The organism is Lentzea sp. NPDC051213, assembly GCF_044455585.1.
Lineage (GTDB): Bacteria > Actinomycetota > Actinomycetes > Mycobacteriales > Pseudonocardiaceae > Lentzea.
On the sequence record NZ_JBITEX010000004.1, the window covers coordinates 602,533 to 660,032 of the forward strand.

Below are 57,500 nucleotides of genomic sequence, written 5' to 3' on the forward strand. Positions count from 1 at the left end.
TAGCGCACCAGCCCCGCGATCACCCGCGGGTTCCTCATCATCTGCCCGAGCGACTCGTCGAGGTTGAACACCTTCGCAAAGTGCTCGTCGACCACCTCGTACTCGCGCGCCGCACCAACGATAAGACTGAAAGCCGGCCCAGACACAGCCGCAATGACCCGCCGCCGCCACTCAGACACCTTCTCGGTACCGACCGCGCACTCATAGCCCTGGTCCCTGGCCATAGCGAGCGACCAGGGCACGGTCAGCGCTTTGCGTTGCGCTACAAGGAACCTGGCGTAGAACTCGTCGTCAAGCCGCTTCGCCTCGGAGAGGTGCTCGCGCAGCAGCAACGCCGACATCGCCGCAGAACTGATGCCCTGCCCGTAAAACGGGTTGAACGCGCAGATCGAATCGCCAACAAACACGAGACCAGGCGTACGCATGCGGTCGTAGCGCCGCCACTTGTTCCCCGTAGACCTCGTGAGGTGGACCTCCGAAGTGGGCTCACAGCGCTCCATCGCAGCCGCGAACAACGGCGTACGCACGCGCCGCGCCGCCTCGATGAACGCCTCGGTCGAGCGAGGCATCTCGATGCCCCACGAGCCCATGCAGGCGATGACACGATTCCCCTCGATGGGAAAGAAGTTCACCAGGAACTCGTGCTCGGCGGGATGCTCCCCCTTGTCAGGCGTAGGCATGATCACCAAGTGCTGCCACCACCACGACGCAGGCCGCTCTTGGGGTAGCTCGTACCAGCGCGAGGTGTACGTGACCTTGGCGTCAAGCGTCCGCACCTCGGGCTCCGGCCATCCCGCAGCCACCAGCCAGCCGCTCACCGACGACCCACGCCCCATCGCATCGACCACAAGATCGGCTTCGATGTGCTCGTCTTTGGGCGTGGAGAGCTCAACCCCGGTGACCACGCCGTCGCGCGTCTTGAGCCCGCTCACCGACACACCTTCGCGAATGGTCGCGTTGGGCAGCTTCCGCACCTCATCGCGCAGCACCCGCTCGATGAGGATCCGCGACCCGTAGATCATCGTCATAGCCCCGCGCTTGCGCGCCGACCAGCCCTCCCCGTCGAGATAGGCGGCGTCCAACGACGGCATCAGGTGCAGCCCACCGGCGGCGATGAGCGCGTCCTCGAAACCGGGGAACAGCGCCCCGATCGCGCGGCGGCCGGAGTTCAGCAGGAAGTGCGGGTGCTTGCTCTGCGGCACGCCACGCCGGTGCTCCGCCTCCGCCGGCAGCTCGTCCCGTTCCAGCACCACCACCTGGTCGAAGTGGGGAGCTAGGGCTCCGGCGGCGCACAGACCTGCGGTGCTGCCACCTAGTACGACGGCGGTTCTGCCCAGCTTCACGCGGACCACCCCTCGTCATTCATACAACCATGCTTCGAATGTATGAATGGCGAGGGGTGGTGTCAATCCGGTGACTGGCTGAGCGTGGGGACGCTCGGCGGTCGGGCCAGCTCCTCCGCGCCTCGGCGAAGCCCAGCGGGTCCACGGCCGCCCACAGCTGGTCGAAGTGGTCCTGATCGAACGGCAAGCGTTTGGCCGCGTCCTCACGAAAGCCAAATCGGCCTTGCGCCTAGGACATCTTTGTCAAGCCCGCAAGTCGGCAGCGCATCCAGCCAATTGCGACCTCCGCCTCTGTCGGTTCACTTGCAAGATAGCCGCGAATATCGCTCACTGCGCGATTCAATAGCCGGGAGACTCCCATTCCTCGACTTGACTCGGCTGGAGACTACTCATTCTAAGGAGCGGATGGCCACGGACACCATCCACCAATACCTCATTTCCACGCACCTTGTGCTGATACCAAACTGCGATCACAGAAACGTACGCCAGCGCGTCGCCGGACAAGACCTCGCTACGAGAGAGGACATCAACAAACAGCCGCCCGCCCCCATCCCACCAAGAGGACACGACAAGCGAGTCAGGTTCGATCTCTTCTGGCGGCGGCGGGATCGGAAACCCGATTATCGCTGTCGCATTCACGGTGCTCAAACACCATCTGCGGCGCCACCAGTCGCCAACCGCCACGCAAATCGGCAACGGAACGCCGCGAACAGTGGCCCCATCGTAGGGCCCAGCGTCCGACATTGCTCCTCCACTTACTTAGCCGGAATGAGACCGCACCACTAGGCGTGCTGGTTGATCATAGGAAATGAGTCCGGATGAAACACCGCCTGCGTCTGACCAGTGGTCCTCAGCAGAAGCCCACCTGCAACCAAGTCCGCCACAACCGAGGATGGCAGTCGACACACGATGACGCAAGCCTGGCCCACCAATGAAGAGATCGCAGTAGGCCGCAGTTTCATCAGCAGCAACACGGTGCTCACGCCAGGTCACCGTTCGGATCAGCTAAAAGATGTCGAGGATTACCTCTGACCAGAACGAATCGTCCGGAGAAATTGCTTCTGGGTCCCGCCCCGCAAAATCCCCGTGGACCATTCGAGATAACTCCAGACATGCCCCATAGAAATCTGGAATCGCTGCACGTTTCGATTCATCCTTCACAGCCCGCCACGCCGCCACCTCAGCCTGCCCGGCCGCTACCTCCTGCTCGGCGAGCACGCCCACAAGCCGATGCCACCTCCAAGCACAATCCACGAAAGACGAAAGACTTGAGTTGACAAGCACGTCTTTTTGCTCATTAGCACTGAGATGCGCAAGTTGAGGGTGAATTGGGGCATTTGCGGGCATGGCAAAAACAGAGCCGAGACCCGCCACAGCGCCAAGGGTCGCAGACCCGAAGTTTCCAATCCGATAGAAGCGGGTAGTTACACTCCCCAAGCCGGGTGCTACCCCATCTTGAAATTCCCCGACAACTCCCATCAGCTCATCGCTTCGCTCCCCAGGCAGTCCATAGAGCCCCAGGGCCTCCCTGTCACCTTCAGGAATCTCCCAGCCGGTCAGCGCGATCGGGGGAGCCGCCACAGGCGACTCCCCCTCGATCAGCTCACCAAGGCCAGCAGCGAGGATCCTCAGGATCTCTGCACGCGCCTCAGCAAGGTTCAACTCGTCTCCTTGATCCGGTCCACCTGCCGCAACAACGCCCGCGACTTCTCCACAACCTTGGCGAACGCGTTGACCGCCCGGAGGGCCTTGAACCCGGCCTGAATGACCTTGCCGATCTTGCCCCAAGGTCTTGCGGCCCACGTACCACGCAGGTCAGCCGAGTTCGGCAATCTCCGGCGGCATGTCTGGATCCTCGTAGTCAACGACACCGGTAGCTCTTACCTGCCGGATTCTATCTAGCCCGGAACGGAATACCGCGAGCAAGTTCTCCGTTCGCTGCACCCGTTCCGATGAGTCCGCGCTGTTCTCATGCTCGTTCCATGCCCTATTAATTGCATCTTTGACCTCGCTGCGCAGCCCCACGAGGTTCCACAGCGCTACGGCTCCGATGCTGGACTTTCTCTCAAGAATCCACATGTTCAGGCGGGCATCTTCAGCGATCATCTCGCCGGTCACCTCGAGCACCGAGAGCCCGATCCGTGGCGACTGCGCGATTTTGACCAGCAGTGGGACCATGGCGGGAACTTCTTCAGCCTCATCATTCAACGCCATCATCCTTTTCAACCACGTCTCGAAAGGCCACGTGTGACCATTGCGTGACTATAGGTCAACCGACCGAGGTGTCCTACCGACGCCCGCTCACAGGGTTCCCCGAAACGAACACGTCCCCAACAACATTAGTGTCCCCGTCCACCAGATTCGTGGCCCCCGAGTTGAACCCGATGTACTGCCCATCGGCACTCATGGCCACAGAGATCGACGTCCAGAACCCGGACGGAGTACTGGCCGGCGTCCCATCCGGAGTACGAGAAACCAGACTGGTGACCCCGGTGTCAACGTCGTGCACAAACACGTCGACCGTCTTGTTCGTGTCACCAGGAACGATGTCGACCGCATCCGACCAGTAAGCGACGAACCGGCCGTCCCCACTGATCGCCGGCCCCTTCGACCCGTCGGGAACCCAGCCCTCGTAGGTGGCCGAGGCCGGCGAGATCCGGATCGTCGTGCCGGTCACGCGGTCGTGGCGGAACACGTCCGCAGCACCATTGTTGTCACCGGGAACCAGGTTCGACGCACCGGAACCGAACGCGATGTACCGACCGTCAGTGCTCATCGAGGGTTGGTAGGACAGTTCGTTGGCCTCAACGCCGCCGCTCGCCACAGAAATCCGCGTGGTCACGCCCAGCAGCGTGTCGCGCAGGAACACGTCCGACGCGCGGTTGGTGTCGCCGGGCACGAGGTTGGACGCCCACGAGCGGAACGCGACGAAGCGGCCGTCCGCGCTGATCATCGACACCGTGTAGTCGGTGGTGCCGTTGGCCTGGGTGCCGTCGCTCGCCACCGAGATCCTGGTGGTGCTACCGGTTTCCCGGTCGTGCAGGAAGAGGTCGCGGAGCTGGTTGGTGTCGCCGGGAACCAGGTTCGGCGAGTCGGAGATGAACGTGACGTACCGGCCGGTCGGGCTCATGGCCGCAAAGAAGCCGCCGCCGAAGCCCTCGGTGCCGTCGCTCGCCACGGACACCCTGGTCGTGGTGCCGGTCTGGCGGTCGTGCACGAAGACGTCGGGCGAGCTGTTGGTGTCGCCGGGCGCGAAGTTCGAGGCGCGGGACGTGAACGAGACGTACCGGCCGTCCGCGCTGATCGTGGGATACGACGAGTACGGATTGGGCCACGGGCCGGTGTCGACACCCTGAGACCCGTCGGTGGCGACCGATACGCGGGTCGTCGTTCCCGTCTGCCGGTCGCGCACGAACACGTCGGTGCGGTCGTTCGTGTCGCCGGGCACCAGGTTGGTGGCGTCCGAGTCGAAGGCGACGTAGCGGCCGTCCGCGCTGAGCGAGGAGTTCCGGCTCTCCCGGTCGCCTTGCGCGCCGTCCGCGGCGACCGAGATCCGGTTCGGCGCCTCGTTGGCGTGCGCGACGCCCGTCAGCGCCCCCGCCAGGCTCAGCACCACGCCCGCTGTCCACAACCGTCTCATCGTCACCCTCTCGCCCAGCCGCCACGATGGCGGACCGCGGGCGGAAAGTAGCTCAGGGCGGGACGGAGATGATCACGGTGGAGTCGTGCTTAGTTCCCTCGGCGGCTGTACCCCCACGCCGTTCGGGTGAGCGTGTCCTCGATCCCGGTGAACGGGGCGATGTAGACGTCGGTGGTGAAGTCCACGTCCACGTCGTCGGCGTTGCCGCCTAGTCCGTCCGGACCCGCGCCGACCATCTGCGTCGGGTTGCCGCCCTGGTCCATCAGGTTCGCGGTGGCGTTGGTCTGGTCGGTGTGCCAGCTGCCCGAGAAGTGACCCGCCTCGTGGGAGACGTAGTTGCCCAGCGCCCGGCCGATGAACGCGATCTTGTCCGCGCCCGGTGCCAGGAAGGTGTTGAAGGAGTTGGGATCCGGCGCCGGCCTGCTGACGTAGTCGAGCAGCAGCAACGCTGTCTCCTCGTGACCGAGGTTCCCCGGGTCGATCGACTGGGCGATGCCGATCGTGCTGATCCCCGATTCGGCCACGCTGCCGCCGACGACGACCCGGCTGACGTTCGGGCGGCCGAACGGGTCGGCGTGGTCGCGGCTGTTGAGGATTCGGACGGCCGAGCTCCGGACGTGGTTGCTCAGCGCGAAGTTCTCCTTCACCGTGGCCACCACGGCGTTGATCAGCTTGCTCTCATCGGCCGCGGTGAGGCCCCAGCCGGCCAGGAAGGCTTTGAGCGGCGAGAGATCGCGTTGGGCGCCGCCAGCGCCGAAGATCGACGTGTTGACCCGCGCGCCGTCGAAGTCGAGGAACAGCGTCTGAACGCTCGTGGTCTCCGGCCGGTAGACCTCTAGCTTCATCTCGTACGGCCCGGCGCCGCTGCGGACCGCCACGACGTACCTGCCGGTCTTGGGCGCGACGAGGTCGACCGTCGCGTTGCCCCCTCCTGGCAGCGGCGAGTTCACCGAGTAGCTTCCGCTGAAGTCGTTGCTGGAGGTCTGAAGCTCGGTTCCGGCGGAGTCGAGGAAGGACAGCATGCGACTGCTGCCGTTGACGGTCGCGCCGAGCACGTCACCGGCCTTCAGGTCGACCGAGTAGAGATCCCGATCGCCGTCGAGACCACTGGACAGCCGCAGGTTGTACGGGCCTTCCGAGCCCACCCCGCCCCCGCTCGCGGGATCCGTCGGGTCACTCGGCAGGGTGCCCCAGCCCGACACCATCACGTGCCAGTCCCCGGCGAACGGCAGCGACACGGTTCCGGTGACGTTCCCGCTCGTGGGATCGTCCATGTAGACGAACCCGCTGCCGGTGGGCGTGAACATGATCACGACCGCGTTGAGGCCGCCCGCCGCGGTGACGTCGACGGACAGGGACGTGCCGGCCGCCGCGACGGGGACTTTGTAGAAGTCGAAGTCCCCTTTGCCGTCGCCGGTGCTGCCGTGCGGGCCGTCGCCGATCACGCCGGGAATTTCGACGATCTTGTGCGTGCCGATGTCCGCGGCCAGCGGAATCGCGCCGTTGTCCTCCGGCGCCTGGGGCAGCTTGGGAACGTTGCCCAGCGCCAGGTCCCCGGTGATCACCGCCTTCGGATTCCGGCCAGGTGAGCTCCCGAATCCGAGCAGCGACTCCGCTGTGGTCACCGCGTCGTTCAGACCGGACTTGCCGACCGGCTCCTTCTCCGCGTAGGTCTTCGCCGCCGCCGTGGCGGAAACCTGTTGAGCCGCACGGATCTTGCCCTTCTCCGCGCGGTCGGCGTCCGCCTGCGCGGTGTTGACAGGCGCTCCCACCGGCAGCAACGCCAGCAGTGGATCGAAACGCACAGCGGGCGCGGCTTCGGCCGCCTGAACTGGTGCCGTGCCGGACATCGCAAGCAATCCGGCCGTCAGCACAGCGAGAATCCCGCGCATGAGTTCCTCCCCGATGAGTCGTCACGCCCATTCGTGGAAACGCTCTCGCGATCACATGGTGGTCAGCGCAGTGTCAAGCACACCAACATCTTTGTCCGATTGTCAGCACTTTAGTCTGATGACCAGTTCGTCCACATCGGACTAAGTCACACCAGTCCATGCGACTGGGCATAGAGGGCGGCCTGGGTGCGGTCGCGGAGCCCGAGCCTGCCGAGGATGCGGGAGATGTGGTTCTTCACCGTGCCCTCCGACAGGTAGAGGCGCTCGGCGATCTCCCGGTTGGTGGCCCCGGCCGCGACCAGCCGCAGCACCTCGACCTCGCGCACGGTCAACGGCTCGTGATGGCCGCCGGACCGGTCCAGCACCGCCGCCAGCCGGGCCGCGGCGGCCGGATCGAACTGGGCCACACCCGCCGCCGCGAGCTTGACCGCCGCGGCCAGCTCCTGCGACGGCAGATCCTTGAGCAGGTATCCGGTCGCGCCCGCGCGCAACGAGCGCACCACGTAGTCCTCGTCGTCGAACGTGGTCAGCATGACCACCCGGCAGGAAGGAGCGCGCCTGCGCAGCAACGCGACCGCCTCGACCCCGTCGATCCCCGGCATCCGCACGTCCATCAGCACCACGTCGGGAGCCAGCGTCACCGCCTGCTCCACGGCCTCGTGCCCGTCGGCGGCGGTACCGACGACCTCGATACCGGGCTGCAGGCCCAGCAACGACGCGATGCCCTCGCGGATCAGCCGCTGATCGTCAACAACCAACACCGTGGTCATGCGGTACCCGCCGTCGGGATCGTGACGGTCAGCCTCGTGCCGGACGACGTGCCGGCGAGATCGACCCGCCCACCGGCCAGCGCGACACGCTCCCGCATCCCGAGCAACCCGAACCCCTCTGCCGCCGCACCCATGCCGCGCCCGTCGTCGGCCACGGTCAGCCGGGCCCGCTCGCCGTCGAGGTCGACCTCGACGTCGATGCGCGTGGCGGCGGCGTGCCTGCGCGAGTTGGTGATGCCCTCCTGCGCGGCCCGGTACAGCGCGTGCAGGGCGCCGGTGGCGTGGCCGTCGGGCGAGCCGCTGACCGTGAGGGTGACGTCGCCCTGGCCGGCGACCAGTTCGTCGAGGGCGGCCAGCAGGTGGAACGAACGCAGCGAGCGCACCGACTCCCGCACCTCGCCCAACGCCCGCCGCGCCGACCGCTCGGCGTCGAGGACGGCGGCCTTCGAGGTGTCGGGTTCGCGGTCGTGGAACGCGGAGGCCTTCTCCAGCAACACCACGATCGCGGTCAGGTGGTGCCCGAGGTCGTCGTGCAGATCCCTCGCCACCCTGGCCCGCTCCGCCGCCGCCGACAGCTCCGCCACAGTGCGATGCGACTCCTGCAACCGGATCCGCCCGTCACGCTCGCGCACCGCCACCGCGGCCATCGCGATGGTGAGCACCAGCCCGACGGTGAACATCACCAGGTCCGACACCTGCTCGACGTGGGCGTACCAGTCCGGAGTGCTGACCACCGCCACCGCCAAACACACCGCAGCCAACCCGACCGCCACACCCTGCCCGAACGCGAAGTACGCGGTGAACGGCACGAGCAACAACAACACCCGCGCCAACCCGGATCCGTCCACGTAGGCAATCCCCACGTACAAAGCAGCCCTGATGACCAACAACCCCACCGCCACCGGCTTGGGCGTGCGCACGGGGTACCGGCGGAACTCGGCCAGGTCCAGGGCCACGAGCACCACCAGCCCACCCACCAACAGCGGCAGCCGCGTGGTGCCAAGCCCGGAGACCGCTGCGTATACCCCCGCAATCAACACGGCAGCGCACAACACAGGCGAGACCCAGGGCGCCGGTCGCGAGGTGTGCATGCCGCTCAGGCTAATGCCGAACGAGCCGGCCACACCGCCGCCGACAGCCACACCAGCACCGCCGCGCAAACGACGTGCAGCAGCGCGGACCACGGCGTGTCCGGCAACGCCGCGAACACCGCCAGCAACGTGAAGCTGATCCCGTACCCCCAAGCCGGCACCGCGGGGAACACCTTGGCCCGCACCATCGACACCCCGAACAACACGGTGCCGAGCACGAAGACCAGCGACGCCACCTTCAGCACCACCGACGTCAGCGGCGCCACCTGATCCTGGAAGAAGATCACCAGGTTCAGCGCGAACGCCACCCCGGTGAACAACCCCAGCCCGAGCATGTTCGCCGCGTAAGCGAACGCCCCGAACCTGCCTGACGCGTGCGCCTGGTGCCCGTGGAACGCAACGACCGCGGGCGCCCCGAATACCGTCCCCAGCCCGATCACCAGACTGGTCGCCGCCGTCTCGCCGGTGAACGCCTCGATGGCACCGGGCACCCCGATGGACAGGGCGAGGATTACCCCGCACACCGCACCGAACCTGGGTAAGAAGATCTTGTTGTCCGTCACGCTGCCGACGCTAGGAGTGCGGTCACCGTGTTCCGAAGTCTCCGCCGGCCAGTTCGGGCGTCAAAGGTCATGCCGTGAGGGGTGCCGATCGGCACGTGCAGGTCGCGCCCGCGACCGAACCGGCGAGGGCGACGGTGCCGCGATCACCCGCACCCGAAGCAGACCAGCGGGACCGCGGGTGCGGCAGCGGTCGCCTCGGCCAGCGCGGCGGCGGGTCGCACGCCGCAGGCCCGCATCTCCTGGTACGCCGTCATGACGCTCAGCGCGGTCTCGTCGGGCATGCGAGCCACGGCGGCGATCACGGTCCGGGTTCCGCTGTAGAGCAACGCGGCGGTGAACCCGAGCATCTCGTCGCCGGTCCGCACGACCGTCCGGCCGATGTCGCACGACGACAGCACGACGTGCTCGGGCACCGTGCCGAGCCGATGGATGTCGTAGGCCATCAGCGGTCCGTCGAAAAGGTCGATGCGGGAGAAGAAGTAGTTGCCCGGCTCGTGGTGACCGTGCGCTGCGATGTGCACGCTCCGCCTGCCGTCGAGCGCGCCGAGCACCGAGCGGACCGTGGCGTCAGGCCCGCTGAGCACGGTGCTGGCCGCGAACACCTCGGCGATCTTGCGCACCTCGTCCTCCGCGTACTCGAGCTCTGGTCCCGCGACCAGCAGCGGAACGCCGGCCGGACCGGCCGGGCGCCGCATGGTCTGCGTCCACGCCGACGCTGAGACCGCCACGGTGACCGGCCGCCGGCGCAGACCGGGCAGCAGGTTCCACGGCACGGCGGACAGAGGTCCGGTCGGTACCACGACGAGCTCCCGGTCGCCGAGGTGTCTGCGCAGCGGTTTCACGAGGTTGTCGGCGAGCACGGCGATCTGGTGCGCGGCCGAGGCGCGCACCACCTCGGCAAGCGGTGCGGGCAGCGTTCGGCCGCACGTCGCGTCGAGATCGCTGCGGAGCCGTGCGATGGCTTCCGCCACCACCGGCAGGACACCGAGCGGCACCAGTTCCGCGGTCCCGTCCGCCACCACGAGAGCGCCGAGGTCCGCGCCGTCGGTGAAGAAGCTCGCGAGCACCGCGCGCTCTTCGCCGAGTGCCTCGACGACCTCGCCGAACCGTGCCTCAGCGAAATGCTGGCCTGAACCGTCGACCTGCCAGTCCCGCGAGCGGATCGCCCGCTCCAACTCGGCGCAGCGCCGCCGGGCCACCGGGTCCGGCCTGCCGGCCAGCTCGGCGGTGCGGGCGGCCACCGCGGCCTGACGCAGCGCCGCGACCGCATCCGTGATCGCCGGATCCGCAGGCGGCCGCACCGGCTTGACCTGGAACGCCTGCGCCCTGGTCCGCTCCAGCCAGCCGAACACCTGGTGCGGACGGCCCGTTCGCAGCGAGGCAGCCAGTCCGATCCGGGCGAGGTCCATGCCCAGTGCGGCCGCACCGGTCCGCAGGTCCACGCTGCCGAGCCGGCCGCGGTAGTCCTTCAGCAACGCGAGTCCGGCGCGGGCCTGCGCACCCACCTCGGCACTCCCACCGGTCGCGTCCGACAGCTCCGCCGCGGCGAGCCGGCGCGACAACCTGTTCTCCAGCAACGGATTTCGCGTCCGGTGCCGGGCGAGGAACCCACGCGCCCGCACCACGTCCCCCGACCGCACTGCCGCCCGAGCCGCGAGCAGAGCGGCGACCTCGGCGTCGTGCCGCAGGCCCAGCCTGACCAACATGGTGGCCAGTGACTCCGCTCGCGCCGTCACCGCACGCGGTGACCTGCCCTCGGCGAAGTCCGCCCGCAGCCGGGTCAGCACGGCGACTCCGGTCCACGTCGCGTTGCCACGCCTGCGGAAGCGCCGTTCCGCCTGGCGTGCCCACCGCCGGGCGCCGGTGTGATCACCCAGCGCCAGCGCCGCGTGCGCCCGGATCAGCTCGGCCTCGGCCAGCTCGTGGCTGGAGCGCGCCGCGGCCAACTCCCCGAGTGCGCTGTCCAGCTCCCGCACGGCTTCGGTGGCGAGTCCCGAGCTCAGCAGTACCCGCGCCTTGTCCATCGCCAGCACCGGCAGAATGCCGGGTGCGTGCTCGGCCAGCCCCGCCTCGGCCGCCTCGTAGGCGCGCAGCGCGGCAGGGATGTCGCCCGCGAGCCACTCGCAGTAGCCGCGGTTCAGCCACACCTTGGCCAGCGGGCGACCCAGACCGGCCGCCCGCGCCAGTTCCTCGCACCTCTCAAGATCGGTGCGGCACTGTCGCACCCGTCCGGACAGCTCGTGCACCATCGCCCTGTTCACCAGAGCCTTCACCAGGTTCAGCGGGTCGTCGGCGCTCTCCAGCAGCGGTATCGCCTCGTCGATGCACCGGAGGGCCTCGTCGAGCCTGCCCACGTACATCAGCACCCAGCCGTGCTGGTCGGCGAGGATGCCACGATCTTCCGGCGCGACCCGGCCCGCCGCCTCGTCGAGCAGCGCGACACCGAGTTCGGTGTTGCCGCGCCACACCTCCGCCCCGGCCAGACTGATCAGCAGCCGCCCGGCGAGCGCGCCCTCGCCGGGCAGCTTCGCGACCAGGCGCAGTCCCGCGCGGAGCAGCCGGGCACCTTCGCCCGGCCGTCCGCCGGCGACCGCGTTCACCCCACGGACGTGGAGCTCGCGCACGCGCTCGACCGCAGCTGTCATGCCGTCGCCTACAAGACGATCGACGGTGTTGTGACGCCCCCGCCGACGTGCACGTGCAGCTGAGCCAGTCCGCGCGCAACGCCGTCGAATGCGAACCTTCCGCCGTCGTCCGAGGTGACCGACACCGTGCCCGTTGTCATGCGGAGGTCGACCTGCCTGCTCACCGGCGGGGTCAGCCAGCCATCGATCCGGACCGTGCCGTCGGCGTTCGCGGTGATGTTGACCATCAAGGTCGTCGTCGCTCCGTCGAACGTGATCAGCTCGGCCCGTTCACCTCCTCGCACGGCGACGAGCTCCTGCCGGGTGCTCGCACGGAGGAACTCCGCGCCTGGACCGGCGAGGTCGAGCGCGACGTCGATCAGACCGAGCAGGTCGCGCGGCACCGGATCGATCGCCTGCCACATCTCACGGACGTTGCCGAGCACCACCGCGTCCAGCTCGTCGAGCCGGCCGTTCGGGTCACCGCCGTTCATCGCCCTCGCCGCCTTCCTCCGCGAGCAAGGTGCGCAGCTTCGCCATGCACCGGCCGCGGGTCGGTCCGATCGTGCCGCGCGGCACACCCAGCTCCGCGCTGATCTCGGCGTAGTTCGGCCGAGGGGTGAACGCCATGATCCGCAGCAATTGCCTGCACCGAACCGGGAGGAGGTCGATCGTCGCCCACAGCTCCCGGTTCGCCGACTCCGCCACCACGCGTTCTTCCGGTGTGGGTAGCTGGTCGACCAGTCCCTCGAACGTCTCGCCGTCCACGAGGTCCTCCGGCGCGTGCGAGCGGCGCATGCGCCAGGCGTCGCGCTTCGCGACCGTGATCAGCCAGCTGACGAGGGCCTGGGGTGACCGGATGTCATCCCACGAGGTGAGCAACTTCAGCCAGGTGTTCTGCACGACGTCCGACGCCGAGCTGCGGTCGATGCCCTGCGCTCGGGCTACGTGCCACAGCAACGGGGTCAGCTCGCGGACGAGCTCGTCGAGACTCGCCCGGTGCCCGGAACGCGCGGCCTCGAGCAGCTCGCCCATCCGGGTGCCGGTCGAGCCGCCGGTCACCACCGCCTCGCCTTCTTGGCACGGGCCGCCGACCTGCGCAGCCGCCGAACAGCCTTCCTCGCTCTCTTGACCGACACGTCCTGTCCGAGTTGGTCCAGTGACAGCCTCGGCTTGGCCTCAGCGGTATCGATCAGCCCGTTCGCGATCTCCGCGGCGACGATCGGGGCGGAGAACGACGTACCCGACCAGGTCGCGAAGCCCGACGAGTAGTCGTCGGGATCCATGCCCTCGCGGCCGTCCGGGCCCGATCCCGCCGGGTTGAACGATCCCCGCACGTCATCGGGGAACGTGCTGACGACATTGGCACCGATGGCGAGGACGCTCGCGTTCGGTCCGGTGTTGCTGAACCACGCGACGGAACCGTTGGGGTTCAACGCCCCGCACCCGACGAGCTCGGGTCCGATCCAGTCCTCCCGCGACGGGAATGCCAGCGCGGCTGGCAGGAACGGACGCGCCGACGCGTCGTTGCCCGCGGCCGCGACGGTCACCACACCCTCGTCCGACAACGCCCGCAGCACCTTGGTGATGCGTGCGTCCTTCTCGTCCGTGTTCTCCGCGTAGTAGCCGAGCGACAGCGAGATCACGTCGACGAGCCCGGTGTTGTCGCCCCCAAGGTTCCCGCGGGACGTCCGCAGCTTGGCCAGCAACATGTACAGGGCCAGCAGGATGTCCGACTCGTAGCCGAGGTTGTCCGGCTGCAGCACCCTGATCGAGACGACGTCCGCGCCAGGCGCGTGCTGCCGGATCAGGCCGGCGATGAACGAGCCGTGCCCGGTGGCGGAGGCGAGCACCTGGCCGATGCCGTCGGCGTACAGGGGCTCCTCCCAGTCCTGCATCAGCACCTGCGTGCGGATCAGGTTCTTGACCTGCTGCTCCTGGGCCAGGATCAACTGCTGGGTGACCCCGAAGGTGCGCAGGAAACCATCTGCGGGCAGGGCCTTGTCCTGCGGCGTGGTGCCGAACCAGGAGCAGCTGCCGTGCCCGGTGTCGAGCACCGCGACCACAGGCCTCCGCTTGCCGCCTCTCGGTTCGGGACGCTCGGGAGGACTGCCGAGGAACGCCACGGGCCTGCGCCCATAACCGGAGCGCAGTGCGACCGCCACATCGTCACGCACACCCTTCGGGCCACCGGTGTGCGGCTCGCCGTTCGGTCCCGGTCCGTACATCGCACCGAAGAACGCGTGCTCCAGCGAGATCTCCGCGACCGCGGCGGCCTCGGGCAGTTGGTCGAACGCCCCGTTCAGCACGGCTCGGCGGATCCGCTGCAGCGCGACCCACGCGTCCGGAGCCGGCTGGTCGTCGGCGGCAACGAGCACTGCCGGGCGTGGCAGGTCGGCCAGCACGTCCAGGTACGGGTGGATCGGCTCGACCAGGAGGTCGATGGTGGTGAGTCGTTTCGGCGGCACCAGGTCCCCGAAGGCGTCGCCCAGCACTTCATTGATCTTCTGGAGCGTCGCCTCGGCTCCCTGCCGGAAAAGCCGGTCCGGGATCAGCAGCGTCGCGGCCCGGTAGACGGTCGAACGCAGTGGCCCGATGTCCGGCCGGGGATCGGGGACCGCCTCGGCGGGTTTGAGCTCACGCAACCCGTGCCGGTTCAGCAACTCCACCGGCCAGGGCGACGGCTCACCCTGACGGTCCTCTGGGACAGGACGGTTCTCACGCACCCACACGAACTGGTTCGGCATGGTGGTTCCTCTCCGTACGACTTATCGCCCGCATGGACGAGAGCGTTGCGGATACGGCGCAGATGCACGGGAAAGTCACGAACCGGACACGGATTTCCTTGTGTGGCCTATGTATCTGACGATCGGCCGCCACGCACCTGGAAACACGGGCACCACGCCTGTATGTCCACAGTGGAGGAATAATGTCCGAACAGCAAGTGCTGGAACGACAACCCGACGATCTTGGGGCGGCACTCTCATTCCACCTGCCCCCGTGCCGGGTGAAGATCCTGATGGTGACCGATGGCGGCGGCTCGTTCGGCCGAGCCGACTTCGGACTCAGCGCCCTGCTCGACGCGCTGGCCCAGCCGCCGGGCCCATGGGTGCGATTCGACGTGACGACGAAACATCGCGGCGCCGGCGGGTCACCGCCTGCGTTCCGGTTCGACTCGGTGGACCTGTCGCAGTACGACCAGATCTGGATGATCGCCGTGCTGCGCAGCGGCGAGGAGTTGTCCGAGTCTGAGCTACGCGCGATCGCCCAGTTCATGGACGGCGGCGGTGGTGTGTTCGCGACCGGCGACCACGAGGACCTCGGCGTGAAGATGTGCGGCCGAGTTCCCCGAGTGCGCAGCATGCGCAAGTGGCACTGGCCATCTCCAGGACCGAACGGCGAACCGGTGGCACCGAAGGTCGACGGGCCGGACCGGCGCGACACGCTCAGTCCCGGTCGTGACGCGGGCATCCAGTTCGACGACCAGTCCGACGACGTGCCGCAGCGGATCTGCCCGAAGCTGTACCGGTCGTGGCCGTGGAACCGTTACTGGCACCGCAGTCATCCGCACCCGCTGCTGTGCGGTCCGCGCGGCGTGATCACCGTGTTGCCGGACCACCCGCACGAGGGCGAGTGCTACGTACCCGCCGACCTGTCGGCCACGTTCACGTTCGACGGCTACCAGACGACCGAGTATCCCGGGGGCATCGCACCCGAGGTGATCGCGACCTCTGCGCAGTGCGGTCACGTGGACGACGTGCACAAGGGGGTCGTCGACTCGGCCTTCTTCGGCGCGATCGGCGCGTACGACGGCTTCCGGGCGGGCGTCGGCCGTGTCGTCGTGGACGCCACCTGGCACCACTTCTTCGACATCAACCTCATCGGCGTGCTCGGCAGCGCCGACCCGGTCAAGGGCAAGGGCTTCCTCGCGTCCGACGCGGGGAAGGCCGCGTTCGAGGACATCAAGTCCTACTTCCGCAACATCGCGGTGTGGCTGGCCCGCCCAGCGTCCCAGCGATGCATGTGGTGGCGGGCCGTGTGGTGGGTGCGCTGGCACCACCAGATCGCCATGGACCTGCGCCCCCACTACCTGGGCGGACCGGAACACCTCGACATCGGTGAACTGCTGCGCGTGGGCGGCGAGGCGCGCGACGCACTCGGCCGGGTGGCGTCGCAGTGCACGGTCCGCGGGTGGGGTCTCGACCACCTGGTCCGTCCCGCCCTGCCGCGGATCTCCCCGGACCTGTGGCCGGTGCTGGACCCGTGGTTCCCGCGCCAGCCGCGGCCCGTGCCACCACTGCCCCCACCTCCGCCCCAGTTCCTGAGCGGGATGCACGGCGAGTTGCTGCTCGACACGACGCTCGGGGCCGCGGTACTCGCTCTCGCAACGGCGTTCCCCCACCTCGACGAGGAGACCTCCAAGCGAGCGGCGGAGGCCGACCTGGCCGAGCTCGCGGGTCCGCACCTGCGGCAGGCCGGGCGGTTGTTCCAGCGGTTCGCCGCAACGCAACAGGAAGAGCTCGCCGGGTTCGGTGGCGCGCTCGACGAACGCCGGCGCGAGGAGTAGGCCTGGTGGGCGGCCGACCGGTCGCTCACCAACGAGTTCGTGTTCACCGCCGCGCTCGAACTGTCCCAGTTGGACTCAGACCGACGTTCCACGGCCTGTGACACAGAGGGAACGGTGTCAATTGGTTCCGCTGTGCTGTTTCATGCCCACGTCACAGCGGGATAGGTGCCGGCGGCCTCCGCCCAGTACTTCCTGGCAACGTCCGGGTGATCCACTCTTCGGCGACGTGCGCACGGCTCACGAACAGGTCCCCCGATCGGCTACGCGGCCTCACCGCACCCTACCCACGGCGGGCTCCGGTACCGCGAACCAGAAGCCGAAGGGGCACCACCCTGGGGAGGTGATGCCCCTTCAGCAGGCCCGGCGGGGTTCGTGGCGCCGCGACCTTCCTCACCTCACGTGGACGAGCCCTGCCGGTGGCAGATGGCTCCAGGGTTGTCACGCGTGAGGTGGACTTCCGGTGCCCGCACCCCCAGGGCGGGCACCCACCGACAAGGTTGCCGCCTGCCACTACTCGCCCGGCATCGATCGGCTACTCGGTTCCAGCTCAGGCCCGAGGGTCACGCAACCCGAACTCGCGGGCGAGGTACTGGGTGGCGGGAAACGCACCGCGGTCCTGGTTGCAGAGCACCACGACCGTGGTCGAAGCCGCCTGGTACCGGGACACGAGGGCCGCCACACCGGGATCCGCCCCGCTGTGGCCGATGATCGTCACCTCGCCGTCCTCGACCACGAGCTGGCAGCCGTACCCGTACTGCTCGAGCCGGTCCGACGGCGGCCCTTGGGGCGTCGTCATCGCCGTGGTGAGCCGCGACGAGAGCAGGTGACCGCCGGCCAGCGCGTCGAGGAGCCGCGCGAGATCGGGTGGCGTGGTGATCAGCCCGCCATCGGGCATTCGGCCTCCCGGGACGCTGTAGAGGTTGCTCCGCCACTTCTCCGCGGGTTCGTCGGTGACGAGGTAGCCGGTGGCCAGCCGTTCGGGCTCGAGGTCGCGCTCGTCGAAGGCTGAGTCGGTCATGCCGGCCGTGACCAGCACCTCCGCGGTCGCCACGTCGGCGAACGAACGGCCGGTCGCGGCTTCGACGGCCAGTCCCACGAGGATGAAGTTGGCGTCGCTGTACTGGTAGACCGCGCCCGGTGGCGATACCGCGGGCAGGTCGGCGAACAGGGGAAGCAGGTCGGCGGGGCCGCGCACGTGATAGGCCGGGATGCGATCCCAGCACGACGTGTAGGACGCCCAGGTGGTGTCGTCGTCATCGTGGTAGTTCGACAGGCCCGAGGTGTGGGAGAGCAGGTGGTGCAGCGTGTGCTCCGCGGTGAGCGCACGCGGCTGATGCTCGGGCGCGAGCACCTCGGTCAGCGGCTGATCGAGCCTGAGCACTCCCCGGTCGACCAGGCGCAGCGCGGTCAGCGCGGTCACCAGCTTTGTCACCGAGGCGACGCCGAACCGCGTCCGCGTGGTCGCCGGCACTCGAAATCCACGATGCGCCAGGCCCGCGGCGTGCTCGAACACCGGCCTGCCCTCGCGCCAGACGAGCACGGCACCGCTGAACAGGGACTCCGCCGCCCGTCGATCGAACCACTCCCGAACCACCTCGGCGTCCACCCGGCACATGCTAACCACGACGATCAGCCCTTGGTCGAGCCCGCCAGCATCCCGGAGACAAGGGTTCGCTGGGAGAACAGGAACAGCACGAGCACCGGGAGGATCGAGATGATGACCGCCAGGGCGAGCTCGGCGCTGGTGATGTTCAGGCCGCCTCCCGCGACCGGGTTGAACGCGGGCGTCGAGGACAGCAGTTGGTTCAGGCCTACCTGCAACGGGAACTGGTCGCTGTTGGGCAGCACGAGGTACGGCAGGAAGAAGTTGTTCCAGTTGCTCACGAAACTGAAGAACCCGACCAGGCCGGCGACAGGCCGCGCCAGCGGCAAGGCGATCTTGGTGAACACCTGCCGCTGCGAACAGCCGTCGATCCGGGCCGCCTCGACGATCTCCTTGGGCAGGCTGGTCGCGAAGTAGATGTAGACCAGGTACACGCCGAACGGGAAGAACGCCATCGGCAGCACGACCGACCAGATCGTGCCGATCAGCCCGAACTCGTTGAGCTCCAGGAACACCGGCAGCACGAGGGTCGCCGACGGCATGATCATCACGACCAGCGTCACCGCCAGCAGCGCCCGGCGGCCCCGGAAGTTCATCAGGGCCAGCGCGTACCCGGCCGGAATGCTCGTCACCAGCGTGATCACCAGCGTCAGCACCGAGTACACCGCCGAGTTGCGCAGCCAGAGCAGCAACGCGCCGTCCTGGAACGCGATCAGGTGCTGCCACGCCGTGCCGACGTTGCCCAGCGAACCGAACGACAACGGGCCGTCCTGCACCAGTTCGCCGGCCGTCTTGGTCGGCGCGAGCACGAGCCAGATCACCGGCAGGACGAAGAACACCAGCAACGCCAGCAGCAGCACCACGATCACGATCGTGGCGGCGAGGCTGGACTCGTGCGGTCGTTTCAGTCTGGTCAGCATCATGCTTCGTCCACTTTGAACAGATCGGATCGCGAGACCAGCAGACCGGCGCAGATCAGGCCGAGCGCCAGCAGGAAGACCGAGATCGCCGCGGCACCGTTGAAGTCACCGTGCTGGAAGGCGTAGACGTACGCCAGCTGGTTGGGCGACCATGTCGGGCTGACGCGGCCCAGCGACGCTGTCTGCAGCAGTTGCGGCTCGACGAACAGCTGGGTTCCCGCGGCGAACGCGAGAATCGTCATGTACGCGATCCACTTGCGGATCATCGGGATCTGGATGTGCCACGCCGTCCGCCACTGCCCGGCACCGTCCATTCTGGCCGCTTCGAGCACCTCGTCCGGGATGTTGTTCAGCGCCCCGTGCATCACGACCATCCAGCCGCCCGCGCCCGTCCAGAACGCGATCAGCACGAAGATCACCGGCAGGTGTCCGGGAGCCAGCACAGCGGCGAAGCTGTCGAACCCCATGGCGTCGAGCAACCACGAAGCAGGACTGACACCCGGATCGAGCATGAACAACCACACGAGCACGCTGGCGACGCCGGCCAACGCCCCGGGAACGTAGTAGAGGAACCGGAAAATCGCCGACAGGCCCGGCCGCATCCGTCCTCGCAGAACGATGGCCACGACGACGGTCAGCACGACCAGGGACACCAGCCACAACACCAGATACAGCGCGATGTTGAGGAACGCGGGGACGAACCGGTAGTCCTGGGCGACCTTCACGAACTGGTTGAGGCCGGTGAACTGGCCCCGGTCGTTGGTCAGGGCCAGGTAGAACGCGTAGACCGTGGGGAACACGCCGAACGCGAGCAGAAGCACCGTGTACCCCGACACGAACAGATAGCCGGCCAGGCCAGATCTGGTGCGGTAGGTCATCGGCCTTCGATCTGGTAGCCGACGGTCTTCGCCTCGTCGATGATCGCCGTCTGCCACTGCGGCAGCAGTTCGGTGAGCGTCTTGCCCGCGGTCAGCCCCGGCAGGACGACGTTCGACCACGCGGTGGCGTCGCTGAACTTCGTGTTCGACCACCCGGTCCAGACGACGTCGGCCGCCTTCGTCAGCACCTCGCTGATGTCCGTGGCGAAGTACTGCTTGTTCTCCGGGTTCGCCAGCCAGGCCTTCGCGGCCGGGGCGTACGCCGGGTAGGTCGGAGCCTTCGCCTGGTTCTCGTCCGACGTCGTCAGCCACGTGACCAGGTCGACGGATGCCTTGAGGTTGGCCGAGTGCGACGACACCATCCAGACACCTCCGCCCACGTTCCCGGTGGCCACAGTGGACTCACCCTCCCAGGTCAGCGGACCGGCCGCAGCGATCTGCCCGGCGGGAACCTTGAACGCCGAGTCGAACAGGTACTTGCCGTACCAGGACGGGCCGTTGGCCATCAGGATCTTGCCGCCGTTGTCCTTGGCGAAGCTCTGGCTGAAGAACCCTTGCGTGGCCACGGTCTTGTTGGCTACCAGCTTGTCGAGCAGAGTGGCCATCCGCGTGCAGTTCTTGTCGGCCAGGTCGACCTTCAGCGTGGCCGGCTGCACGAGCTGGAACGCCGGGCACTGGCTCGACCAGAAGTAGGACTCCTGCGAGTTGGTGTCGCCGATCGAGCCGATGAGGTACCCGGGGTGTTCCCTGGCCACCCGCTCCCCCAGCGCCTCGTACTGCTGCCAGGTCTTGGGCACCTCGTACCCGAACTCGTCCATGAGCTTCTTGTTGTACCAAAGCACGACCTGCGCGATGTCGTTGCGCATGCAGTACGTGTGACCGTTGAACCGGCACGGTTCCAGCGATCCCTTGGCGAACCCGTCGAGGGTCTGCTGCGGAACGAGGTCCGCGTCCAGCGGTGCCGCAAACGCTTTCGCTTGCGGATTCGTCGGCTGGGACGCCCACGTGACGTCCGTCGGGCTGGCGAACACGACGTCCGGCCAGCCGTTGCCGGTCCGGTCGAACAGCTGCACCTTGGTCTGCAGGTACGTCGAGCCGTCCGCGCTGCCGTCGTAGGTGACGATGTTCAGCTTCGCGTCCGGATGGGACTTCTGGTACTGCTCGACGGCGGGCAGCCGGGTCGAGTCGGCCCAGACGGTGATCTGAGTTCCCTCGGTCTGGGCGACCGGCTCGAACACGGCCGAACCGGTGTTCTTGGACTGCTCCGCGCTGGCACACGAGGAAAGTGTCACGGCGGCGACAGCCACGGTCGCGATGGCGAGTCTGACCCTTGGCGGCGTTGACATGGGCTTGGCCTTTCTGGTCTGTCGCGTCACCCGCCCTGCTCGACGAACTTCTCGAGCGCGGGGCCGTAGTCGAAACGGGCGGGCAGTGAGATTCCCGGTCCCAGCGGGGCGTGGACGAGCCCCGCGGAGTCGACGTGACGTTCCCGGACGACGGTCCGGGACGTCACGAGCGACTCGTAGTAGGTGGTGTTCGGGATGGCCATGCAGAGGTGCTGGTTCGGGATGTCCGAGCCGTGCATCTCCGCGCGGAGCCGGTAGGCGTCCGCCAGATGAGCGGTGCGGATGGCTCCGGTGACGCCACCACGCAAGGTCGTGCTGGCGCGCACACCGAACGTGGCGGCGCCGGCCTTGATGAAGTCCGCGGAGTTCATGTGCGCACCGTCGGACGTTTCCGCGACGAGCAACGGAATCTCCACTTTGGACGCGAGAGTTCCGTAGGCGCTGATGCTGAACTCGCGGATCGGCTCCTCGTACCAGAGATAACCCGCCTCACTGAGCGCTCGTCCCAGGTAGATGGCGTCCGGCAGGTCGAAACCAGCCGAGCCGTCGTACATCAGGGGAACGGCCGCGCCGACGTGATCACGCAGGGCCTGGCACAGTTCCGCATCCCGCCGGGCATCGCCCCACGCGTGCAGCTTGATGCCGCGATAGCCCAGTTCCAGGCACTGGTCGGCCACCTCCAGGAACTCGGCGACCGTGTCGAAGGTGGTCGTCGAGGCGTAAGCGGGAATCTCGGTGCGGTACCCGCCGAGCAGCTGCCAGACCGGCTGGTCGCACACCCGCCCGGCGAGATCCCACAGCGCGACGTCGATCAGGCCGAGAGTCGGCAACGGCAGTTCCTCGATGCGGTCGAGCTCCCACACCCGGTGCCACAACCACTCCCGCCGGAACGGGTCCTGACCGAGGAGTTCCTCGCGGAACACCCGGTCGACGAGATCCTCGAGGACCGGCGCGGCGCCGGGACGGGCGAACAGTGCGACGCCCTCGGCGCCTTCGTCGGTCCCGATGCGCAGCACCGCACCTTCGCCCGCCGGTGCGCTCCCGCCGAGACCGCGCCGCCAGTTGTACGGCGGATCAGCGGCCGGGAGGCCGAACCGGTGCACCTCGACATGCGTGATCTTCATCGTCTCTTCCCGGTCAGAAGCCGCCGTAGGCCTGGATTTCGTAGACGCTGCCGCCGTTCCAGTTCGACCCGGTGACGGTCAGGCGGAGGTATCGGGCCTGGACGGGCGCCGCCGCGAACGCGTGGTTCGTGCGTTCGGTGGTCGGCACGGCCGTGTGGTCGTCGAACATCGACCACGACGTGCCGTCGGTGGAGGTTTCGAGCCGGTACCGATAGCCGTTGGTCAGCTCGAAGTTGATCACCGTGCTCTTCAGCGCCGTGACGCTGCCGAGGTCGACCTGGATCCACGACGGATCCGGCAGGCCGAGACCCTGCGCCCACCGCGTGCCCAGATCACCGTCCACTGCCAACTCAGGCGTGTTCGGCGCCGAGAACGACGACACGGTCACAGGTTTGCGGAGTGCGAGGCTGACGTCGGCCGGCGTGGTCAGCGTCAGCTGGATCGGGGACGACACGTTGCCCGCGGCGTCACGAGCGGTCACCGCGAAGGTGTACGCGGAGGCCGGCTTCAGCCCGGACACCCTCAGGCTCGGCTGTGCGGTCGTCGCGATCTGCCGGCCGTCCTGGGTCACGGTGTAGCCCGCGATCCCGGCGTTGTCCGTTGCCGCGGGCCAGCTCAGGTCGAGCGTGCTGGGCAGCAGGACGTTGGCTGCAGGCTTGCCGGACAGGGTCGGTGCCTGGGTGTCCGTTCCACCGGGTAGCGGTGTTCCGTAGACCTCGAGTTCGTAGATGCTGCCGCCGTTCCAGTTGGATCCGGTCACGGTGAGGCGCACGTACCGTGCGGCGACCGGATTCGGGACGGCTGAGTAGTTGGCCGACACCGTGGTGTCCGCGGCGGTGTGGTCCTCGAACGTCACCCAGTTGTTCTGGTCGGTCGAGACCTCCAGCCGGTACCGGTACCTGGTCAGCTCGAACGTGGTGATGATCCCGCTGATGTTGTGCTGGGCACCGAGATCGACCTGGATCCACGACGGGTCGGGCAGGCCGAGCCCCTGCGCCCACCGCGAGCTGAGGTTTCCGTCGACAGCCAGTTCAGGTGTGTTCGATCCGGAGAACGACGACACCGTGACAGGCTTGCGCAGCGCCAGGTTCGGACCGGACGGCATGGTGACGCTCACCCGGCGGCTCGCCCGCGACTCGTTGGCGGCCGCGTCCCGTGCCGTCACGGTGAAGTCGTACTTCCTGCCCGGCACCAGACCGGCGATCCGCGCCTGCGGGTTCTTCGACGCACCAACCAGTTCGCCGTCCTGGAACACCGAGTACCCGGTGACGCCGACGTTGTCCGTGGCCGCAGGCCAGCTGAGGTCTGCAACGGTGGGGAACGCGGTGACCGCGGTCGGAGCGCCCGGCACGGACGGTGCCGAGCGGTCGCTGCTCACCGGGTCCGGGTCGAGATGCCGGTACTGCGGTTCGAGACCCGCGTGGTTCACGATGCCCGCCGGGAGCTGCTGACAACCGTCCACGGTGGGGTTGTTGGCAATCGTGGTGCGCAACGTGTTGGCCTGCGCGGAGTACTTCGGCTGGGTGGTGAAGTTGCGGTCGGCGGTGATGTCCAGGCCGTGGTTGAGCAGCATCCACTGGAACGCCACGTCGCAGAAGGCGTTCTGGGTGGTGTGGAAGTACTGGCTGGCCTCGTCGTGGTAGATCGCGCCGTAGGCCGGTGCCGGGACACCGGAGATGAAGTTGCCGGAGACGGTGCTGCCGGGGTTGGAGCTCAGCGTGTAGACCGCGCCACCGTCGGACAGCCGCTTCATGAAGCCGAAGATCCGGTTGTCGCTGACCACGTTGTTGCGCGCGATGGTCGGGACGTCCCAGACCGGTACGCCGTTGTTGCCGGGTGAGTTCGTGTCACCGCCCTTGTCCAGCATGCCCCAGCCCCAGCCGACCGAAATGCCGCTGTACGGCAGGTTGTAGACCTTGTTGTGCGTCACCACGGTGTGGTCGGTGTAGCCGACGAAGATGCCGAGCGAACCCCAGTACTGGTCGGCCACGCCGGTCACGACGTTGTTGCTGACCGTGTTGTCCTTTGTGGTCGATCGCAGGTCCGCGGGATGTGCGTCGACCACGTCGGCGCCACCGACCTGGATGCCGGTCCCGGCGATCTGCCTGAACACGTTGCCGGTGATCCTGGTGCGCTGGGTACCCAGGTTCAGGTTCAGGCCCACCGCACCGAGGTGCGTGAAGGTGTTGCCGGTGAAGGACAGGTCGTGGCCGTAGTTCGTGTTCACGGCACCCGGCGTCTTGACCCACTTGAACCGCGTGGAGTCGAAGTTGGGGTTGTTCGCCCCGACGATCCGGAAGGCGGCCTGCCCCTCGACCATGCCGTCGGCCGAACTCGGCGCGAGCCAGGTCGAGTAGGAGAAGGTGATGCCGTCGAAACCGATGCCGCGCACCGGGTTGTTGACATCACCGTTGAAGTTCACCAGGTCCTGCACGACGGGAACGACCGCCGTGCTGAGGTCCTGCCCGGCTTTGGGCAGGTAGTAGAGGTCGCCCGTGGTCTTGTCGAGGTACCACTCGCCTGGCGTGTCCAGGAACTCGTAGGCGTTCTCCAGCCAGTTCGGCGTCTGGATCTCGACTCCGGTGTGCAGGTTCGCGTTGTGCCAGCACTGTTGCTGCATGGTCATCGCGGTCGCCGAGATGGACTGGACCGGGCAGCGGTAGTGCATCCAGCCCCACAGGCTGTTCACCTCGACCGCCGACTGGTTGCGCAGGTTCTGCAGGCTGGTGTCGGTGATCGAGTAGCCCGTAGCGGTCTTCGCGAAGCCCGGCGGGTTGTCGCGGTCGCGGGCCCGCTGCTGGAGTTCGCCGTTGACGTAGAACTGGCGCGTGTCGACAGATCCGATGTGTGCCTTGTAGATGTTGCGCGCCGGGTCAGCCAGGGACCACCCGGTCACCTGTTTGCCACCGCTGATCGTGGGACGGGCTCCCGGCGCCGCGCGGTAGGTGATCCGCCGGCCGGCCGCGGCGGAGTCCGCGCTCGTCAGCTCGAACGTCCTGGTGAGCTGGTAGGTGCCGCCGGCGAGGACGACATCGATGTCACCACGACCTTTGACAGCTCGCACGTGATCACGGGCGCGCTCCAGCGTCTGGAACGGCGCGGATCTCGTGCCGGGGTTGGAGTCCCGCCCGTTCGGAGCGACGTAAAAGCTGGTCACAGCGGGACCGGCGGACGCGGCGACGGGAACCGCGGCCGTGGCGAGAACCGCGGCGAGCGTCGTTTTCAGGGCAGCACGAACTAAGCCTGGAAGTTTCGACATTGAAATTCCCAATCGTGGAGGTGCTAAGCGCGGGCTTCCTTGGCGGGCTGGGACGGCGGCTCGGGCGGGTGCGAGCGGCCGGGGAGGTTGAACACCCGATCGCGGATCCGGCGTTCGAACTGGTGGCGAGTGGTGTCGACGTGTTCGGTCATCAGCACGGCGGCACGGTCCGGGTCGCCACCCGCGATCGCTTCGGCGATGGCGATGTGCTGCGCGGCGGCCGCTTCGAGCGATCCGGGAACATCCCCGTGGAACAGCAGGACGTCCGACTGCCCGGCGAACCGCCGGGCGTTCGTGACTCCCGACTGCAGGAAGACGTTGCGCGCGGCCTCGCTGACCGCATCGTGAAACGCGGCGTCCGCCGCGGCGAAGCCCGACGCGTCTCCCGCCCGCGCGGCAACTCCCGACTGGTCGGCATGGCCGCGGATCGCGCGCACCTGAACGGGTGTGGCGAGTTCGGAAGCGCGACGGGCGGTCTCGCCCTCGATGAGCCGCCGGTAGTCGAGGAGCATCAGGACGTGCTCCATGTCGGTCGGCTGGTAGTGCACGAGCTGTTCGTCGGCCGGATTCGCCACGGACGCGACGAAGATGCCCGCTCCCTTGCGGACGGTCAGCCTGCCGATCGCGGCGAGAACCTTCACCGCTTCCCTGGTGACGTTCCGCGTCGTGCCGAGCTCCTCGGCCAGGCCCTTCTCGGTCGGCAGCCGGTCGCCGGGCCGCAGGTCGTGCTCAGCGATGTACGCGAGCAACTGTTCGGCGACCACCTCGTAGCCAGGGCGGTAGCGGTCATCGGCTGACATCGTTCATCGCTCCTCTGCCGGATAGATCCGACCTATTGGCGAGGAGCGTAGAGCACAGGACGGTCGTGCGGAAGATGGATCTGACTTATCTTCCGCCTCGGCTCGAATCGGGGAAGATAAGTCAGATCCTTGGTGGTCAGCCGCGGGTGGGAGAGAGCAGCGTCGCCCGTCCGATCGTGTGGCTGCCGATGAGGAACCCGAGCAGAGCGCCGCTGGTGCCGGCCGTGACGTCGAGACTCGGCACGTCCAGCGCGGTGACGGTGATGTAGTAGTGGTGGGTGACGCCTGCCGGAGGCGCCGCGCCGATGTAGCGAGGCATTCCCGCGTCACCACCCAGCTGGATGGCTCCGGCGGGCAACTTGGCGCTGTTGAGGGCGCCGGCGTCGAGCGGCAGGGACGTGGCGCCGGCGGGGATGTTGGCCACCACCCAGTGCCAGAAGCCGCTACCGGTCGGAGCCTCGGGGTCGTACATCGAGACCACGAAGCTCTTGGTACCGGCCGGGAAACCGCGCCAGGACAGCTCCGGGGAGATGTCCTTTCCGCCCGGTGCCCCGAAGATTCCGGAGCGCTGGTCAGCAGGCAGCGCCCGGCCGTTCTTGAACGTGGTGCTGGTCAACGAGAACGAGGGCACCTTCGGCAGGTACCGGTATGGGCTCTGGTGCCCGCCCAGGCTGACGCGGATGTGCTCGGCGGATGCCGGTGCGCCGGTCGCCGCGGGAACGCTGATGACCGCTGCGGTCAGCCCCAGGCTGAGCGCAGTCAGGGCCCACCTCTGATACTTGATCTTCCGCACGTGAGTTGTTCCTTTTCGTGACAGTTGTTGAGGAATCTGACGTCAGCAGTCCAGCGCCAACCGGAACAGCTGCACGGGAAAGCGGATCCGGGAGGTGCCGCCGTTGAAGGGAGCCGCCCGGTCCAGCTGAGGTACCGGCAGCCACAAGTTGTTGCGGGCGTCCAGGAACGGCGCGTCCGTCCAGTGCAGGCGCGGGTCCTGGACCACCTCGGTGATCCGGCCGCCCGGGCTCCTGCGCGCGACCGAGTTGCGGGCCAGGTCGGAGAAGTAGAGATTTCCCTTGCGGTCCATGGCGGTGCCACCGGTCGGCGGCAGATCCGCCCACGGCCTCACCTGCCCGGCCAACCGCGCCGGACTCAGTCCGGGGTCGTCCAGCGCCCAGGTGGGCACGCGTGACCAAGGCCCTGACAGCGGGCCGTAGTAGAGCCACCGCCGGTCGGGCGACAGTTCAAGAGGGTCGGCGTTGACCTTCAGCGGCTTGCCGTCGGCGCCGCGCACCACGGTGCCGTCGACCACGACCGGCCGGTCCGCGGGCGCCGCGGTGGACGGGTGCCCGTCGAGTACCCGCCGGGCGGCACCGGTGCGAAGATCCAGCACGATCAGCCCGGGGCGCCCGGCATCGGTGAGGTAGGCGGTGTGGCCGTTGAACCGGACGTCGTTGACGTAGCTGCCCGGCGGGGCCACCTCGCTGTTGAAGGGGTAGACCCTGCTGACGCGGTTGCCGGCCACGTCGACGCGCACCAGCTTGGCGCCGCCGGGCAACGGGTCGCCGCCGAAGGTGGGCGCGCCGGTGTCCACCGCCCACAGGCCGCCGCGACCGTCCAGGTTGATCGCGTTGACGTTGACGAACGCGGTGCCCGCCGCATCGCCCGGCCGCCAGGCGTTCCAGGCGGCGTCCGGGTAGGGCGCGACCCCGCCGTCCGCGGTGATGAGGCCCAGCGCGGGTCCCGTCGATCCCGACCAGCGCTGGCCGCCCACGAAGACCCGGCCGTGGTCGACGGCCACGGCGTTCCACACCATGCCGTCGCTCTGCGCGACCAGCTCGAGCCTGCCGCTGGCGGCGGCCGGTGCGACGGAGGCCGCAGCGAGCACGACGGCGGCCAATGCCCCGAATGTGCGCGTGGTGTTCGACATGGCTCGAACGTATCCAGCACGCACTGGTTACTTGCAAGGGAACGGTGTTCCCCTGAAGAGCGCTAGTTACCTGGAGGAAAGCGCCTACCAGGTCAGCTCGGCGACAGTGCGATCACCGTGCCGGGGCGAACCCAGCGCATGAGCGACACGAGCGTGCTCGCCGGGATCGCCACACAGCCGGCGGTCGCGGCGCCGTTCGTGACGTGCACGAAGAACGCGCTGCCCCCACCCGGAACGCGTTCGGAGTTCACACCCATCACCAGGGCGTAGTCGTAGACAGGGCCCTGGTCCCACAGGTTCTCCGACTTGCTCTCGTTGAACGGGCACGTTCCCCGAGCGCACCGCTGGTGGGTGTTGTAGTCGGGACTGTTGACATCGCTGACCCACCAGTCCGAGTTGTCGACCTGCAGGTACGGCAACCCGGAACCGGGGTCGGGCTGCCGGCCGAACGCGCTCGTGATCGCGAAGGCTCCAGCCGGGGTGGCGGACGAGGATTCCCCGTAGGTGCGGGAGATTCCGATCGGGCCGACCTTGGCGGCGACAGGGCCGATCGCCCGCGTCCACCCGGTCTCCGACCTCTCCCAGGCGGACAACGTGGCATTGGATCCACCCGTGCCCGCGACCGAGATCACCCGGCTGGTGCGGCCCACTCGGCCCATGAACCACGGTCCTTCAACGGGCTGCGCCGCGGCTGCTGGTGCAGGTGCGGCTGCTGGTGCGACCACGGCAGCGGGCCGCGGCGTGGAGGAAGTGGTTTCGGACACCTTGGTCGCCAGGCCGGCCGAAGTCGAAGGGACGGCGCTGGAGGTCGGACCGGCAGACGAGCCGGCCGTTGCCGGCTCAGCGGTGGCTAACCGCTGGGTGTCCGAAACAGCGACGGGAGCAGCCTGCGTGGATCCGTTGCCGGACACCACGACGAGCGCGGCAACGGCGACCGCCGCCATGACGGGACTCAGGACTCGAACGCGAACAGGAACCTTGGCCAGGCGCCGGAACATAACCCTCTCTCCACAGAAAGATCGGCCACGGGCGGCATGCGCCGCCCGTGGCCGACCGGTTCAGAAGTACCCGGATCAGAAGAACTCGGCGAGCACCGCCGCAGCCTTCGCGTCATCCAACCAGACGATGTTGTAGTCGGTACCTCTCAACCGGAAGAGACCTGCCGTCAGTTGGTGCTGGGCCTCGGCCTCGTCGTAGATGGCCTGGACGTACTCGGTCACTTCACCAGACGGATCCACCGTGACGGCGTTGATCTCCAACACCTCGTACGGCTTTCCGTACGGCTCTCCTTTGTGCTTCTCGGCCAGGACGTCCTGCTTCAGGTAGAGGTATCCGGCGGTCTCGTGCTCGTGCTCGAGACGCCCGACCTTGTCCGCGAAGCCGGTCAGGTCCGACGGCAGCGGGATCGGATCGGCAAAGATCTTCCGCCGGCGGAAGAACTCCATCCCTTACCTCCTGAACCAACGCTTGCGGTGCACGACGTGGAAGTTGAAGTAATCATGCCGTCCCTGGGTGCTGTTGGTGAGGTTGGACGACGATGACTTGCCCTTCCTGACCGGAGCACGGTAAGCCCGCGTGCCGTTGACGCGCATGGGGGCGCCGTTCTTCGCCGTGCCCTTGGTCGCGCGACTCCACCCGGTCCACATGCGTCCCGCGATCCGCGAGGCGTTGCGTGAAGCCTTGATCGAGCCACCGGCCATCTGACCGGCTCGCAGGGCGTTGCCCGCCTTCACCACGATTCTCGTGGCGTTGAAGACGGTGGTCGCCGCGCCCATCGTGAGCGCACCCGCCGCGTACATGGCGGCCTTGCCCCAGTTGCCCTGGACGGCGTTGCCCACCGCGGCGACACCGCTGGCGATCGCGCCGATCGGACCGGGCACCCACGACACGACCTCGGCGACCTTGGTGACGGCCTTCACGATGCGGCTGAACCACGAGTTGCCGTCGAGGTCCATCGCGTTGATCGGGTCGCCGACCACGTAGTCGTAGTCGTTCGCGCTGCCGCCGTCGACCGGGTCGACCGACAGGAACCGGCCGAGCAGCGGGCTGTACGGCCGTGCTCCCATCTGGACCAGCGACAACCCACCGGTGTGCTCGTAGGCCCGCTGGTGCTGGCCGAGCCACCCGTAGTCCATCGAGCCGGGCGAGTTGTCCGGCACGTTCTGCGGGTCGACGGTGCCGTCCGACTTCAGCGGCTGGCCGTACGGGTCGAACGTGCGCAGGTCGCCGGCCTGGCGGCCCGCCGCGTCCGTGGTCAGGACGAGGTCACCGCGCACCGACGGGTGGTCGAACGACGGCGTGAAGGCACCGTCCGAGCCGACCTTCGTCGTGTAGAGCACGCCACCGGGCAACGACAACGTGAGTGACGTGAGCCGGCCGTCCGCGTTGAGCGTCAGGTCGGGCGTGTCGCCGTCACCGGAGAAGCCGTAGCGGGTGACGGTGTTGTTGTCGCAGTTGAGCGGATCCCGGCGCACGATGCGGTTGGTCGCATCGCGGGTGTAGTTGACGTTCGCGTTCAGCGCGGCGTTGGGCCCGGTGGTCTGGGCCCCGATGCTGCGGTCCGAACCGTCCCAGCGCAGCTTGGTGGTGCTGCCGTCAGCCGACGTCCAGCCGGTCGTGTTGCCGCTCTCGTCGTAGGTGACACCCGACAGCGCGGTGGCACCTTCGGTCGCGAGCAGCCGGTCGGCGGCGTCGTAGCAGTACCGGGTCTCCGCCGTGCCGGACGCGGTCTGGTCGAGCAGGCGCATCCGGTTGGTGTTGAGACCGGCGTTCGCCCGCGTTCCGGTGGGACACGAGGCGGAGGCCTGCGAGGTGTAGTCGTAGGTGTAGTGGTGCCCTGCGACGTAGGCCTCGGTGAGCCTGCCGACTCCGTCGTAGAGGTAGTTGGACGCGTTGGGACGGGCGTCCACACCCCCGAGCGACTCGTCGATGATCGTGCCGGCCGCGGTGCGGCCGACACCGGCGACGATGCTCTTGCCGTCACTGGTCTTCCAGTCCAGCGAGAGCATCCTGGCGGCGTTGTCCCTGCCGATCGAGGCAAGCGAACTGCCGTTGCCGTAGGCGACCGTCGCCAGCTCGCCGGCGTTGTTGTAGGTCACCGACGCCAGGGCGGTGCCGTCCAGCTTCTGAGTCAGAACGCGACCGGCGTCGTCGTAGGTGAACGACACCGTGCGCGGACTGTCGGCGGCGCTCGGCGTCACCGTGGACGAGGTCACCCTGCCGACCAGGTCGTAGGCCGTGGTCGTGCGCATGCCGTTGACATCGGTGTACGCGACGACGCGGCCGAGCAGGTCGATCGTGGTGGTGATCGTGCCCTTCTCGTCGGAGACCGAGGAGGTCAGCGGATCACCGCCGACCGCGTAGTCGTTCCGCACGGTGCGCGCGGGCGCGTCAGCGCTGGCAGGCACCTTCTCCTCGAGCGGACGGTCACGTGCGTCATAGGTGGTGCACGTCCAGGCGCCACCCGTGCGTTCCGCGATCGTGCGGCCCGACGCGTCGTGCACCTGCTCCTCGGTCCGGGCCGGGCCGGACGCGGGAGCCGCGGACGTGCTGAGCTTGATCATGCCGCCCTGGTTGACGGCAGGACTTCCCTCGACACACGGATTGCTGCGCGCTTCGGTGTTTCCGTAGTAGGTGTACGTCGACTGCGCTCCGCTCGCCATGGTCTTGGCGGTCTTGCGCAGATACCCCGACCCTGGCGCCTCGTAGCTGACCGAGCCGGTGAGACGAAGCCCGGCGGGGTCGGCCTGGCCCGAGGTGGAGAGACCGTAGGCCGGGTCCAGCCCGTTCTCGCCGAACTTGGTCGCGCCGACCTTGTCGGACACACCGCTCGACTCTTTCGCGGTGGTCGACGTCTTCAACCCGTAGCGGGGCTGCAGGTAGGTGCCGGGGATGGGTTCGTAGACGCCGTCGGGGGCGCGGCGCCAGTTCAGGTGCAGCTGGCCGGGGCCCTGACCGTTGTAGTAGTCGATGCGGATGCGGTGGATGGAGCCGGCGACGGTGTTGTTGTAGTCGCCCTTGGCCGGCCTGGGGCCTCCGTCGGACCAGTGGTCGATGACCAGGACGTCATCGATCCACAACCGGGCGCCGTCGTCGACATGGGTCTCGAGGTTGTAGTTGCCCACGTTCGGGAACGTGATCTGACCGGTCAGCCGGATCGAGAAGCGACCGGCGGGAACGCCTGGCGCGGGCGAGGTGGTGTCGGTCCAGTCCGACCGCACCGTGCCGTCGGCGGTGCCCAAACCGGTCTGGTGGACCTTCGGCGAGCCCGTCATCGTCGCGTTGTCGTAGATCGCCGCCGACAACCCTTGCAAGCCCTCGTCGTAACCGTTGTGCCCGTGCGACATCGCGCAGGTCCCGTTGGGCAGCAGCCCGTTGAAACACGATGCGGGCGCGGGTCCGTACGAGTCGATCGCACGGTCCGCGTAGTCGTAGACGGTGGTGGACTTGCGGCCTGCCGGGTCCGTTGTGGACAGTGGCAGGTCCTTCGGGCTCCACTCCTGCGTCGTGGTCCGGCCGGCGGCGTCGGTCGAGGTGATGACGCGATCCGCGTCGTCGTAGGTGACCTTGCTGTAGAAACCGATCGCAGGCGTCAGCCCGGCGACGTCGGTGAAGGTCTGCCGGTTGGCCGGGTCGTAGCGGTAGGTGTGCGTGGGACGTTGCCCGCCGGCCTGTCCGTTGGCGGCAGGTGCCTGGATGTTGGTGGCGACCCGGCGAGGGCCGACCGTCCCGTAGTTGATCGCGGTGTAGGTCTCGGCGATGTTGCGAGCCGCCGGATCCTGCGCGACCCAGTCCACGACCTTGCCGTCACGCACCGACGCGAGGGTGCCGTCGGCGTTGAACCCGTAGTCGGTGAGGTCGTTGCCGGGGTTCTCGATGCGCGAGAACGCGCCGCTTCGGTACCACAGCAGGGTTTGCGTGCCGTCCCAGTACTGGATGCGGCACAACATCTGCGACGGCGGCAGCGCGTCGGAGCCCGGCGGCGGGGTGGCGCCGGCGTAGCAGTCGTCACCGGAGCGGTTGTAGAACAGCTTGTGCGACCGCTGCGACACCGGGTCGGTGATCTGCGTCAGGCGTGCCGGTGCCCCGGTCCACGTCATCGTGCTGGCCGCGGGCTTGGTGCTGTCGGCCGTCGAGGACTCGGAGGCGAGCGTGCCGTCGGCGTTGAAGCTGTAGACGTCGTCGCCCTCGTGCAGCGTGATCTTGCCGCCGGTGTCGAGGCCGAGGAAGCCGTCCTCGCCCGCGGGCGGCTTGTAGGTGCCGTTGCTGTTCTTGGTCCAGGTGTGCTTGGTGCCAGAGCCGTCGGTGAAGACGACGGTCTGGTCCTGCACCTGTGCCTTGGTGTAGCTGGCGCCGTCACCGGTCAGGTTGGCACCCAGCTGCCAACCGGTCGGCAACGCGGGCAAGTCCTGGCTGTACAGCCACGAAGCCGGGATGATCTGCGGCGGCACGGCCTTGTTGGAGGCCTCGTTGGTCTGCACGAACAGCTTCATCCGGCCGGGACCGGAGGAGTGGTACAGCTCGGCCTTGATCGGCACCCGCTGTCCGGCGGTCAGTGCGATCTCGGTGACCGGGCCGTTCTGGCTCGTCAGCGCGAAGTTGACGTCCGAGGCGTTCTTGTTGTTGTAGACCAACGTGTTGTTGACCCAGACCTTCGCACCGTTCGCATGCACACCACCGAAGTGATAGGTACCGGTCACCGGAACCTGGAAGAAACCCTCCCAGCGACCGACGAACCAGTCCTGCGCCAACGCCGGCGCGAACACCGACTCGGTACCCCAGTCAGAGTTCACCTGAGGCTCGTTGCGCACCAGCACCGGATTCGCATCCGGCGTCCCCGAACGGGTGGAGTCGTTGAAGTACGACGCACGAAGACCGTACGGCGCGCTGGCCTGCGAGTTGTAGCTGAACGTCAGCCCGGAGGAGCCGCCGACGGTGTTGAACGTCGGACCACCGTCCTCGATGTGCACGTTGCCGTTGGCGAGGTTCACCTTGACCGCACCGAGGGTGTCCTTCGGCGCGGGACCGCTGTCACCGATGCGCTGGTCGACCTTGAAGTGACCGGTCCAGTTCGGACGGGTCGTGGTCACGCCACCGGTCAGCGCGGTCAACACGGTCCACGTGTAGCTCGTGCCGTCGGTGAGCACACCGGGTGGCACGGTCCACGTGTTGTTCGTGATGCAGCCGGAGTCCACGACGATGCCGGACTCGGCGTCCGCACCGGTCGCGACCTTGAAGCAGTACAGCGTGCCGTCGCCGGACGGGTTGCTCACCGGGCTCACCGACAACGTCGGCGTCAGACCCGTCATCACCGCGCCGTCCGCCGGGCTCACCAGCGACGCCGCCGGGGGCGCCGTGCCGTGGTCGACGATCAGGTTGACCTGCATGTTCTTGTACGACCAGTCACTGGTCTCAGAACCCGTGAGCATGAACCAGGTGCTGTTGTCGCGCGCGTTGACCTTGCCCGCGATGAAGTCGGTCAGCGCCTTGGACTGGATCGAGCCCCGGTCACCGATCGGCCCGCCTGCCAGGAACTGGCCGACGCCGTTGATGTCCAAGGAGGTCGCGTGGTGCAGGTTCGAGTTCCACGACAACATCGAGCCGGTCTGCGCGTTGCGCCAGAAGTCATACCGCGCACCGACAACGTTCTTGCCGAACAACGGCGTGAAGTCGTGCCGGAAAGCGGTACGCCAAATCGTGTCCGCGCCACCAGCGCCGGACTTCGAGTTGCCCACCGCGATGCCACAGTTGGTGCACTTGTAGCCGTCGGACTTGTAGGCCCTCGACTCGTCATCGTTGTTGAACCCGTACGTGTAGGTCGGGTCCACGATGACGGGGTAGACGCGGGCCTTGTCGTTGAGCCACTTCGGGTCGACCGACACGGTCAGCAGCCACGTGCTGCCGTCCTGCTTGAGCGCGTAGGTACCGCCGGTCTGCGCGGGAGCCTTGTTGTCCTTCGCACTACCGGAGGAATCCCAGGTCACGATCGGCGGCAGCGAGGCCACGACCTTGCCCTTGGCGTCCTTGATCAGCACACCGTCGTCCAGCAGCGACGGGGTCAGCGACCCCGTGTCCATCCGGAACACCCAGCTGCTCGTCGACGTCGGCTTCTTGACGACGATCGATTCCTTGACGCTGCCCGGCTCGACCTCGTACTCGAGGTCGGTGTCCGGCAGCACGTCCACATAGGACGCCTTCGAGTCCTTGGTCTGCCTGCCGACCCGCTTCGCGCCCTCGAGCGCGACCGAGATCCGCTGGCCCGACTCCCCCAGGTTGATCGGCCCCATGGTCACCAGACCGCGGTCCTCCGCAGAGGCCGCGAACTCCGGCTTCAACTGGTGCAGACCGGTCTTGGCACGCTTGGAACCACGGTCTTCAGTCAGCCGGGTGTCCACCGGCTTCCAGGCACCCTTGTCGTCCTTCACACTGACCGGCACCTTCGACAGCACCGTCGTGCGCGTGCCGTCGGAGTTGACGTAGTCGACCGACTTCTCCGCCCGGCCGACCTCCTTCGACGACTTCGCATCGAACTTCGACGCCGCCTTACCGGCGTCGGCACCCATCAACGGCCGGAAATCACCCGCCGCCTTCGGCGAGTCGTGCTGGCGGCCCTCTTGCTGCGGGTTCGCCCACGACGACAGCTGACGCGGATCGTGGTACTCCGGCTCAGCCACCGCGACCGCAGGCACCGCCTGCACCACCGAAGCGACCAACGCCGCCACCAGCGCCGCGGCAACCTGCGATCTACCAGGTCTCTCAGACCATCTCTTCGGTCTGACAGCAGACAGACTCATCCACACTCCCGTGAACTGAAGGAACAACACACACCGGCACGACACCGACAGGGACATCCGTCATCGGCACGACGGCGCATCAAGCCGAAACGGCGTGCGCCAGGCGTGCTGGTGACGGAACAACCAAGAAAATCCGCGCAGGACTGCGCGGATCAGAATGTGAGCGGGTTACAGGAAGTTGCCGGTAACCGGCGAAGGACAACAGGACGCGCTGACGGCGTCTTGGCACACAGAACACACATGATCACTAGCCCCCAGAACACACCGAGCACGATCACCCCAGGTGATGGTCGCGCTACCCGGCGTACGCACCGGTACCGTAGCTAACGCCAACCACACACCACAGGCTCCGAACGGAGCAATCACACCATCCGTTCGTCAGTGTCAAGCCCACAAGTGAAAGATCCCACACGGCCCGGCGGCTCCTGGACCAAGAACGAAGATCGCCCGCCACACCTGAACAGTCAGGTCTGGCGGGCGATCCGCGTTGTTGGTCCAGGAGCCGCGCTAGGGCTTCAGGGCTTCACCTCGAACGGCACTTTTTCCTGCCCGAGCAAGGAAAGTCCGGCCGGCACCACAGCGGCAGCCAGAATGCCGCCTTCACCGGCGCCCATGCTCCGGTCGAGGGTGAAGCGGTACCGCACCTTCAGCGACTTGCCCTTCGGCAACGGCTGCTGGTTGGTGAACGTGGAGACGTAGTCCATGCCGGTGCCGACCGCGGGCTGCTTCAGGTCGACCCAGGTGCCACTGGCCGTGTCGAACCACTGCGCGGTGCCCCGGCTCATGTGCAACGGCCCAGGCGCACAGGTGCAGCGCGAGATGCCGAACACCACGCCGACCTCCGGATAGGCCACCGGCGTGTTGTTGCACAAGGTCACCTCGACCTCGACCGGCTTGCCCGGCGTCACCACCGACGGCGCGCCCGCGATGTCGATCTGGATGTCCTTGGCCGGCGCGCACGGCTCCTTCACAACCGGTTCCGGCGTCACGGGCTTCTCCACAACGGCACTGGATGACGCCGGCGACGAGGTGCTCGTCGAGATGGCGCCCGGCGCGGGTGCGACGGTCGAACAACCGACGATCGCAGCCAGACCGAACCCGAGCGCGGGCATGACGAATAAGGCTCGTTTGAACATGACTCAATTCCCCCAGAAGAAAGCAGATCCCCAGTTGCTTACCCTCAGGAGACGCCATGAGACAGAGCCGGTTGCCCGGCTCATTCAAGATCTTTTCGTGGCCGGGTAACGATGGTGTCACCCGCCTCCACAGTGGACACCGGGGTGGATCTTCAGAGCTGGGCCTCGTTCAGCAACCGTGCAGCCAGCGAGGCGTCCTGCGCGTTCAACTCGTTACCCTGATAGAAGATCACCAGGTCGTCCACCGACATGGCCGTGCGGCTGTGGCGCTGCGTGCCGCACAGGTAGGTCGTGGTGACGGTCGTGAACTGCTTGCCGTTGCGCGTGCTGACCTGCGGCACGGTCGTCCGAACCTCGGTGGCGTCGGCCCTGTCCTCGTTGCCCAACACGCATCGGCCGTGGTCGTTGACCGGCTCCGCCGGTGGTACGTCGCCCTGACTGATCGTGACGATCCTGCGTCCGTCCTTGCGGATCCAGCGACCTTGCTCGGGTGGCTGGTAGGCGTCCATGCCCTCGACGTAGGGCAGGCTGACCGTCCCCACCCGCAACCGGTCGCCCTCGCGACGGGCCGTGGTGTCGACGCCCCAGTCGTTGTAGGCGACCCCGCGCATGTGTCCCTCGCGGTACTCGTGGGCTTTCCTGTTGCCTGGGCTGTAGAACGGCTTGCCGCTGTTGTCGATGATGATCGTGCGCTTCTCGCCACCCACGAGCGCGTCCGCCTCGATGTACCACTCGATGCTGTCGTTCGGCAGAGACCACGTGATGTTGAGCGGCACCGACTCCTTCTGCGCCACGTTGATCACAAAGCCTTTGCCGAACCGGTTCTCGTCCTCGGGCCCCTTCGCCACACCGGTGTCGCCGCCGGTGAGATCGAACAGGAGCTCGATGGGCTCGGCGCCACCCCCAGGCGGGCACTCGAGCAGCGCACCGTCGGCCGCGGGCTGCCGTTTGGTGATCTTGGCGCGCATGTCGATCACCGTCACGCCGTCCGTCGCCTTGCCCTGCAACACCACTCGTGGTCCGAAGTTCCCGGCGGTGATGGCGCCGGCCGCCTTGGCGACCTTCCACAGGTCGTCGCAGTCCTTCGCGTCGCGGATGCCGGCAGAGAGCTCACCCGTGACAACCACGGAGTAGCTGCTGGGTCGTTCGTCGCTGGTGCTGATGTGGACGTCCAGCGGACTCTGCTCGGACTGCTGCTTCTTGAGGTAGTCGACGCCGAACGTGACCGCTGCGCCGATCAGCCCCGTGGCCAGGGTGATGCCGATCCAGGTGGTGACGCGCTTGAAGCGGGCCGGTTTGGGTGGCTGCTCCGCGCGCCTGCGGCGGAGGTGCGGGCGGATCATCGGGCGACGTGACATCGGGCCTCCCTCGTACGGGGGCCATCGCGGATCGCCGCTGGTCGGTTATCTGATTTCGGTCGGTGTCCCCCGACCGGCCTAAGCCTTGGTCAGCGCGGACAGGTGGTCCGCGTACTCGATGCGTTCGACCCAGTCCGCCGGCCACGCAGCCAGACCGTGTGCAGCGCCGACGAACGCTCCGGCCAGCGCGGCGATCGAATCGGAGTCGCCGCTGGTCCGAGCGGCCCGCACCAGGCTTCGCACCGGGTCGTCCGCGTGCCGGATCGCGCAGTACAGACCGGTCGCCAGCGCCTCCTCGGCGATCCAGCTCTCGCCGGTGGCAAGGCATGCGTCCAGACCGTCGTCAGGCAGGGCGAGAGCAGCCACCAACCGTTCGAGGATCGCGACGCAGTCATCCCAGCCTCGGGCGATGAAGTCAGCGGGCGTGGTCGCCCCCGGCATCTGCCACAGGGATCCCAGCCACTCCTCCAGGTAGATCGAGCGCCGTTCAGCGCAGCGAGCCAGCAGCGCGGCGGGCACGTCGGCCAGATCGACGCCGTCGACCAGGAGTCGCGTTGCGTAGGCGGTGAGCTCGGACGCGGCCAGCGCCGTGGGATGGCCGTGGGTCATCGCGGCCTGGAGTTGCGACACCCCGGCAAGCACGTCCAGGTCAAGCCCAGGCACCAAACCCACCGGAGTCACCCGCATGTTCGCGCCGCATCCCTTGGATCCCGAGATGGTCGCCTCCACCCACGGTGCGCCCTCCGCCAGTCCGCCACACGCGCGCAGACACGTCATCCCAGGCGCGCGGTTGTTCTCAGGACTGTGCGCCCAAGCCACGAACCGCTCCCGCAACCGCGGCTCAAGCACGTCAGCGGTGTACCGGTCGACGCCGTGCAGCGCCCACGCGACCGCAAGCGCCATCTGCGTGTCATCGGTGACCATGGCGGGATCACCCACCAGATCGTCCGGCCCGGCGGGACCGAACTCCCGATCGATCTCCGCGACGGTCAGAAACTCCGTCGGCCGACCGAGCGCGTCCCCGAAAGCCAACCCGTACAACGATCCCGCGATTCGGTCCACGGCCCAACCCTACTGTCGCCGGCCACGCCCGGTCCCGGGTTTCCGCCCGAGGGAAAGTACTTGCCCACTAGGAAAGCTTCCTGCTACTTTCCCATCAGGAAAGTACTAGCGGGGAGGGACACGATGACAGACGCCTTGCGACCCGACGATGCGGCTCAAGCACTTGCCGAGATCGATCAGCGCCGGGAACAAGTGATCGAACTGACGATCATCCCCTGGTGGTACTGGTGGGCCATCGCCGGACTGCAGGTCGGCCTGGTGGTGGCGGTCGACACGCGTCTGCCACTGGCGATCGGCCTCGGTACCGTTGGTTTCGTGATCGGTGTCCTGACTGCCACCGGTTGGGTCATGGCCGGTGCACTGCGGCGAGCCCAGCCGCGCGGCAACATGCTCAGCCCGGTAGGCGTCCTGGCGATCCTCGGCTTCGTGGCAGTGGTCCTGGCAGTCGCCCTGCCGACCGCGTTCGTACTGGACGCCAACGGAATCGCCCATCCGGCGATCTGGGGCGTACTCCTGGGTGGCGTCGTGATGGTCGTCGGCGGCCCAATGCTGAGCCGGTTGCTGCGGCGAATCATGGTGGCCAAGCGCCTGGGCGGCCTCCGATGATCAAGCCGCGGTTCGACGAGCTCATCCACGCGCCGACCAGGTTGTCCATCGTGGCGCTGCTCGCGGCCACCGAGTGGTCGGAGTTCAAGTTCATCCGGGACAGCATCGGCCTGTCGGACTCGGCACTGTCCAAACAGCTGACCACGCTGGAAGAAGCCGGATACATCGAAATCGGCAAGGGTTTCGTCGGCAAGCGGCCACGCACCTCGGCCCGGCTCAACAGCGTCGGACGTGCCGCGTTCGAACAGCACGTGGCCGCCCTGCAGGAGATCGTGGCCCGCGCCGGCACCTCGGTCCTGCCCAGCTGACGAACCTCCGGACGTGGCCGATGGTCCGGCATACTCGCCGGATGCCGGAGGATCTCTCGCTTGCCGACTACCAATTGGGCCTGCGGGCACGGTTTCTGGCCGCGCCAACGGTGCCGGCGCCCCCACCGTGGCGCCCAGCCGACTCCCACGTGGTCGCAATCGGCGGGCTGCTCGCAGTGGGATTCGCCACCGACAGCGGCCGCGACCTGCTGCTGGTGGCGTCAACCCGCGGACTCGGGCTGTTCGACACCGTCACCGGCGAGCGCCTGGCCCGCGACCGCGAGCAGGATTCGGGTTGGCCGGACGACAACGACCTGACGTGCCAAGGGATCGGCCCGATCGCGCACCGTCGCGTGCCGATGGCCGGGCTGGCCGGCGGCGGCCTGCACACCGGCACCGAGGGTTGGTCGGTGGACGTCGCCAGCCCGGACTGGCCGAACGAGCGGGTGCTGTTGTCCACCGGAAGTCCTTACCGCGGTGGGGAACACGGCGAGACCTGGTGGCACATCCTCCATTCGCGCTACTCGGAACTGCGTGCGGCTGGGTTCTCGCCGTCCGGGGTGACGCTCGTGGTGGCGACGAGCAGCGACATCACCCTGTGGACCAGGGCCTGACCGCCCGCGGGGCGTCGAGCCGTGCCCGCCTGCTCGACCAGGTCGCAGACGCCATCCCCTCACCCAAGCCGGGAGGCGCCCACCGGATCGCTGTGGACGGTGTGGACGGTGCCGGCAAGACGGTCTTCGCAGACGAACTCGCGCACGTGCTCAGAGAGCGTGGCCGCCAAGTCGTCCGCGCGTCGGTCGACGACTTCCACCAGTGCCGCGAAGGATCCGGCCGGCTCTTCCGGCGCGCGATCCACGACGTCCAAACCGACCTGCCGATCGACGACCCGCTGGAAGTGGTTCCCGCCGAGTCGATCCTGATCGTGGACGGAATCTTCCTGCACCGCGACGAACTCGTGCACAACTGGGATTTCTCGATCTTCCTCGCCGTCGACTTCGAGGTGTCCGTGGCGCGGATGGCCGTGCGCGACGGCGGGTCCGCCGATGTCGAGGACCGTCCTCGCGTGCGGATCTCGTGGTCGACAACAACGATGTGACAAACCCTGCTCTGGTCTGACCTGCAGCTGATAATACGTATTACATCCTTGTTTTTCGCCGCCAACACTGTTTACCGTCCTCCCCTGGGATCTCTTCGACGATGAAGGAGCAACCCATGGTCGTGAATCGCCGCCAACTGCTGATCGGCACTGCGGCTGCTGTGCTCGGGGCGAGCGCAGGGGAGGCCATGGCCGCACCTGCCGGATTTCCCGACTACCGATATCTGCGGCTGGCACTGGTGAAGAGCAAGCTCCGTTACAACCCGACGAACGAGCTGATCTTTCCGTGCATCCGCGGCACCGCCGGCAGGATCCCCAACGCCCTTGGTGCGTATTACCTCTATTACGCGCCACATGACGCGCCCGGCGGAATCTGCCTCGCGTACGCGAACTCCCTCGAGCAGGAGTTCATCGAGTATCCGAACAATCCGATCATCTCCCGGAACTGGCCCGGCCAGTACTCGGTCTCCCACGTCTCGTCGCCGCACGCCATGTGGAACACGGACGTCAACCGGATGTACCTCTACTTCCACGGCGAGAACACCACGACCCGACTGGCCAGTTCGGCGGACGGGATCAATTTCAGCTACGAGAAGACGGTGCTCACGGTCGGCCAACAGCCTTCAGGCACAACCGAAACGTCGTACGCCCGCGTGTTCCAGCACAACCTGCCGTCCCGCAACGCGCGCTACATCATGGTCTTTATGATCAACAACTCCAGCAACCACCGCGACATCGGCTGGGGCTGGTCGGCGAACGCACGGGACTGGACGTTCTCGCAGACCCCGCTCGTCCGGCACACCGACGTGGGCGCCTCCGACATCGGCGGACCGCATCTGTTGTTCCGCAACAACAGCGTGTACGTCGTCTACAACACGGACATCGGCAGCGGCGGCAACATCATGATCACCGAGGTCGGCGCCGACTTCTCGAAACGCGTCCACCTCGGCGTCTTCCACGACTCGTTGTCCGGGTCACCCGACAACGGCAGGACGGCAGCGCCTTCGTTCGGCACGTACCAAGGTCGCGAGTACATGATCTACGAAGCCGGTTCCCGGCTTACGGGGAACATCGCCATCGCACGCGCCATCTGACTAGCCGCGCAGGCGTTCGAGCCCGTCGAGAAGCAGGTCGAGGGTGAACTCGAACTCGATCTGACTGTCGCACCACCCGAGCGCGGGGTCGGTGCTGTCGTGGACCTCGGCTGCCACCATGGCGGTCAGGTGCGGGAGGGCCTCGGCCATCGCGGCCAGGTCCTCCTCCGCGGCATCGTCCTCCATGCTCCCGCCGGCCGACTCCGGACTGAAGATCTCCTGCGCGAACCCGAGCGGCATGCTGCCGAACGCGTGCAGCGCCCGGTGCGCGAGGTGGTAAGAGAACCCGGCACCGACGAGGGTGCCTACGATCCCGTCGTAGTAGCCGTACACGCTGGCCGGGATGGTCCGGCGCGAGCCCAGCAGCGCTGGAACCCACGGGTGGCGCAGCATGACCTGACGCGCCGCGAGGAACTGCTGCCGCAGCCGAGTTCGCCAGTCTTCGTCACCGCTGTTCGGGTCCAGGCTGCCGACCTCGGCGATCACGGTCTCGACGACGCCGTCGAGCAGGGCCTCTTTGTCGGGCAGGTGGTAGTAGAGCGACATGGCCTCGACGTTGAGATCACTGGCGAGGCGGCGCATCGTCAGCGCCTGAATCCCCTGCGCATCGACCAGGGCGATCGCCGCCGCCAGCACGCGCTCGCGGCTGAGCGGCTTCCGAGACGCCTTCGCTACCACCTGGCTCCCAACTCTTGCGCTCACCTTACATTGTATGGTCACCTTACGCCGTAAGAATCGTGGTCGGATTCGATCATCATCACGGGCCGGTACGGCCTCCAAGGGAGCCACCATGCACGCGCTGATCCGTACCGCACGCACGACCGGGCTGCTCTACCTCGGCCTCGCCATCACGGGCTTAGTCGGTTTCCTGCTGATCCGGTCGCAACTCTTCGCGGCCGGCGACCCCGGCACGACGCTGGCCAACCTGGTCGAGCACGAATCGCTCGCCCGCGCCGGCGTCGCCTTCGAACTGCTCATCGTCGTCACCCAGGCCCTCGCGGCCGTGTGGTTCTACCGCCTGTTCCGCACCGCGGACTCGCTCGCCGCCGGCGGCATCGCCGTGTTCGGCCTCGTCAACGCGGTCGCGATCCTCGTCAGCGCGGCGCTGCTGGCCACGGCGGTCCAGGTCGCGCTCGTCCCGGTCGGGGACGCGGCGGCCACCGTCCAACTGCTGTACCTGGTCAGCGGCGACATGTGGGGCGTGGGAGGGCTGTCCTTCGGCCTGTGGCTCATCCCCATGGGCCAGTGCGTGCTCCGCTCGGGCTGGATGCCGCGCGCCCTCGGCTGGATCCTCGTCGTCGGCGGCGTCGGCTACGTGCTCAGCACGTTCGTCAAATACCTCGCCCCCGGCGTACCGGTGGTCGCCGACGTTCTCGTCGTTCCCGCGACCATCGGCGAGTTCTGGATGATCGGCTACCTGCTCGTCCGCGGTGTCCGCCGCCAGGCACTGCACGATGCACCCTCGACCGCGCGCACTCCGGCACGTACTTCGCCGAGCAGTTGACCAGCCGCCACCGACGCGGCTCCCTGCCACTCGAAACGGCCGTCCACTCCAGTAGACATGTGGACCACAGTATCAGTTGGCGTCAAACCGACTAGACGCCGAGTGGACGGTTCAGTGGACGCGCATGGCGCGGTCGAGCGCCACCAGGTACCGCATCTCCTCGCGCATGGTCGACTGCGACGCCTTCAGCTCCGGCAGCAGGTCGGTGCCGACCGCGGCGTGCCGCTGCGGCGCACCGTCCACCGCCTCCCGCCGGGTGATCGCCAGCCAGTGCGCGACCGGGTGCGTCGAGCCACGAGCCTCGCGCAGCAGCTCCGGCGACGCCCAACTGTCGTGCAGGTAGAAGGCGCTGTCGCGGATCTCCACGACGCGGCGGTGCAGGCGTTCCCACGAACGCCCGAACGTCAGCAGGTCCTGCCAGCGCGACGGCGGCGGTTCCAGCGCCAGCGACTCGGTGGCGTCGCGCAGCCTGCGCCACAACCCGTAGAGCCGCACCCGGCGGTAGTAGAAGAGCGCGGCTTGCCGGACGGGTTCCATCGCGGCGATGCAACAGCCGAGCGGCACCAGGATGAACCGGACGGTGCCCAGCACGAACGCCGTGTCCAGCAACCACTGCGGGATGCCGGGGATCAGCCGCTGCCAGGTGCGGATCAGCATGAACGGAACCTGCGTCGAGTGGCCGACCGCGACCATCAGCAGGCCAGCGAACAGGGTCCGGCCGCGGATCTGCGGGAGGTGGCGGAACAGCAGGTAGGCGGCGAAACCGGCCGCGGTCACCATGTAGACCAGCGCGAGCAGTGAGTAGACGGTGAACGACGTGAAGCCCACCGGGGGCTTGAACCGCTGGGCGGCAGGCGTCAACGCGAACGTGAGCGACATGCCCGCCGCGACGGCGACCGCGGCGCCTACGCGGAACCTCCAGCTCCTGATCCCCACCAGGTACGCGACGAACTCCAGCACGGCGGCGGCGTTCAGGATCCCGGAGAGGCCCTGCACCAGGTTGTTGAACTGCGCGACACCGGTGATCTCGTTGACCCAGCGGCCGAACCACGACTGGATCGTGATCGACCCCATCGCGAAGACCGCGAGCACCAGCCACAACCTGCGCTGCCGGCGGTCGCGCAGCATCGCGGGCGTGCGCAGCACCAGCACGATCCAGACGACGGTCAGGATGACCGTCCGGGAGATCTCCTCGAACATCAGACCGCGCCGAACACCATGCTGGCCCGCCGTTCGACCTCGCCCATCGGCCCCGGTCGCTGCCCGACCATCCTGAGCACCCGCGACGCGAACATCTCCGCGACCTCCTCCTGCCTGGCGTCGAACCGGTTGCGGGCGGCGTTCTCCACCAGGTCCTCGAAGGTGAAGGTGCGCATGGTGTTGTGCCGCGCCAGCAAGTGGCAGAGCTCGTGCAGCACGACGTGGTCGCGGTGATAGCCCTGGACACCGGAGCGGTGCAGCACGTGGTCGCGTTCACCGTCGTCGTACCAGAGCCCGAACGGCAGAGCGGGCAGATCGATCGAGTGCAGCAGCAACGGGCGGCCGCGTTGCTCGGCCAGCCGGTCGCACAGGACGGACACGTCCCACGGATCAGGCAGCGGTGGCAGCAGTGCAATCAGCTCGTCGATCACGCCGTCCGATTGCCGCCAGCCCATGACACGCTCCAGTCGACCCGAATCCGGGCAGCGCCGAGTCACTTCCAGCCCCCAGGTTAGCGATCTTTACTTGTCTCGGGTGACGATCTCGATGGCCTGTTTGATGGCAGCCACCTGCCTGGCGTCGAGCGTCGCGAACCGCGCGGCGAGCGCCTGCACCGTCTCGTTCTCGTTCTCGTCCTCGTCGCGCGGCGGGTGGAACGCGGTGAGCGGCTTGCCGAAGAACTTGGCCAGCAACGCTCTCGTGCGGTCGGTCAGGTTGTCGGCCTCGCCGGAGAGGATGTTGTGGATGTGGCCGTGTGAGATCGTCTGCCCATCGCACACCGCCTTGATGTCCGCGGAGATGCGCCGGACACCCGGCACGTTGCCGCCGTACTTCTCTTCGAGGAGACGCCGGATCGTGGCGGCCAGCCACTCACCCATCTCACACCCCCGTCCATCAACCATCCACTGTACTGGACACCATGACCCGAACACTGCTCGCAGTTCACGCCCATCCCGACGACGAGTCGACGTCCACCGGCGGCATCCTCGCCCACTACGCCTCGCTCGGCACCCGAATCGTGCTCGTGACCTGCACGAACGGCGAGCTCGGCGATGCACCGGACGGCGCCAAGCCGTTCACACCGGCACATGACCCCGCACGGGTCGCATCGCACCGGCTCGGCGAGTTGCAGGCGGCGTGCCGCGTCCTCGGCGTGACCGACGTCGAACTGCTCGGGTACCACGACTCGGGCATCGCGGCGTGGGAGAAGCCTCCCGGCGCCTTCGTGGACGTGCCGGTGTCCGCGGCCGCCGACCAGGTGGCGAGGCTGATCGAGCACTACGAGCCGCAGGTCGTGGTGACCTACGACGCCGAGAACACGGCGCAGCACCGTGACCACCTGCACGCCGCACGAGTCGCTTCGGCGGCGTTCGACCTGTCCGGAGTGGCGGCCAAGCTCTATTTCAAGGCACACGGCCGTGCGTACTGGGAGCGCCTGATCCGGGTGGCTGCCTCGGTCGGAATCCACCGCGACATGCCCACCGGACTCGATGACGTCGACCGGCGCATCACCACGACCATCGACACCCGCACGGTCGTAGACCGGAAGCGCGCCGCGCTGCACTGCCACGCCTCGCAGCTCGACTCGTCGATCGCGGGCCGGCTGCCACCGGCCGAGTTCGCCGAGGTCTTCGGCGTCGAGGACTACATCCGGGCACGGGACACCACGGGATCACCTGTCCCGGAAACCGACCTCTTCGCCGGGCTCGGGTCGCACGGGTGAGGCGTTGAACGATGTGGGTGTCCAGGCCCTAGAGACCAAGACGCTGCTGCTCGGCCTGCACCACGCGCTGCTCCACCGACACCGCTGAGTCCAGCGCGCTCGCGTGCGAGTGCTTCGTGTCGCTTTCGCGCGCGTAGTGGTCGAACAGCAGGGTCTTGTGGTCGCGGATCTCCTGCACCCGCGCGTCCACGCTGTCCTTGACCAGCAACCGGTGCACGTGGACCTTGCGAACCTGGCCCATCCGGTGACAACGGGCGATCGCCTGGTCCTCCGTGCTCGGCTTCCACTGCGGCTCGGCGATGATCACCACCGATGCGGCCTGGATGTTGAGGCCCACGCCTCCCGCCTCGATCTGGGCCACCAGCACCGCGTGGTCCTCGCACGCCGTGAACGCGTCCACCATTTGCTGACGGCCCTGCGCCGACGTCGCGCCGGTCAAGGGACCGAAGACTTCGACGTGGTCCGCGACCGCGTCCAGCACGTCGTGGAAGTACGAGAACACCACGACCTTCCAGCCGTTGTCCCGCGACTCCTCGATGATCTCCAGCAGCCGCTCCAGCTTCGCCGAGCCGCGGGGCGTCCCCGGCGCGTAGGCGGCGCGCCGCATCGCCATCAGGTTCCCCGCGCGCACCGCGTCCCGGTACGCACCTCGGTCCTGCTTGCCGAACTCGACCCAGTCCTCCATCTCCAGCAGCTCCGGCAACTCCCCCAGCACGTCCTCCTGGTTGCGCCGGAGGTACACCGGTGCGACAACGCGACGGAAAGCCTTCGCTCCCACCACGGCGTCGGTGGCGCCCGTGCGTGCCGCGACGCTCGGCTGGAGATAGGCCACCAGGTTGCGGAACTCCTCGACGCGGTTCTCCATCGGCGTGCCGGTGAGCAGCACCGCCCGCTCCGCACGCTGCACGATAGTGTTGACCGCCTGCGAGCGCTGCGTGTCAGGGTTCTTCACGTAGTGCGCCTCGTCGACCACGACCAGCGCCGGGCGAAACCTCTTCGGCAGCACCAGTTTCGGCAACGTGCCGAACGTCGTCACGCCGACGCCCCCTTGCGCCAACCACGTGCCGACCGCGCCGTCACGACCCGCGCCGTGCATTCGGTGCGGCACGAGGTCGCTGTGCCTGGCGATCTCGTTGACCCAGTTGACGACGACGCTCGCCGGACACACAACCAGGAACCCACGCCGCCCACCGGCGGCGAGGCTGGCCATCACCGCGATGGCCTCGATCGTCTTGCCCAGCCCCATCTCGTCGCCGATGATGACGCGTTTGCGAGCCAGCGCGAACTTGGCGCCGAACACCTGATAGCCGCGCAGCGACACCTTCAGCAGGCTGGTGTCCAGTGTGGTCGCGTCGACCTCGTGCTCGATGTCGGCCGGGACGAAACCCTTGGCGGCACTGCGATCCGGAATCGCGTCCGCACCAGCGAGGTCCGCGAGCAGCGTGTTGTAAGCGGCCGCGTCGAGCTCGTAGTCGCGCCACAGCGCACGATGATCCAGATCCGGCACGCGCAACTGCGCGCCCACCGCCCGCAACGCCGCCACGTCACGACTGGCCAGCAGGGCCTCGAGCCGGTCAAGCGAATCGATGGCCGCCTGCCGGTTCTTCCGCAACGAGAAGAACATCCGCACCCGGCTCCAGGCACGAGAAGCGGCGCGCACATCAGCGTCGACCCTGCCCAGCACGTCCCCGAGCGGCTCGCGCAGCGGACCGACGAGCTGATTCGCCCTGCGCAGCTTGGACATCAGCTGCAGCAGCTCGGTCTGCGCGCGGTCAGCGCGGTCGGGGTTCAGCCGGACAGTCGTGTCACGCGCGACGCCGTCAACGACAGCGCGGGCGACACGCACGATCTGCTCAGCGGACTGCCTGCCGACTCCGGGCACGCCGTCGAGCTGTTCCGGGCGCGCCTTGATGATGTCGGCGACGGTCCGGTACCCGGCGGCCTTCAGCTTGCTCAGCCGCAAGTTCGCCTTCGTGTCCCGGAGCTTGTCCACCGGCATGGCCCGAAGCTGTTCGGCCACCAGCGAATCCCGGACCGCCTGGTACTGCGCGGCGGCGAGCGCGAGCAACCGATCCGGTTCCGCGCGCACCCCAGCTGCTTCGGCGCGGAACGCCTTCGCGGCGGCCAGCACCGCGCGAGCATGCCTACCGACCTTCGACGAGTCGTCCACCCGTGTCCTTCCGTCAGGCGGTCCGAGACTACCTAAACCAGACCTGACTTCCAGCGGCGCGGCCACACCGTGATCGGGCCGCCGCCGGTCCACCCGCAGACCTCACGGACGGTGAAGACACGAACAGATGCGCGGCGAGCTGCTTGGCTCGTGCGCTATAGCTCGTCGCACTCCTTATCGATCTCCTCGCCGATCTCGTCGATGCGCGCTTCCAGCTGCTTCGCCAGGTTCTCTGCCGCTCGAAGGATTGCCTGCTCGGCGGGGGTCAGGGCGCCCTTCTGCCGCAGATCCTCGATCTGCTGTTCGACCTGCTTGAGCAAGCCCTCAAGTGCAACAAGAAGATGGCGCTGATCGACCACAGTGGACGGAGTGTCCGGAGCGCGGAAGACCGTGGATCACGCCTCAGGAGTCGACCATCATGCGCAGCAGATCACGCAGGTCCCGCCGCTGGTCCGCATTGAGGACGGCGAGGGGGTCGCGAGCAAACCGCAGACGCTCGCGGAGATCCGCGGCCGCGGCCGTGCCGGCGTCCGTGGTGACCAGGAGCTTGACCCGCCGGTCGTTCGGATCGGCTTGCCGCTCGACGAGTCCGCGAGCCTGCAGCCGGTCCACCACGGCGGTCAGGTTGGACGGTTCGGCGCCGAGGCGCTCGGCGAGGCGGCGCATGGGCAGTGCGGCCTTGTCCAGGATCAGGAGGGCCTTCACCTGCTGTGACGTGATGCCGTGGTGGGCCGCGGCAGACTCGTACTCGCGGGTGTAGCGGTCGGTGATCGACGCGAAGAGCGTGATCACCTCAGAGGACAAAGGATCATCCGCAGACATCACGGGCCGAAGCCTACGTGAACCAGCTAACAATCACAATGGTTGACCATAATGGTTATGGACCATAAGCTTCTTCCATGAGCACACGCACCGTCGATCAGGAGTCGTCATGAAGCAGCGCACGCTCGGCACCAACGGACCCGCGGTCTCCGCCGTCGGCCTCGGACTGATGGGCATGTCCGAGTTCTACGGAGCCACCAACGACGACGACTCCATCGTCACGATTCGTCGCGCCCTCGACCTGGGGGTCACCCTGCTCGACACCGCCGACATCTACGGCGCCGGGCACAACGAGCAGCTGCTCGGCCGGGCACTTGCCGGGCGGCGCGACGAGGCTGTGGTCGCCACCAAGTTCGGCTCGCGGCTGCATGAAGGCAACTTCACCGTCGACTCCACGCCGCAGTACGCCAAGAAGGCCGTCGACGCCTCCCTTGCCCGGCTCGGCCTTGACCACCTCGATCTGTACTACCTGCACCGGCGCAACCCGGAGGTGCCGATCGAGGACACCGTCGGCGGGCTGGCCGAGCTCGTCGCGGCGGGCAAGATCCGGCACATCGGCCTTTCGGAGGTCAACGCCGACACCCTTCGGCGTGCGCACGCGGTGCATCCCATCGCAGCGCTGCAGAGTGAGTACTCGCTGTGGGAGCGCGGTCTTGAGGCGAAGATCCTGCCCACTGCCCGCGAGCTCGGGATCGCGATAGTGCCGTACTCGCCGGTCGGCCGCGGGTTCCTCTCCGGCGCGATCAAGGACGTCACCACGCTCGCCGAGGACGACTACCGCCGGTACGACCCCCGGTTCCAGGGTGAGAACCTCCAGCAGAACCTGCGTCTGGCAGACCAGGTTCGCGCCATGGCCACCGAAGCCGGCATCACGGCCACCCAGCTCGCGCTGGCCTGGCTGCTGCACCAGGGCGACGACATCGTCCCCATCCCCGGCACCAAGCGCGTGAGCTACCTGGAGGAGAACTCGGCGGCCGCCGACATCGAGCTCACCGCACACCAGCTGGCCGAGCTCGAAGCAGCTCTTCCGCCCGGTGCCGCGGCCGGTCTTCGTTATCCCGAACAGCTCATGGGCCGCGTCGACAACTGAGCCGCATCTCGACTGCGGTTTGGAGTGGTGGTACTTCCACGCCCACCTGGCCACCGGGCAGGGCGACGAGTTCGGGGTGGCGCTGGTTTTCCTGCGGTTCTGGGACCTCGCGACGCGGCTGCGCGATCGTGGCCGCTCGGTGCTGGTGATCTCGCACCTGGCGTTCGACATCGAGCGGTTCGACGAACTGCACCGGTTGGCCGCCGGCGTGTTGTGCGAGGGCAGCGCCGTGGCCGGGGGCAGGTAGGTGTTCCGCACCTGTTTCAGGACCCGTTCCTGATCGTCATGATCAGCATCGTCGACGTCACGTTGCAGAACCCGATCCCCAACCCGGCCGCGGACAGCGACCTCCTGCGGGTGCTGCCGTCGTACGGGGCGATGCAGGCCGCGACCGCCGCCGGATTCTCGGACACCGTCCCGGTCGGGCGTCGCGGTGTTCCTGATGCGCACGCGCGACCACTCCCGGCACAGTTCTGGAGAGGCGCGGTAGCCAAGGATCCGTCCATGTCGGAATCACTATCGTTCCTGGCGGTTTCGCCACTGATGCGTTTCCACCTGACGGTCTAGATTTTCCTCACACCGAACACAGCGGCGCGGATATGAGGAATGACCGAATATCAATAGGCGCGGCAGCGTGCGTCGAAGATCAGAAACCCTACTGTCCCGACTGAACGGGTCACTTGAGGAGTAAGCAATGCCGCTGCTCACCGCGTCAAAGATCCCTGACGGATTCGTTGAGAAGACGAGTCATGTCAACGGAATCGCGGTCAACTACGCCGTAGGCGGCACCGGCCCCACGGTCGTCCTGATTCACGGATATCCCCAGACCTGGTACTCCTGGCGGAAAATCATGCCGGCGCTCGCGGAGCGGTACACCGTGATCGCGCCTGACCTCCGCGGTTCGGGCGGCTCGGACGCCCCCGAGAGCGGATACGACAAGGCCGCCCTCGCGGACGATGTACACCAGTTGCTGGTTTCGCTCGGGCTCGAAGAAGAGGTCAACGTTGTCGGACACGACATCGGGACCATGGTCGCCTACGCCTACGCGGCCGCTCATCGAAGCTCGACACGGCGTCTGGCGCTGCTGGAGGCTCCTCTGGTCGACGAGACGGCATACCAGTTGCCCGCGTTGACCGAAGCCGGACCCGGCTTGTGGAACTTCGGATTCTTCACGCTCGACAACGGGCTGCAGGAAAAGATCGTCGCCGGACGCGAAGACATCTGGATCGAAGGCTTCGTGGGCTGGATGGAACAGGTGAAGGGCGGAGTCGACGACCAGGCGTTGGCCGAGTACGCGCAGTCTCTGCGACGTCCCGGCTACCTGCACGCGTCCTACGAGTACTTCACGACGTTCCCTCGTGACGTCCAGGACACGATCCGCAACCGCGGCACGACGCTGACGATGCCGGTGCTGGCCGTCGGCGCAGAAGGCGCACTCGGCGACCTCGTCCCAGAGCAGGTTCGAAAGTACGCCGACGATGTGACCGGCGTCGTGATGCCGTGCGGACACTGGGTCGCCGAGGAAGCTCCCGAGCTCCTGCTCAGTCACCTGCTGCCCTTCCTGGACGAGTAGTGCCCCTTGGAGCGGTGAGAGGTTCGTCCTCCCACCTGTGAGCTTGCCGGTCGTGGCAAGCGGGCGCGAACAGGGACACGATGAACACACCGAGTGTCCAAACTGGACCGAAGGTCAACCCGGAAGGAGAGCGGACATGAGCTCCCCCGCGGCACGCGGTCTGATCGGTGAGGGCGAGATGCACCTCGAGGTCGACATCATCCCTGTCGCCGACGTCGATCGATCCAAGCAGTTCTACGAACGCCTTGGCTGGCGGCTCGACGACGACGTCGCTCCGATGGACGGCCTCCGCATCGTCCAGTTCACGCCACCGGGCTCCGCGTGCTCGATCACGCTCGGCATCGGAATCACCACGGCCGCACCCGGCTCGGCGGAGGCGACGCTGACCGTCCCCGACATCGAAGCCGCCCACAAGAACCTCGTCAGCCGCGACATCGAGGTGAGCGATGTCTGGCACGGCCCGCCGTTCCCCGTCGAGGCGCGGCAACCCGGCCCGGACCCGGAGCGCACCAGCTACGGATCGTTCTTCTCCTTCAACGATCCTGACAGCAACACGTGGCTGGTCCAGGAGGTAACGACGCGACGCCCCGGCCGGGTCTGACACCACGGATGCGGCGAGGCCACCTGCAGGAAACGACATGAAAGCAGCGGTCTCGCCATGCAGGTAGCGGTCGTCGTCTACGACGGGGTGTTCGACTCCGGACTCGCGGCGGTCCTCGACGTGCTGGACAACGCCAACGCACTGGGCGAGCAGATCCACGAACCGCCCACCTGGACCGTGACGATGGTCGGCGCCACCTCACAGGTGCGGACCGGGGCGGGACTCGTCATCGCGCCCGAGCCGCTCGAGCATGCGCGGACAGCGGATCTGCTGGTGGTTCCGGCACTTGCCGGAAGCAGCCCGGAGGCTCTGCTCGACCACGTCAGCGGCGATGTGTCCCTTCCCGTTCGCGACCTCATCGCGCGAACGCATGCACGTGGCACGGCCATCGCGTCGGCGTGCGGAGGTACGTTCCTGTTGGCTGAAGCGGGAATCCTGGACGGAGTGCGTGCCACGACGACGTGGTGGCTGTCGCCGAGCTTCCGGGCGAGGTATCCGCAGGTCGACCTGGATCACAGTCAGATGGTCATCACCTGCGGTGGCATCACCACCGCCGGCGCGGCTTTCGGGCACGTCGACCTCGCGCTGGCGATCGTCCGGGCGAGCAGCCCCGCACTGGCCGACCTGGTGGCCCGCTACCTCGTGATCGACGAGCGTCCGGCGCAGTCGGCGTACACCATCCCCAGCGCCCTGGCCCAAAGCAATCCCACCGTCGCGGCCTTCGAACGCTGGATCCGCGCACACCTGGACCAGACCATCAGCCTGCCCGACGCGGCCAAAGCGATCGGCGTCAGCGAACGGACCCTGCAGCGCTGCGTGCAGCGCGCCATCGGGACGTCCCCGATCCGATTCGTCCAGGACCTGAGAGTCGAACGCGCCGCGCACCTGCTGCGCACCACCGATCTGTCCCTGAACACCATCTCGCGGAAGGTCGGCTACGAACACCCCAACACCCTGCGATTGCTCCTTCGCGACCGCACCGGCAAGACCACCTCGGCCCTGCGCAACAGATGACGGCTCCGGCAATCTGACGCGCGAACCGCGATGAATCCCAGCTCGCTTCATGGTCTTCAGAGACGTTCACCTTCCGTGCGCGATTTGGAGGCACCTGTGAAGCTCTTGCTCACGTCAGGTGGCGTGACGAACCCGAGCATCCACGCGGCGCTCGTGCAGCTTCTCGGCAAGCCGATCTCCGAGTGCCACGCCCTCTGCGTTCCGACAGCCATGTGGGGTCACCCGATGTGCGGTCCGGCATCGGTGCGAGGATTCGTGGCCGCCGAGCCCGCGTGGCGGCATTTCTCCGGCCTGGGCTGGGCGTCGCTCGGTGTCCTCGAGCTCACCGCGCTGCCCACCGTCGGCGTGCGGCGATGGGTTCCCTGGGTCCAGGAGGCGGACGTGCTCCTGGTCGACGGCGGCGACGCGACGTACCTGTGCCACTGGATGCGCGAGTCCGGGCTGGCCGATCTACTGCCTTCGCTGCCCGACAAGGTCTGGGTCGGAGTGAGTGCCGGAAGCATGGTGATGACGCCCCGGATCGGTTCGTACTTCGTCGAATGGCCTTCCGCGCCGGACGACCGCACCCTGGGAGTCGTCGACTTCTCGATCTTCCCGCACCTGGACGCCTTCCCCACGAACACCCTCGCCGACGCAGAGCGGTGGGCCGCCGAAATCGGCGGCCCGGCCTACGCCGTCGACGAACAGACAGCCATCAAGGTCGTCGACGGGTCCGTCGAGGTGATCTCCGAGGGGCGATGGACAAAGTTCGGGTCATAGCGCGCGCAGAGAACGGAAAGCGGCGCGCAGCTCGGCGGTGAACAGGCCCGGCTCCTCCCAGGCGGCGAAGTGTCCGCCCCGGACCGGCTGGTGGTAGTAGGAGAGCGTCGGGTACGAGAACTGCGCCCAGCTGCGCGGAGCCTGGAAGATCTCGCCGGGAAAGGCGCTGAAGGCGACCGGGACGGTCACCGGCGGCATGCTCCCTCCCCCGGCGTGAGCGCTCTCCCAATACGCGCGGGCAGCCGAGACACCGGTGCCGGTGAGCCAGTACAACGAGATGTTGTCGAGGATGTGCTCCCTGGTGAGGTTGCCCGCCGGTGCCTCGCCCAGGAAGACGCGGGCGATCTTGTGATAGCTGTCGGTGTCGTGGTCGAGCATCCACGCCGCCAGAGCGACGGGAGAGTCCAGCAACGCGTACCCGATCGTTTCTGGCCGGGTGGACTGCTCGACCAGGTAGCCGTTACCCGTGGTGCCGAACACTTTGAGCGCGGCGTCCGCGGCCTTCTCCTCATCGGTGTTCTTCGGCAGGACGGTGGCGTTGCGCAATGCCGGGACCAACAGATTCAGGTGGATGCCGAGGAGCCCCGCAGGTGCCAACCGGCCCAAGTTGTCGGTGACGGCGGCGCCGACGTCGCCGCCCTGGGCGACGTAGCGGGTGTAGCCGAGGCGGCGCATCAGCTCGGCCCAGGCGCGCGCGGTCCGGCTCGTCTCCCAGCCGAGCCCGGTCGGCTGGCCGGAGAAGCCGTAGCCGGGAATCGACGGCAGCACGAGGTGGAACGCATCGGCAGCCGTGCCGCCGTACACGGTCGGATTCGTGAGCGGCCCGATGGTCTCGAGCAGCTCCACGATGGAGCCTGGCCAGCCGTGGGTCATGATGAGCGGCAGCGCACCGGCGTGCCGTGAGCGCACGTGGATGAAGTGGATGTCGACGCCGTCGATCTCGGTCGTGAACTGCGGGAGCGCGTTGATCTTCGCCTCGAACCGGCGCCAGTCGTACCGGGTGGTCCAGAAGCGGGCGAGCGCTTGCGCGGCCGCGAGTTGCACGCCCTGCGTCCGGTCGTCGACGAGTTCGCGTGAAGGCCAGCGCGTCGCGGCGACCCGGCCGCGCAGATCGGCCAACTGCCGGTTCGGGACCGCGACCCGGAACGGACGGATCCCGTCCCGCGACGCATGCGCCGGGGATTCGCCGAGCGCACTCGTCACCGCGACGGAGAGGCCGGCGGCGATTCCGCCCTGCAGCAGCTGTCGCCTTGTGGGTCCAGACATCGTTCTCCCCTTCCTATCGCAGTGCTCGGAACGCGGCTCGAACCTCGGCTGCGAACAGCTCCGGCTCTTCCCAGGCGGCGAAGTGACCGCCCCGTGCCGCGACCCCGAAATAGCTGAGCGTGGGGTACGACACTTCGGCCCAGCTGCGCGGAGTCCGCCAGATCTCGCCGGGGAACGTGCTGAAACCGACCGGCACCCGCGGCGCCGGAAGTGGTGGGCTGCCAGCACTGGGAGCATCGGCTCCGTATGCCTCCCAATAGCTTCGGGAGGTGGACGCGCCGGTGCCGGTCAGCCAGTAGGCGGTGATGTTGTCGAGAACGTGGTCGCGGGTGAGGTTGCCGGACGGCTTGCCGTCGACGAACGCGCCGGCGATCTTGTAGTAGGCGTCGGTGTCGTGGTCGATCATCCAGGCGGCGAGCGCGGACGGTGAGTCCAGCAGCGCGTACCCGATGGTCTGCGGCCGGGTGGCCATCTCCACGAAGTAGCCGTTGCCGGTGGTCTGGAACTCCTTGATCGCGGCGAGCGCCGCACGTTCCTCCTCGGTGTCGTTCGGCAGCGACGAGGGGTCGTTGAGCGCGGGCACGAGCAGGTTGGTGTGGATACCGGCCAGCCCCTGCGGCCCCAGCCGGCCGATCGCATCGGTGACGCCGGCCCCGACGTCGCCACCCTGGGCCACGTAGCGGTCGTAGCCGAGCCGGCGCATCAGCTCCGCCCACGCTCGAGCGGTGCGGACGAGGTCCCACCCGACCTCGGCCGGCTCCGCCGAGAAGCCGTACCCGGGAAGGGACGGCAGCACGAGGTGGAACGCATCCGTTGCGACACCGCCATGTGCGGTCGGATCGGTCAGCGGCCCGACGGAGTCGAGCATCTCGATGACCGACCCCGGCCAGCCATGGGTCATGATCAGCGGCAGCGCGTCCGGATGCTTGGACCTGACGTGCACGAAGTGGATCTTCACGCCGTCGATCTCGGTCG

The 57,500-nt window shown here is 67.6% G+C and carries 52 protein-coding genes (2 of these 52 only partly in view); 15 read left to right on the top strand and 37 right to left on the bottom strand.

What is annotated here, in order from left to right; all coding sequences use genetic code 11:
- From ACIA8G_RS21135 to ACIA8G_RS21195, 13 genes are all read right to left on the bottom strand, one after another.
- Positions 1-1,343 carry the 5' portion of an NAD(P)/FAD-dependent oxidoreductase gene (locus ACIA8G_RS21135; RefSeq protein ID WP_396420300.1) on the bottom strand. The gene continues 118 nt to the left of window position 1, outside the view, so only the first 1,343 of its 1,461 coding nucleotides appear in the window; its start codon is at positions 1,341-1,343; its stop codon lies off the left edge, out of view.
- 1,005 nt (positions 1,344-2,348) lie between these two features.
- Positions 2,349-3,005 carry an SUKH-4 family immunity protein gene (locus ACIA8G_RS21140; protein ID WP_396420301.1) on the bottom strand — a complete coding sequence of 219 codons (657 nt, stop codon included), beginning with the start codon at positions 3,003-3,005 and terminating at the stop codon, positions 2,349-2,351.
- The gene (locus tag ACIA8G_RS21145) at positions 3,002-3,175 is read right to left on the bottom strand and encodes a hypothetical protein (RefSeq protein ID WP_396420303.1); all 174 of its coding nucleotides are present in this window, start codon (positions 3,173-3,175) and stop codon (positions 3,002-3,004) included. Before ACIA8G_RS21145 ends, ACIA8G_RS21140 begins: the two co-directional genes overlap by 4 nt.
- Positions 3,159-3,560, bottom strand: a complete 402-nt coding sequence (locus tag ACIA8G_RS21150) for a hypothetical protein (RefSeq protein WP_396420304.1) — start codon at positions 3,558-3,560, stop codon at positions 3,159-3,161. Before ACIA8G_RS21150 ends, ACIA8G_RS21145 begins: the two co-directional genes overlap by 17 nt.
- A gap of 70 nt (positions 3,561-3,630) precedes the next feature.
- Positions 3,631-4,983 carry a TolB family protein gene (locus ACIA8G_RS21155; RefSeq protein ID WP_396420305.1) on the bottom strand — a complete coding sequence of 451 codons (1,353 nt, stop codon included), beginning with the start codon at positions 4,981-4,983 and terminating at the stop codon, positions 3,631-3,633.
- 89 nt (positions 4,984-5,072) lie between these two features.
- Positions 5,073-6,875, bottom strand: a complete 1,803-nt coding sequence (locus tag ACIA8G_RS21160; RefSeq protein ID WP_396420306.1) for a PPC domain-containing protein — start codon at positions 6,873-6,875, stop codon at positions 5,073-5,075.
- A gap of 146 nt (positions 6,876-7,021) precedes the next feature.
- Complete coding sequence (locus ACIA8G_RS21165; protein WP_396420307.1) at positions 7,022-7,645, bottom strand: response regulator; 624 nt, start codon at positions 7,643-7,645, stop codon at positions 7,022-7,024.
- Positions 7,642-8,610, bottom strand: coding sequence for a sensor histidine kinase (locus ACIA8G_RS21170; RefSeq protein WP_396420308.1), 969 nt, complete (start codon positions 8,608-8,610; stop codon positions 7,642-7,644). Before ACIA8G_RS21170 ends, ACIA8G_RS21165 begins: the two co-directional genes overlap by 4 nt.
- 131 nt (positions 8,611-8,741) lie before the next feature.
- The gene (locus ACIA8G_RS21175) at positions 8,742-9,299 is read right to left on the bottom strand and encodes a hypothetical protein (RefSeq protein ID WP_396420309.1); all 558 of its coding nucleotides are present in this window, start codon (positions 9,297-9,299) and stop codon (positions 8,742-8,744) included.
- A 143-nt stretch (positions 9,300-9,442) separates the two neighbouring features.
- Positions 9,443-11,944, bottom strand: coding sequence for a CHAT domain-containing protein (locus ACIA8G_RS21180; protein ID WP_396420310.1), 2,502 nt, complete (start codon positions 11,942-11,944; stop codon positions 9,443-9,445).
- 8 nt (positions 11,945-11,952) lie between these two features.
- The gene (locus ACIA8G_RS21185; RefSeq protein WP_396420311.1) at positions 11,953-12,417 is read right to left on the bottom strand and encodes a hypothetical protein; all 465 of its coding nucleotides are present in this window, start codon (positions 12,415-12,417) and stop codon (positions 11,953-11,955) included.
- Positions 12,404-12,985 (bottom strand): RNA polymerase sigma factor, encoded by a 582-nt coding sequence (locus tag ACIA8G_RS21190; RefSeq protein WP_396420312.1) that lies wholly within the window; start codon positions 12,983-12,985, stop codon positions 12,404-12,406. Before ACIA8G_RS21190 ends, ACIA8G_RS21185 begins: the two co-directional genes overlap by 14 nt.
- Positions 12,982-14,670 (bottom strand): S8 family peptidase, encoded by a 1,689-nt coding sequence (locus tag ACIA8G_RS21195; protein WP_396420313.1) that lies wholly within the window; start codon positions 14,668-14,670, stop codon positions 12,982-12,984. The genes ACIA8G_RS21190 and ACIA8G_RS21195 overlap by 4 nt, the downstream gene beginning before the upstream one ends.
- Before the next feature lie 182 nt (positions 14,671-14,852).
- Here ACIA8G_RS21195 and ACIA8G_RS21200 point away from each other — a divergent pair, with 182 nt between their 5' ends.
- Complete coding sequence (locus ACIA8G_RS21200; protein WP_396420314.1) at positions 14,853-16,490, top strand: hypothetical protein; 1,638 nt, start codon at positions 14,853-14,855, stop codon at positions 16,488-16,490.
- Positions 16,491-17,037: 547 nt separating this feature from the next.
- Here the strand turns inward: ACIA8G_RS21200 and ACIA8G_RS21205 are convergent.
- The 15 genes from ACIA8G_RS21205 to ACIA8G_RS21275 all read right to left on the bottom strand — a co-directional run bounded on the left by ACIA8G_RS21205 (position 17,038) and on the right by ACIA8G_RS21275 (position 39,696).
- Positions 17,038-18,096 (bottom strand): serine hydrolase domain-containing protein, encoded by a 1,059-nt coding sequence (locus ACIA8G_RS21205; protein ID WP_396420315.1) that lies wholly within the window; start codon positions 18,094-18,096, stop codon positions 17,038-17,040.
- 23 nt (positions 18,097-18,119) lie between these two features.
- On the bottom strand, positions 18,120-19,016 hold the full coding sequence (locus ACIA8G_RS21210) for a carbohydrate ABC transporter permease (protein ID WP_396420317.1): 897 nt from the start codon (positions 19,014-19,016) through the stop codon (positions 18,120-18,122).
- Positions 19,013-19,891, bottom strand: coding sequence for a carbohydrate ABC transporter permease (locus ACIA8G_RS21215; protein WP_396420319.1), 879 nt, complete (start codon positions 19,889-19,891; stop codon positions 19,013-19,015). Before ACIA8G_RS21215 ends, ACIA8G_RS21210 begins: the two co-directional genes overlap by 4 nt.
- Positions 19,888-21,198, bottom strand: a complete 1,311-nt coding sequence (locus tag ACIA8G_RS21220) for an ABC transporter substrate-binding protein (protein WP_396420320.1) — start codon at positions 21,196-21,198, stop codon at positions 19,888-19,890. The genes ACIA8G_RS21215 and ACIA8G_RS21220 overlap by 4 nt, the downstream gene beginning before the upstream one ends.
- A 65-nt stretch (positions 21,199-21,263) precedes the next feature.
- Entirely contained in the window at positions 21,264-22,361 is a 1,098-nt protein-coding gene (locus tag ACIA8G_RS21225) for an enolase C-terminal domain-like protein (RefSeq protein ID WP_396420322.1), read from the bottom strand.
- 13 nt (positions 22,362-22,374) lie between these two features.
- Entirely contained in the window at positions 22,375-25,620 is a 3,246-nt protein-coding gene (locus ACIA8G_RS21230; RefSeq protein ID WP_396420324.1) for a discoidin domain-containing protein, read from the bottom strand.
- A gap of 23 nt (positions 25,621-25,643) precedes the next feature.
- On the bottom strand, positions 25,644-26,420 hold the full coding sequence (locus ACIA8G_RS21235; protein WP_396420325.1) for a FadR/GntR family transcriptional regulator: 777 nt from the start codon (positions 26,418-26,420) through the stop codon (positions 25,644-25,646).
- A 136-nt stretch (positions 26,421-26,556) separates the two neighbouring features.
- Complete coding sequence (locus ACIA8G_RS21240; protein WP_396420326.1) at positions 26,557-27,213, bottom strand: YbhB/YbcL family Raf kinase inhibitor-like protein; 657 nt, start codon at positions 27,211-27,213, stop codon at positions 26,557-26,559.
- A 42-nt stretch (positions 27,214-27,255) separates the two neighbouring features.
- The gene (locus ACIA8G_RS21245) at positions 27,256-28,347 is read right to left on the bottom strand and encodes an SMP-30/gluconolactonase/LRE family protein (RefSeq protein WP_396420328.1); all 1,092 of its coding nucleotides are present in this window, start codon (positions 28,345-28,347) and stop codon (positions 27,256-27,258) included.
- A gap of 92 nt (positions 28,348-28,439) precedes the next feature.
- A complete protein-coding gene (locus ACIA8G_RS21250) occupies positions 28,440-29,345 on the bottom strand; it encodes a L,D-transpeptidase (protein WP_396420330.1) in 906 nt (301 codons plus the stop codon).
- Positions 29,346-29,420: 75 nt separating this feature from the next.
- Positions 29,421-29,792, bottom strand: coding sequence for a hypothetical protein (locus tag ACIA8G_RS21255; RefSeq protein WP_396420331.1), 372 nt, complete (start codon positions 29,790-29,792; stop codon positions 29,421-29,423).
- A gap of 3 nt (positions 29,793-29,795) precedes the next feature.
- Positions 29,796-36,068: a PA14 domain-containing protein gene (locus ACIA8G_RS21260; RefSeq protein ID WP_396420333.1), complete on the bottom strand. Its 6,273-nt coding sequence runs from the start codon at positions 36,066-36,068 to the stop codon at positions 29,796-29,798.
- Between the two features lie 587 nt (positions 36,069-36,655).
- Complete coding sequence (locus ACIA8G_RS21265; protein ID WP_396420334.1) at positions 36,656-37,276, bottom strand: hypothetical protein; 621 nt, start codon at positions 37,274-37,276, stop codon at positions 36,656-36,658.
- Between the two features lie 152 nt (positions 37,277-37,428).
- Positions 37,429-38,634: a hypothetical protein gene (locus tag ACIA8G_RS21270; protein WP_396420335.1), complete on the bottom strand. Its 1,206-nt coding sequence runs from the start codon at positions 38,632-38,634 to the stop codon at positions 37,429-37,431.
- 78 nt (positions 38,635-38,712) lie between these two features.
- Positions 38,713-39,696 (bottom strand): ADP-ribosylglycohydrolase family protein, encoded by a 984-nt coding sequence (locus ACIA8G_RS21275; RefSeq protein ID WP_396420336.1) that lies wholly within the window; start codon positions 39,694-39,696, stop codon positions 38,713-38,715.
- Between the two features lie 123 nt (positions 39,697-39,819).
- Between ACIA8G_RS21275 and ACIA8G_RS21280 the strand changes: the two genes are divergently transcribed.
- From ACIA8G_RS21280 to ACIA8G_RS21300, 5 genes are all read left to right on the top strand, one after another.
- Positions 39,820-40,302 (top strand): hypothetical protein, encoded by a 483-nt coding sequence (locus ACIA8G_RS21280; protein WP_396420337.1) that lies wholly within the window; start codon positions 39,820-39,822, stop codon positions 40,300-40,302.
- A complete protein-coding gene (locus tag ACIA8G_RS21285; protein ID WP_396420339.1) occupies positions 40,299-40,610 on the top strand; it encodes a winged helix-turn-helix domain-containing protein in 312 nt (103 codons plus the stop codon). The genes ACIA8G_RS21280 and ACIA8G_RS21285 overlap by 4 nt, the downstream gene beginning before the upstream one ends.
- 41 nt (positions 40,611-40,651) lie before the next feature.
- Complete coding sequence (locus ACIA8G_RS21290; RefSeq protein ID WP_396420340.1) at positions 40,652-41,224, top strand: hypothetical protein; 573 nt, start codon at positions 40,652-40,654, stop codon at positions 41,222-41,224.
- On the top strand, positions 41,209-41,709 hold the full coding sequence (locus ACIA8G_RS21295) for a hypothetical protein (RefSeq protein WP_396420341.1): 501 nt from the start codon (positions 41,209-41,211) through the stop codon (positions 41,707-41,709). The genes ACIA8G_RS21290 and ACIA8G_RS21295 overlap by 16 nt, the downstream gene beginning before the upstream one ends.
- A 116-nt stretch (positions 41,710-41,825) precedes the next feature.
- Positions 41,826-42,803: a hypothetical protein gene (locus tag ACIA8G_RS21300; protein ID WP_396420342.1), complete on the top strand. Its 978-nt coding sequence runs from the start codon at positions 41,826-41,828 to the stop codon at positions 42,801-42,803.
- Here the strand turns inward: ACIA8G_RS21300 and ACIA8G_RS21305 are convergent, their stop codons facing one another.
- Complete coding sequence (locus ACIA8G_RS21305) at positions 42,804-43,505, bottom strand: TetR/AcrR family transcriptional regulator C-terminal domain-containing protein (RefSeq protein WP_396420343.1); 702 nt, start codon at positions 43,503-43,505, stop codon at positions 42,804-42,806.
- An 88-nt stretch (positions 43,506-43,593) separates the two neighbouring features.
- Between ACIA8G_RS21305 and ACIA8G_RS21310 the strand changes: the two genes are divergently transcribed.
- The gene (locus tag ACIA8G_RS21310) at positions 43,594-44,307 is read left to right on the top strand and encodes a DUF4386 domain-containing protein (protein WP_396420344.1); all 714 of its coding nucleotides are present in this window, start codon (positions 43,594-43,596) and stop codon (positions 44,305-44,307) included.
- Between the two features lie 111 nt (positions 44,308-44,418).
- On the opposite strand, the gene ACIA8G_RS21315 is transcribed toward ACIA8G_RS21310, so the two are convergent.
- The 3 genes from ACIA8G_RS21315 to ACIA8G_RS21325 all read right to left on the bottom strand — a co-directional run bounded on the left by ACIA8G_RS21315 (position 44,419) and on the right by ACIA8G_RS21325 (position 46,385).
- On the bottom strand, positions 44,419-45,507 hold the full coding sequence (locus tag ACIA8G_RS21315) for a DUF6545 domain-containing protein (RefSeq protein ID WP_396420345.1): 1,089 nt from the start codon (positions 45,505-45,507) through the stop codon (positions 44,419-44,421).
- The gene (locus ACIA8G_RS21320) at positions 45,507-45,962 is read right to left on the bottom strand and encodes a hypothetical protein (RefSeq protein WP_396420346.1); all 456 of its coding nucleotides are present in this window, start codon (positions 45,960-45,962) and stop codon (positions 45,507-45,509) included. The genes ACIA8G_RS21315 and ACIA8G_RS21320 overlap by 1 nt, the downstream gene beginning before the upstream one ends.
- A gap of 66 nt (positions 45,963-46,028) precedes the next feature.
- Positions 46,029-46,385, bottom strand: coding sequence for a hypothetical protein (locus ACIA8G_RS21325; RefSeq protein WP_396420347.1), 357 nt, complete (start codon positions 46,383-46,385; stop codon positions 46,029-46,031).
- A 41-nt stretch (positions 46,386-46,426) separates the two neighbouring features.
- On the opposite strand from ACIA8G_RS21325, the gene ACIA8G_RS21330 reads away from it, so the two are divergent.
- Entirely contained in the window at positions 46,427-47,230 is an 804-nt protein-coding gene (locus ACIA8G_RS21330) for a PIG-L family deacetylase (RefSeq protein WP_396420348.1), read from the top strand.
- A gap of 28 nt (positions 47,231-47,258) precedes the next feature.
- On the opposite strand, the gene ACIA8G_RS21335 is transcribed toward ACIA8G_RS21330, so the two are convergent.
- From ACIA8G_RS21335 to ACIA8G_RS21345, 3 genes are all read right to left on the bottom strand, one after another.
- Complete coding sequence (locus ACIA8G_RS21335) at positions 47,259-49,400, bottom strand: DEAD/DEAH box helicase (protein WP_396420350.1); 2,142 nt, start codon at positions 49,398-49,400, stop codon at positions 47,259-47,261.
- A gap of 155 nt (positions 49,401-49,555) precedes the next feature.
- Complete coding sequence (locus ACIA8G_RS21340; RefSeq protein WP_396420352.1) at positions 49,556-49,759, bottom strand: hypothetical protein; 204 nt, start codon at positions 49,757-49,759, stop codon at positions 49,556-49,558.
- 43 nt (positions 49,760-49,802) lie between these two features.
- Positions 49,803-50,222 carry a MarR family winged helix-turn-helix transcriptional regulator gene (locus ACIA8G_RS21345; protein WP_396420563.1) on the bottom strand — a complete coding sequence of 140 codons (420 nt, stop codon included), beginning with the start codon at positions 50,220-50,222 and terminating at the stop codon, positions 49,803-49,805.
- A gap of 109 nt (positions 50,223-50,331) precedes the next feature.
- Here ACIA8G_RS21345 and ACIA8G_RS21350 point away from each other — a divergent pair, with 109 nt between their 5' ends.
- The 7 genes from ACIA8G_RS21350 to ACIA8G_RS21380 all read left to right on the top strand — a co-directional run bounded on the left by ACIA8G_RS21350 (position 50,332) and on the right by ACIA8G_RS21380 (position 55,259).
- Positions 50,332-51,312: an aldo/keto reductase gene (locus ACIA8G_RS21350; RefSeq protein WP_396420353.1), complete on the top strand. Its 981-nt coding sequence runs from the start codon at positions 50,332-50,334 to the stop codon at positions 51,310-51,312.
- 19 nt (positions 51,313-51,331) lie between these two features.
- Entirely contained in the window at positions 51,332-51,559 is a 228-nt protein-coding gene (locus tag ACIA8G_RS21355; protein ID WP_396420354.1) for a lipocalin-like domain-containing protein, read from the top strand.
- A gap of 38 nt (positions 51,560-51,597) precedes the next feature.
- Positions 51,598-51,879, top strand: a complete 282-nt coding sequence (locus ACIA8G_RS21360; protein ID WP_396420356.1) for a hypothetical protein — start codon at positions 51,598-51,600, stop codon at positions 51,877-51,879.
- Positions 51,880-52,006: 127 nt separating this feature from the next.
- Complete coding sequence (locus tag ACIA8G_RS21365) at positions 52,007-52,885, top strand: alpha/beta fold hydrolase (RefSeq protein ID WP_396420357.1); 879 nt, start codon at positions 52,007-52,009, stop codon at positions 52,883-52,885.
- A gap of 136 nt (positions 52,886-53,021) precedes the next feature.
- Positions 53,022-53,486 carry a VOC family protein gene (locus tag ACIA8G_RS21370; RefSeq protein ID WP_396420358.1) on the top strand — a complete coding sequence of 155 codons (465 nt, stop codon included), beginning with the start codon at positions 53,022-53,024 and terminating at the stop codon, positions 53,484-53,486.
- Positions 53,487-53,543: 57 nt separating this feature from the next.
- Positions 53,544-54,500: a GlxA family transcriptional regulator gene (locus ACIA8G_RS21375; RefSeq protein ID WP_396420359.1), complete on the top strand. Its 957-nt coding sequence runs from the start codon at positions 53,544-53,546 to the stop codon at positions 54,498-54,500.
- Between the two features lie 96 nt (positions 54,501-54,596).
- Complete coding sequence (locus ACIA8G_RS21380; RefSeq protein WP_396420360.1) at positions 54,597-55,259, top strand: Type 1 glutamine amidotransferase-like domain-containing protein; 663 nt, start codon at positions 54,597-54,599, stop codon at positions 55,257-55,259.
- On the opposite strand, the gene ACIA8G_RS21385 is transcribed toward ACIA8G_RS21380, so the two are convergent.
- Both ACIA8G_RS21385 and ACIA8G_RS21390 read right to left on the bottom strand, forming a co-directional pair.
- Positions 55,254-56,525, bottom strand: a complete 1,272-nt coding sequence (locus ACIA8G_RS21385; protein ID WP_396420361.1) for an epoxide hydrolase family protein — start codon at positions 56,523-56,525, stop codon at positions 55,254-55,256. The genes ACIA8G_RS21380 and ACIA8G_RS21385 overlap by 6 nt on opposite strands.
- 13 nt (positions 56,526-56,538) lie before the next feature.
- Positions 56,539-57,500: the 3' portion of an epoxide hydrolase family protein gene (locus ACIA8G_RS21390; protein WP_396420362.1), read on the bottom strand. Its footprint extends 241 nt past the window's final position; the window shows 962 of its 1,203 coding nt (coding positions 242-1,203); the start codon falls outside the window, past its right edge — the gene reads right to left on this strand; the stop codon is at positions 56,539-56,541.

What these genes read in the sequence shown, in the direction of transcription:
- ACIA8G_RS21150 (WP_396420304.1), bottom strand. Translation starts at nt 3,560, where the DNA reads ATGATGGCGTTGAATGATGAGGCTGAAGAAGTTCCCGCCATGGTCCCA.
- ACIA8G_RS21155 (WP_396420305.1), bottom strand. Translation starts at nt 4,983, where the DNA reads ATGAGACGGTTGTGGACAGCGGGCGTGGTGCTGAGCCTGGCGGGGGCG.
- ACIA8G_RS21160 (WP_396420306.1), bottom strand. Translation starts at nt 6,875, where the DNA reads ATGCGCGGGATTCTCGCTGTGCTGACGGCCGGATTGCTTGCGATGTCC.
- ACIA8G_RS21165 (WP_396420307.1), bottom strand. Translation starts at nt 7,645, where the DNA reads ATGACCACGGTGTTGGTTGTTGACGATCAGCGGCTGATCCGCGAGGGC.
- ACIA8G_RS21180 (WP_396420310.1), bottom strand. Translation starts at nt 11,944, where the DNA reads ATGACAGCTGCGGTCGAGCGCGTGCGCGAGCTCCACGTCCGTGGGGTG.
- ACIA8G_RS21185 (WP_396420311.1), bottom strand. Translation starts at nt 12,417, where the DNA reads ATGAACGGCGGTGACCCGAACGGCCGGCTCGACGAGCTGGACGCGGTG.
- ACIA8G_RS21195 (WP_396420313.1), bottom strand. Translation starts at nt 14,670, where the DNA reads ATGCCGAACCAGTTCGTGTGGGTGCGTGAGAACCGTCCTGTCCCAGAG.
- ACIA8G_RS21200 (WP_396420314.1), top strand. Translation starts at nt 14,853, where the DNA reads ATGTCCGAACAGCAAGTGCTGGAACGACAACCCGACGATCTTGGGGCG.
- ACIA8G_RS21210 (WP_396420317.1), bottom strand. Translation starts at nt 19,016, where the DNA reads ATGATGCTGACCAGACTGAAACGACCGCACGAGTCCAGCCTCGCCGCC.
- ACIA8G_RS21215 (WP_396420319.1), bottom strand. Translation starts at nt 19,891, where the DNA reads ATGACCTACCGCACCAGATCTGGCCTGGCCGGCTATCTGTTCGTGTCG.
- ACIA8G_RS21225 (WP_396420322.1), bottom strand. Translation starts at nt 22,361, where the DNA reads ATGAAGATCACGCATGTCGAGGTGCACCGGTTCGGCCTCCCGGCCGCT.
- ACIA8G_RS21230 (WP_396420324.1), bottom strand. Translation starts at nt 25,620, where the DNA reads ATGTCGAAACTTCCAGGCTTAGTTCGTGCTGCCCTGAAAACGACGCTC.
- ACIA8G_RS21235 (WP_396420325.1), bottom strand. Translation starts at nt 26,420, where the DNA reads ATGTCAGCCGATGACCGCTACCGCCCTGGCTACGAGGTGGTCGCCGAA.
- ACIA8G_RS21245 (WP_396420328.1), bottom strand. Translation starts at nt 28,347, where the DNA reads ATGTCGAACACCACGCGCACATTCGGGGCATTGGCCGCCGTCGTGCTC.
- ACIA8G_RS21250 (WP_396420330.1), bottom strand. Translation starts at nt 29,345, where the DNA reads ATGTTCCGGCGCCTGGCCAAGGTTCCTGTTCGCGTTCGAGTCCTGAGT.
- ACIA8G_RS21255 (WP_396420331.1), bottom strand. Translation starts at nt 29,792, where the DNA reads ATGGAGTTCTTCCGCCGGCGGAAGATCTTTGCCGATCCGATCCCGCTG.
- ACIA8G_RS21265 (WP_396420334.1), bottom strand. Translation starts at nt 37,276, where the DNA reads ATGTTCAAACGAGCCTTATTCGTCATGCCCGCGCTCGGGTTCGGTCTG.
- ACIA8G_RS21270 (WP_396420335.1), bottom strand. Translation starts at nt 38,634, where the DNA reads ATGTCACGTCGCCCGATGATCCGCCCGCACCTCCGCCGCAGGCGCGCG.
- ACIA8G_RS21280 (WP_396420337.1), top strand. Translation starts at nt 39,820, where the DNA reads ATGACAGACGCCTTGCGACCCGACGATGCGGCTCAAGCACTTGCCGAG.
- ACIA8G_RS21285 (WP_396420339.1), top strand. Translation starts at nt 40,299, where the DNA reads ATGATCAAGCCGCGGTTCGACGAGCTCATCCACGCGCCGACCAGGTTG.
- ACIA8G_RS21290 (WP_396420340.1), top strand. Translation starts at nt 40,652, where the DNA reads ATGCCGGAGGATCTCTCGCTTGCCGACTACCAATTGGGCCTGCGGGCA.
- ACIA8G_RS21300 (WP_396420342.1), top strand. Translation starts at nt 41,826, where the DNA reads ATGGTCGTGAATCGCCGCCAACTGCTGATCGGCACTGCGGCTGCTGTG.
- ACIA8G_RS21310 (WP_396420344.1), top strand. Translation starts at nt 43,594, where the DNA reads ATGCACGCGCTGATCCGTACCGCACGCACGACCGGGCTGCTCTACCTC.
- ACIA8G_RS21315 (WP_396420345.1), bottom strand. Translation starts at nt 45,507, where the DNA reads ATGTTCGAGGAGATCTCCCGGACGGTCATCCTGACCGTCGTCTGGATC.
- ACIA8G_RS21320 (WP_396420346.1), bottom strand. Translation starts at nt 45,962, where the DNA reads ATGGGCTGGCGGCAATCGGACGGCGTGATCGACGAGCTGATTGCACTG.
- ACIA8G_RS21325 (WP_396420347.1), bottom strand. Translation starts at nt 46,385, where the DNA reads ATGGGTGAGTGGCTGGCCGCCACGATCCGGCGTCTCCTCGAAGAGAAG.
- ACIA8G_RS21330 (WP_396420348.1), top strand. Translation starts at nt 46,427, where the DNA reads ATGACCCGAACACTGCTCGCAGTTCACGCCCATCCCGACGACGAGTCG.
- ACIA8G_RS21345 (WP_396420563.1), bottom strand. Translation starts at nt 50,222, where the DNA reads ATGTCTGCGGATGATCCTTTGTCCTCTGAGGTGATCACGCTCTTCGCG.
- ACIA8G_RS21350 (WP_396420353.1), top strand. Translation starts at nt 50,332, where the DNA reads ATGAAGCAGCGCACGCTCGGCACCAACGGACCCGCGGTCTCCGCCGTC.
- ACIA8G_RS21360 (WP_396420356.1), top strand. Translation starts at nt 51,598, where the DNA reads ATGATCAGCATCGTCGACGTCACGTTGCAGAACCCGATCCCCAACCCG.
- ACIA8G_RS21365 (WP_396420357.1), top strand. Translation starts at nt 52,007, where the DNA reads ATGCCGCTGCTCACCGCGTCAAAGATCCCTGACGGATTCGTTGAGAAG.
- ACIA8G_RS21370 (WP_396420358.1), top strand. Translation starts at nt 53,022, where the DNA reads ATGAGCTCCCCCGCGGCACGCGGTCTGATCGGTGAGGGCGAGATGCAC.
- ACIA8G_RS21375 (WP_396420359.1), top strand. Translation starts at nt 53,544, where the DNA reads ATGCAGGTAGCGGTCGTCGTCTACGACGGGGTGTTCGACTCCGGACTC.
- ACIA8G_RS21385 (WP_396420361.1), bottom strand. Translation starts at nt 56,525, where the DNA reads ATGTCTGGACCCACAAGGCGACAGCTGCTGCAGGGCGGAATCGCCGCC.